This window comes from Paenibacillus sp. JT22N1 (assembly GCF_059692155.1).
Genome location: NZ_JCAUAW010000018.1, coordinates 115,343 through 168,520, shown reverse-complemented (window position 1 = coordinate 168,520; position 53,178 = coordinate 115,343). Strand labels below are relative to the sequence as shown.

Genomic DNA, 53,178 nt, shown 5'->3' with positions numbered 1-53,178 from the left:
CCCACTCACAACCAGCAATCAGCTACTCTAACGATGAAAAACATCGCTAACCCACCAGCTAGCTCATCTATTCCAACTTTAGCGATGAAAAACATCCCTAAAATGGCTCAAAACTCACTCACAACCAGCAATCAGCGACTCTAACGATGAAAAACATCGCTAACCCACCAGCTAGCTCATCTATTCCAACCCCAAAAACTCAATTTCAGGCACAAAAAAACCACTTTTCCAAAGAAAAGTGGTTGTAGGTTGCCGCCTAATAAACATACAAAGATGGCCTCAATGATCGTTCCACTTTCCTCCGCTGGTATGACCCAGTTCAGGTTCAAAGGGTTCAGATTGCTCTGTCTCAGCCTTGCGGCGCCCCTAGGGATTCATTCGTATGCAATTGTTAAATATCATAGCACGTCATCCATCACTTGGAAATAGAAATTTTCATTGATCAAAATTCAATTGTTTTCCCCGTTTTTGCCGATTCATAAATGGCCTCCAAAATCTGGGTAACAACATATGCTTGCTCAGGTTTAACAAGAGGCTCCGTGTCTTGGAGAATACTTTCCAGCCATTGTCTGGCTTCTTTCACGCCTGGATCTTCGGCACCTGCGTTGAAATAAGCAATGCCTCCGCCTGTTGTAGCCTTGGTTTCGACCAGTTTTCCATACTTGGCGCTGTTAAACACCAGCTCACCTTTGCCCATAGCAGGGCTGCCTTTCATTTCCGCTCCGCCCTCTGTTCCGCACAGGGTAGTCATGGCTTCTCTAGTATCGGTTATATTCAGCGCCCATGCGCATTCCAGGAATATCGTTGCACCATTCTCCATTTTGATAAATCCGAAAGCCGAATCTTCAACCTCGTAGCTTTTCGGATCCCATGGACCGAACATGTTGCCTTCGAACTTATCCCCTAATTTGTGGAATACCGATCCTGTCACCGATTTCGGCTTGTAGTTGTCCATGAACCAGAGAGATAAATCCAGCGCATGCGTGCCAATGTCGATCAACGGTCCGCCACCCTGCTGCTCTTTGTCTGTAAAAACGCCCCAGGTTGGAACTCCGCGTCTGCGAAGGGCGTGTGCTTTGGCCATATAAATATCGCCGAACTCCCCATGGCGGCACGCTTTGTACAATACTTGCGAATCGTCTCTGAATCTATTCTGATAACCAATGGTCAATTTTTTTCCTGTCTTCTTGCTTGCCTCTAACATCTTTTTAGCTTCAATCGAATTGATGGCCATCGGCTTTTCGCACATGACATGCTTACCAGCCTCCAGCGCAGCTACTGTTATGAAGGAATGCTGAAGATTGGGAGTCAATACATGAATAACGTCAATAGACTCATCTTGTAATAATTCCCTATAGTCCAAATAAACTTTGGCCTGTTCCGTTCCAAATTCCTTTGCAGCTTTCACAGCTCGTTCTTCAACGACGTCACAGAAAGCAACCATTTCGCCTAAATGAGTGAGTTTCGCTAAAGAAGGCATATGCTTTTGGTTGGCGATGCCGCCGCAGCCTATAATTCCGATTCTCAATTTTGCTGTTGACATGATCGAACACTCCCTATGCTCAAATTCGCCATTTAGCGGCTCTATACATACTTTTGCAAAACTTTTAAATCATTCTCAATACTTGTAAATTTATCGTCGCTTGTACCCTCATTTTCAACAAAGGCATATTGGATAGTGCCCATTTCTTTTATTTTGTCGTAGGTGGCTTTGAAGTCTATTACGCCGGTTCCAAGATCCACAAAGTCACCTGCTTGTATGTATCCCTTCCCGCGATATAGCTGCATCATATCCAAATCTTCATCACCTGGCTGGAGGGCGTCAAATACGTTTAGAATGACGATATCTTTATTTAAATCTTTCTGATGGACGATATCGCATCGGCTGCCTAATTTCTCAAGAACGGCCATGGGATCAAGTCCTGCGCGCATAACCCAGACCAAATCCAACTCAAATTTGACATAGGACGGGTCCGTATTTTCAACTAAAATATCGTATAAGGTCGTATCTCCCCATCTTTTGAATTCATGGAAGTGATTATGAAAGTAAAATAGCAACCCGTTTTCCTTGCATTTTTTCCCGATTGCATTCAACTGTTCTGCGGTTTTCAGTGTATCTTCACGATTTTTGATCCAGGCAGACGGCAATACAATCGCTTTACATCCAAGTTCAGCATTTTCTTGAATTAACTGGTCCCAATTCTGGGCATCTTGATCCAGTCGTTCATGGGCAGCTATGGGCTTAAGACCTAGTTCATCCAGCTTATTTTTGATGGTTTGCAAAGGGAATGAATCACTGTATCGGACGCCTGTCATAAAATTGGTGGTGATTAATTCCACATTGGTATAGCCTGCAGCAGCTACCTTTTCAAGAGTGCCAAAGTAGTCGTTGTTTAGTGCTTGAAAGACTGAAAATAAATTCACGCCAATTGAAATGCTCATTTTAACTGCTCCTTTTGTGTTAAATTTTTCATGTGCCGAAGCTTAGGTTTTGCTAGCTTTTCATTCCGAGGTTTGCCTCTAAACAATGTCCATACGAGAGGAAGTCCAACTAATACGATCAACGTCGCCACGATATACACGTCATTGGAGCTCATCGTGAAGGCTTCCGCCTTCAGCAACTTTCGCTGGGCTTCCGCAGCCTCATCTAGACCAAGTGCTTGGTTATGTACGGTCAACCGTGATGCAATAAGTGAAGTAAACAACGCGATTGAGAAGGAACCGAAGACTTGGCGGATCCAGTTATTCACCGATGAAGCGTGACCGGACAGTTCACGCGGGATGGCCTCCATACCGATATTGGTAAGCGGCATGATCGTTAACGAAAGCCCGATGTAGCGTATGGTCAGCCACAGAGTGATGTACCATTGCGATACGTTCACATCCAGACGTCCTATGGCTAACGTTCCAACCGCAATCAATAGAATTCCAGAAACGATCAGCCATTGCGGGGCTATTCTTATATACAACTTGCCGACGAGCGGCATCACACCTGCCATCGCAAGTGTGGCCGGAAGTAAGATCAAACCGACCTCCAGTGCGGATGCCCCCTGAACGTTCTGCAGGAACACCGGTATCAAATAGGCGCCTGAATACAAGTTGAGTGTAATAATGGCCAGTACGGCAAGGCTAACCGTATATTTCACATTGACAAATACCTTCAAATTCAAAAGTGGCTCGGGGACCGTCAATTCTCTCCGAATGAAGCACCCGAGCATCAGGAAGCCGAAAGCGAGCAGCGATAGCGTTCTCCACGAGCTCCATCCCCATGCATGTGCTTCGCTGAAAGCGATCAGGAGGGAGCCGCTGCTCAAAATTACGGTAACCAAGCCGGGCAAATCAAACGTTTTCGGTGTATTCAGTTTGTAATAGGGAATAAGCCGCCAAGCGACTGCAACTGCCGCAATGCCGAACGGAATGTCCATGAGGAACAGCCATTTCCATTCAAACTTTCCGATCAGCCAACCTGCCAATAAAGGTCCGAACGCGGGCGAAAGCATCGTTGACAAGGTCCACATGCTGAGCGCAAACGCCTGCTTTGCTCGGGGAATCACCTGATAAAGGATCGTCATCGTAGCTGGCAAGATCATCCCACCAAATATACCCTGTACAATTCGAAACGCAATTAACGATTCAATATTCCATGCGAAAGCGCAAAGCCCTGAAATCAGCGTATAACCAATAAGCGCAGCGACATAAAGGTACTTGGTACTGATCTTTTCCCCAAGATAGCCGGTGACGGGAGCTACCACTCCGGTTGCCAGTAAGTAGCCCGTCATCGTCCACTGCATAGTCGTCAAATCGGTATGAAATTGACCCATCAACACGGGAAACGCTACACTTATCGAACTCATTCCGAGTGTCGCCAGAACGGACCCGAAAAAAATCGCGGTCATTACCGGTACAAACGGTATGTTTCTCTCCTGTATCTCTGTAGGGGACATGCAGCTACTCCTCGCAAAATACTACTTATTGGTTTTCGCCCATTCATCAAGCTGCTTTTGCTTCTCAGCTATAATTTTGTCCATGCCTGAAGCCTTCATTTTACTTATAAATTCAGGCAAGTTTTTATCCGGATCCAGCGTACCGGTTTCCAAACCTAATTTAAACTGGTCCTTCACGCTTTGAACAGCGGCCACTTCCGTTTTAACTGGATCGACAGAAAAGCTGAAGCCGAGTGCTTTTGACTTTTTGGACGATTTGTTGAAATCAGCCTGATCTTTCCAAAGGCTAACAGGATCCGTTTCCCAAATGTAGGAAAGGAATTGATTGCCCCACTCCCATCCATGATTCGGGCTATAGGTGGCATTCTGCGTATCTACGCCATTCGGGAAGGCGATCAAGTCACCCTTTTTTATGTAGTGCTTTCCTTCAATGCCATAGTCGATCAAGTTGATCAACTCTTTGTCGGAGTAAAGCAAGTTGAGGAACATCATGGCTCTCTCCGGATCCTTCGAGTTTTTGGCGATACTGAACATGACATTTGCAATCGACGACGTAGAAGTGACAGGCGGGATAATGCGAGCTGCAACCATCGGCGTGCCCGTCAAGATGGCTTCCTTCGTTTCATAGCCAGGCTTCATATGCACTGTAAAGGAAAAAGCTTTGCCGGCCTTCACAAGGTCTTCAGGGCGGATTTTGTTTGTAGCGATATCTTTCGGGATATATCCGTCCAAATACCATCTTCTGACCATTTTCAATAGATCAGAATATGGCTTCGATTCAAACCAATTGACTACCTTCAGGTTATTATCATGGTCCGGCAGCACTCCGTTATCATCATTCAATGGGTCCATAAAGCCAGGTGCAATGGACGCGATATAGGACGTACCCCCGCCTTCCGGAACAATAGCCGCCATATTCGGCTCGTTATCTTTGACGACCTTGAATACGGCATCCAAATCATCAAAGGTCTTGATCTTGCTCAGATCAATCTTGTATTTATCAACAATATCTTTGCGCATCAGGATGCCGTAGTCGGCTGCCCAGTCGCGTACGCTAGGTATGCCATAAAGTTTACCGCTGGCCATCGTCGCTTTTTGAATCTCCGGTGTGACGACCTTGGCAATATCCTGTCCATATTTCTTAAGCAGATCCTCTAAAGGAACAAGCTGTCCTTTTGCCGCTTGCGTACCGTAGCCGAGTGCTGTCAAAGTGACTAGCAAGTCCAAATTTTCATTGCTCGCAAGCATCAGATTGACTTGTTGCTGATACGCAGCTGGGTCAATAGGCACAAATTTAACCGTTGCATTAATTTTCTCTTTGGTGAGTTTATTAACGGCATCCTGGACCTCCTGGAGATCCTTGTTATTACCAATTTTATAGTAGGCCACTGTTAGTTCATAAGGCTTTAAATCCGACTTCGCCTTTCCAGTTTCCCCTGCCGCACTTGGTGCGTTTGTAGCCGTAGAGCCACCGCTGCCACTGCTGCAAGCCGTCAATAGAAGAGAAACGGCTATCATTCCCGTTAACGCTGTTTGGACGCTCTTTCTATTCCCTCTCATTTCGTAGCCTCCCTGTTTTATATTCCATTTATGCTAACCGGCCGATGCCGAGTATAGCCTAGCCTTTGACTGCTCCAATGACGAGACCTTTGACGAAATATTTCTGAAAAAAAGGGTATGCGATCAGCAAGGGAATAGTCCCAATAACCGCCATAGCCATACGGACCGATTCCATCGGAATGTTACTGCTTGCAGCAAGCTCCGTTGTGCTGCTGCTCGCGTTGCTTGACAAAAATTGTGCGTTTAACAAAATTCGGTTTAACAAGTTCTGCAAACTGAACAGCTTGCTGTCGGTGACATAGATTAATCCATTGAACCAATCGTTCCAATAGCCAATCGTTTGCATCAAACCAACTGTAGCCAGGATTGGAAGAGAAAGAGGAAGTACGATCTGGAAAAAGATTTTAAATTCCCCCGCCCCATCAATAGATGCTGATTCAATAACAGGGGTTGGGATTGAAGTCATAAAAAAGGTTCGCATAATCAGCACATAAAATCCGTTGGATAGCAAACCGGGAATGATTAAGGCCAGTAATGTGTTTTTCATATCGAACACTTGTGTATATACCAGGTAGGTGGGGACCAGGCCTCCGTTAAACAGCAGTGTGAAAAACACGATAAATGAGAGCGGCTTGCGAATCAGCATATCCTTTCTAGATAATGGATAGGCACATAGGGCAGTAATCGATAGCCCCACAAAAGTACCAACTAAAGTTACCAGAATGGTAATACCGTAAGCCCGAAATATGTTGGAGGAATCGTTCCACAAGAATTCGTACGCTGCCAAGCTGAATTTACTCGGTAGGAAGGAATACCCTTCTGATACAATGGTCATTTCATCAGTAAAAGAAGTAATCACGAGCAGAAAAAACGGAAGAAGACAGAGACAAACAATGCCAATAAAGAAAACATGAATGATCACTTGGTACAGTTGGCTTTTTACTTTCAATGGGATTCCCTCCTTATTAAAACAAAGCGTTATCGCTGTTTCGCTTGCTCACCACATAATTTGAGATGAGTACGAGAATGAATCCCACAACGGATTGATATAGGCCCGCTGCCGAAGACATACCGATGTCGCCCAATCTTAGTAAAGCCCGATAGACATACGTATCGATAACGTTGGTTGTAGGAAAGAGTGCGCCCGTATCAAGCGGTACTTGGTAGAACAATCCGAACTCCGAGTAAAATATACGACCAATTTGCAGCAGCGTCATAATAACGATAACCGGAGCAATTAAAGGGATTGTAATGTTCGTGATCTGCTGCCATTTACTCGCTCCATCAATCCTAGCCGCCTCGTAATATTCAGGGTCGATTCCGATAATCGCCGCTAAATAGATAACACATAAGTAGCCAACATGCTTCCAAATGTTCACAAAGGTCAATATATACGGCCAATATTTGGCTTCGCTATACCATGAGATTGGATCCATTCCAAGCATAGGCAGGACTTGTTTATTAATGTAACCGGTTTCTCCACTTAGCATGGCAAGCACCAAATAACCGACAATAACCATCGAAATCAAATAGGGGATGAGAATGACGCTTTGGTAAAACCGGGCAAATAATTTCTTCTTCACTTCATTCAGCAAAATCGCTACGCCGACGGCGATGATCAAATTAATGATAATAAAAGCCGAATTATATAGAATCGTATTTCGGGTAATCAGCATGGCGTCGGAGGTTTTGAACAGGTACTCGAAATTTTTAAATCCAACCCAATCGCTGGCCCAAATTCCTTTCGTGAAGTTGACGTCTTTGAACGCAATGATCAAGCCAAACATCGGCAAATAGTTGTTGATGATCAGATAAATGATTTCGGGTATGACCATCACGAACAGTGGAGCATACCTCCATAATTTTCTCAGTTTTTTGCCAGTTATTGATTTCGTTGCCGTTATCCCAGCAGCTGTCGTAGTCGCTGAATTTGTCCTAGTTGTCGTTGTCTCCATATCGTTCCTCCCTCATCCTTTATACTCTCATCATATATAACCGCTGCATCGCACTCTACCTGTTTCCCGACTTCCTGTTATCGCATTTCCGACTTCTTTTTGAGCAAAAAAGACCGAACCCGAGAAGGGAACGATCTCATGTTTAAGGAAACTTATGTCTGGTAAGTTTCATATAATTTGCGGTAATCCTGTGGATTAATGGCCGTCGCTTTCTTGAACATTTTTGAGAAATGGGAAAAATTATTGTAGCCCACCGAAGAGGCGATGCTTCCAATCGGAAGATCCGTCTTCACCAGCATCTCTTTAGCCAATTCTACCCGTTCCTGAAGAACATAATCAGAAATCGTCAAGCCGGTTTCTTTCTTAAAGATTCTTGTCAGGTAGTCTGGATTCATATTCACATGGCTGGCGATATCCTCCCGCGAAACATCTTCGTTGATGTGCTGAGCGATATATTGTTTCGCTTTTTCCACAACGGTTTGGCTTTCATCCACTATGTTAATTCGACCCGCTGCTTCTTCGATCATCGTGTTTATCCATTGTCTAAGATCAGCTATGGAACGGGAAACGGACGATGCTTGCATAGACAGGAGTTCTTCCGAAAAAACCTGATGCGCCCTCAGGCCTTTATAATGCAATACGTGATGAATCATTTGGAGAAAGTCCTCATAAAATCCGCGCAGCAATTTGGCATTGAGTCTTTCCATTTGCTTCATCGCATCCAAACTATGATCGATCTCTTTCAGCAGTTTCCCTTTGCATCCACACTTGAGCATTTCCGCCCAACCGTTCATTTTAGGCAGCGGAAAGGTATCGTAGCTGCATTGTTGTTCACTCAAGAAGAAAATTTTATTCGTTTTTGTAACATTGTGGGATTCCATCGTGACTAAGGATTCGAACATCTCCAGCATTCCCTCCATAAATACGGGAGCACCGATATAACAACAAAGATCACAGAAAAAGTAATGGTTACAGGCATCGATATAACCCTGCAATTCACTGATTAGCTTCTCTTTATCGATCCTGCTATCCGGGTCAACCGAGAGGATGATCAGCAACCCTCCGCTTTTGACCTGAACAATTTGACCGTTGGACTCTTTCCTTACTGCCAATTCCTCCAAAGAGTTGCGCAAGGCGTATTCCATTATTTTTTCTTCACGAAGAGTCAGTTTTTTATGCCAACGCTGAACACTGATCCATATCGGCACAAATACGGCTGCGTCGCTATAAGGTATATTTTGCTTCGCCATAATTTCTTTGATTTGAACCTTATTCGAAGGGATCGACCTATGAATTAAATCCTGCCAAAAGCGCTCAACAACCATGGGTTGGTACGCTTCCCATAACTGATAGTAATGCTTATAGGTTTCATTAAATTGAACTAATCCTCTTTTCTTTTCCAACTGTTCGATGGCTTTTCGAACGGCTTTCTCCAATTCCGGAAAGCGGACAGGTTTGAGCATATAATCCAGACTTCCCAATTGAATCGCTTTCTGCGCGAATTCGAAATCAGCATGACAGGTTAAGAAGAGGGACTCGGTATCTGGAGAGTGTTCTTTGACCCAAGATAACAGTTGAAATCCATCACCTTCCGGCATTTCAATGTCGCAAAGCAGAATATCAATTTTTTGGGTTAAAAAGATTTCCTTCGCCTGCCGTATGTTAAAAGCTTCATGAACCCTTGAAAATCCAAGTTGGTCCCACTCTACACCCGCTTTAATCCCTCGTACGGCATGAATTTCATCGTCCACGATCAGCAATTGATGCATAGACTTCTCCTCTTTCCTTCTCATGAAATGGGATGAGAATTTCAATCACTGCGCCATGGCCAGCGCCATTTGAAAACGTGAGTTGGGCTTGATCTTGATACAGCAGACGCAATCGACGCTGCACATTCCATATCCCGATATGATGACCTTCACCGTTACCGATATCCATTTCCATCTGCAGCCGAGTTAAAACGTCTTCGGGAAATCCTTTACCTGTATCCTCAACTCGTATTTTAATTTTCTTATTTGATGTGGCTTCAATGGTAATACCAATATGAATCTGTTTATCCATGCTAACTGCGTGTTTGATCGCATTTTCCACAAAGGTCTGAATAACAAGCGGAGGAACCACTACGTCCATCAGGTTGTCCGGGACAGATAGATCATAAGTCAAATTTTCGGGAAATCGCATCTCCTGGATACGAAAGTAATTAAGAGTATGCTGGACCTCATCCCTCAAAGCGACGAATGCCATGTTGCTCCGAAACATAAAGCGGAAATATTCTACGAGACATAGAACCATTTCCTGAATCAGTGCAAAGTCTTTCACCTGCGCCAAATTATAAATAATGTTTAAGGAATTTAAAAAGAAGTGCGGATTAATTTGAAGCTGCAAATGCTTGAGTTCGGCCTTCTGATGATTTAATTGTTCTTCCAAAACGTTTATTTTCAATTCTTGTATTTGCGATATCATGCGATTGAAGGATTGGTTCATCTTGTCGAATTCAATGACAGAAGGGCTGTATGTGATGCGGACGTCCAAATTCCCATCTTCGATTCTCCTCATGGCCATCATGATCCGATTTATCGGAATCAAGATGATTTTCCTTAAAAGAAATAAAATGAATGGAAGCAGAATGAGTGATCCCATCAAAATGAACGATACCATTCGGCGAAGGAGTGGAAGATTCTCTAGAATGATGCTGTCTGGTATGACAGCGATTAAGCTGAAACGGCCTTTCGCGGATTTTTCACCAACGACTAAGAATTTTTCATTTTTTCCAGTGAGTTTATAATCCGTTCCAACATCGATTAAATTAATGTGATTTTCTTGTACAAAAGCTTGGTTAGACATGGCCTCGAACAGGTCCGTAACCAGCAGCGCCCTACCGTTGTTTCCCAAATCGACCAGGTTCAACGGCACCATTAATTTACTCGCATCCGCCCATGCCCCGATATAGACATTCCCATATTTGATCACACGGGTTAAAAAGTATTGATCTCCGAGTTTTAGCATGAACCATTCTCTCAAGCTTGTCTGATTTGAACCATCGCGTTGATCCTGAAAAATGGTCTTAATGCTATTTTCAACGGCCACCTGTCTGGTGTAAGAGACTTGATCACTCATAACTGTCAATAAATCTTGATTCGGCTCAGAGTAAACAAAGAACATATCCATTGATTTATAATTAGGGAGATCTTTTAACAACTTATTATTTAACTGAATTTTCGTAAAAGAGTACCGATCGGCATTTTGATCTCGCTGCGCATCAAGCACAAGTAGTCCCATGTCTTGCGCAGCGAAGTTGAACAAATATTTGTCAACCTCATCCAAATTACGGTCGATCTGCCCCATATATAAGCTGATTAAATTTTTATTCGATTGAGCCACTTGATTTCGAACAACTTTGATGGCATACAAATTGTTATAGATCATGAAAAACACGATGGGGATGACAATAATGAATAACCCAAATATCAACTTAAAGCGCAGTGTCTTGAACAGAGGCAAAGTATGAATTTGCATGGTGGAATAGACTTCCCCTCTCATGAAAGCTTGATGATCAGATAGAAGACACTTCGGGTTTCAGATAGGCCATGATCATGTCAATTAGCTGCCGCATCATCTCGCCTGGATCGATCTCTTGTTCGGCACGAAGGATATTCCCCCTAGATGCCATTCGCTGCGTCATGCTCATCATCGTATTAGCAATCATGGCTGAAGATTTGGCGGGATCCAGATCAGGGCGGATCGAGCCATCTTGAATGCCTTCCTGAATAAGCTGAACAGGCGATGGGAAGACATTTTGGATAAATATTCTGTACTTTTCCTCCAATTCGAGTGTTGGATACTTTTCCCGGTAATAGTGATCAAACAGTCCAATAAAGCGCAAATGGCTAGGTCTAGTCTGGGTAAAATCCTGCCATGCTAATAACAAGTTCCGCATTTTTTCATCGGCTCGTTCACCGATTTTGTGAGAATCGACAAATCTAAATAAATCGTCTAAAACCTTCATCTGAACCTCAAACGCCAGCTCATCAATCGAGTTATAATATTTGTAAAGAGTAACTCGGCTGATCCCCAATTGATGTCCGATGTCTTTCATCGTTACACCTGGCAAATCTTTTTCCAAAAAAAGCTCCTGAGCAGCAAAAATAATTTCCTGCCGCCGTTTATTTCTTTGTTCCTCTAATTCCTGTTCCCATCTGCTTTTCATACAAACACTCCTCGATACAGAAGCTACCCATAAATACAACCTATTTACACAGTGTAAACACCTTGCTTGTACGCCAATTATATCCAATAGCCAAATTCATTGCAAACGTTTTCATTATTCTAAAGCACCCTTTTAACCATTTCTCCAGAGGCATAATAAAGCTCACCTAATTTGCATCCATAACGATGTGGGGCTAGTCACTATCCCTTCCAACTCTTATAATAGGGAGACAGAACTGCCTAAGAAGTTTGCAGGAAGGATGTTCACCTAAATGCTTTCCCAATTGAATCGTCAATTAGAAAAAATCTTGCCGCTAATCACACCAGTCAGTGTTCTCATCGGTGTTTTACTAGGCAGTCATTTATCCGGATTCACCTATTTATCCCCATGGTTGTTTGCCTTTATGACCTTCGCAGGCAGCATAAGCTCCAGCTTCAAAGAATTCGTCAAAGTCGTCGTTCAGCCTCTTCCACTCATAACCACATTGTTAATTCTACATGTCGCGATGCCGCTGATTGCGCTGGTTCTCGGGCATGTCGTATACAGCCATGAGCCCATGACCATAACTGGCCTCATCTTAGCAGCTGCCATACCTACTGGCATTACTAGCTTCGTCTGGGTAGCTATTTATCGCGGAAATATCATGCTCACCTTATCGATTATTCTCATGGACACCATTCTTTCACCTTTTGTCGTTCCCTACACACTTTCTGCGTTAATTGGTACCAAAGTACAGATGGATTCCTTCGCGATGATGAAAGGTCTATTCCTAATGATCGTTCTACCTTCTATCATTGGAATGCTGCTGAATCAATGGACACGCGGCAAAATTAAAGAACAATGGAGTGAGCGTCTAGGTCCTTTTTCGAAAATAACCATGGGCATCGTTGTCGCTATCAACAGCTCCGTAATCGCCCCTTATTTACGTGATTTTAATGCTAGATTACTAGGTTTAGCCGGATTTGTACTCTTCATAGCCTCACTTGGTTACATCATCGGGTGGCTGGTCGCCAAGCTCATGCGATGGGAACAAGACGTCGTCGTAGCACTTACGTTTAACAGTGGGATGCGTAATATTAGTGCTGGCGCGGTACTCGCAGTTGCCTACTTCCCGCCTCCGGTGACTGTCCCCGTTGTACTAGGAATGCTGTTCCAGCAATCGCTGGCCTCCCTTTTCGGTTATCTGCTGAATAGGCGGTACGCTTTGAAAAGTAATATTCCCAGCTTAACCGTCAAAAGTGTGAAACAAGTTTAGTTTAGAAGCTGCTGCCTGAGCAGCTTCTTCTTTTGTTCTGCTAGCTGTTGATTTCGCTCTCTCCATCGAAACATTCAAAGCATAGTAACGTGTTATCGTCTAACACTACGCCGTCAATAAATCCATCATTGCAGAAAATTGGCTTTTTACATTCCTTGCACTCCCCAACAAGCTCCTTCATAAACAGTACCTCCCTAGTTGTAAACTTTGTGTTACTTCATCTTCTTAATCTTTTCCCTCAGCAAATTTTAAGCTAACTTTTATGTATCATTCAGTTTCTCTTCTCAGATTTTTCATAATTGTCGTGTACGATTGTGAAGAAGATGATTGATAGGAGTGATACATAGCATGATGAAAATGAAGAAAATAGCGGGCTTATGCATTCTTATCCCCGTATTACTAAGTGGTTGTGGGAACCCGTCATCCTCTCAACCTGCTGCAGCAAGCTCAGCACAACCACAGCAACAACAACAAAACGGACAATCACAGGCAGACGGCAAGCAAAATTCTCAAGACCGACCTGTCATGAATGCGGCGCAAAGACAAATGTTCAGTACGTTTCAGACCCTGCTTCAGCTAGACAAAGCAGATGGACTTTCCATTACCAAGGAACAGGCGCAAACCATGCTGCCCGTTGCACAAGAAATCGTCACAAAAGCAGAACTTAGTGATGAAAACAAGACCAAGCTGTTTGAAAAGCTAACGGATGCCCAGAAGAAATTTATAGAAGATTCAGCAACGCGTATGAGCAATCGTGGAAATGGCGGTGCAAATGGACCTCGGAATAACGGAAATACAGAAAATAAACCAGATGCTTCTGCACAACCAAACGCTAATGCCCCCGATCGAACTGGCGGCAAGAATGGCAATGGAAATCGTCCTGCTGGCGGTGAAATGAGAGATCCCGGCAAGCAGCTTATTGAACTGCTGCAGACTAAAATCAAGTAGCGCAGAATATAGCCAAAAAACCGATCTCCTATGATGGAAGCAATCGGTTTTTTGGGTTTACTTTAACTATCTCAAAGATTGAACAACTTGCTCCGCAGAGGCTTCGCCGCTAGCTACTAATTCAACATGCTCAGCGAACATATCGCACATGTAGACGAACAAGCTGAGAATCTCCAATACTTCTTCGCTTTCAAAAGTGCTGGACGCTGATATGCTATATACGTATCGGTAGTGCAGTTCGTCTTGTTCATTAATGCCAAAATGACCGATTGGCAATCTCGTATTGATCTCCAACAGAACGGCAGCCACGCCATCTCGCGCTCCTTCTTGTAGGTGAAACGGCAGCGTACTGTAAATTTGTAGCAGCTGGATGGAAACAATATCATCATCGTTCAGAGGTAAAAAACTAAAGTGCAGGAACCGTTCACGCCCTTTTTTATCCTCTTGAAATCCTGCCATTAACACGTGAAGTGGAATCACTTCGGATTTTTCCAATAAATTCGTGGCAAGATCCGCTTCATCTAGGATTTGCTTCAATAATCCCAGTTGCGCCAAATGGCGCGCATGTACCAAATCTGGTAGCATGTATGTCCACTCTCCTATTCTCTTTGGCCCATCGCAGTAATAAGACCTTCTCTCAGTTTATCCCGATCATTCTCTAAGCCTTTAAGCGTTGGCCAATTAACTCCCGCTGCCTCTATAAAACTACATACTTGTTTGTAGCGAGTAATCACTTCTGAATCTGTATGGCCACCTCCGGTGAAAGACCTAGCTACCGGTGCTGGTGCTGGTGCAGGAGTTGCCGCTGCTGGTGCAGACCCAGTCGCTGGGGCTGCCGTTGCAGGCGCAGGCGCTGCTGCTGGTACAGGATCGTAGATCTCAGGCAAGCTCCTGATTAAATCAAGAATCAGATCCGCATCTCTGCTACGACGTTCCAACTTCTTCTCTGTCGATTTATTCGCATCGAATACCGCTTTGGTAATGCCCCATGCTCCGTCCTTAGCTGCACGGTCGCGTCCTGCTTGTTTCAAAGAGCGCACAATTGGCATGGCAGCTCCCACACCAGAAGCGACAATTTTGAGAGGTGTTCCGACTTGTGCTCCAACCCCAGTCAATGTTGCAATGTCTGCTGCAATTTTAGTTAACTCTAAGCCAATTTGCAAGCCGCCGCGTGTCGTCCGCTTCACATTGATGTTCTTCATTTCTTTGGCCAGTTCGTAGTTTTTAATTGCTTCGAGCTGACTTCTAGCTGCCGCATCGCCTTGAGCTGCCTTCGTTTCTAGGGTTAATTTATGCGCAGCAAGCTTCGCTTTATCCACACCTGCGTTGCGATACCACGTTTTAGCTTTGACGAATGCAGCATTCTCAGCTTTTCCTTTGAAATCACGTTTCAATGCAGTCATTGCTGAACGGTTTAAGCCGGCTTTAATCACATCGACGGTTTTTATGGCAATTTTCACACCGCTGACCGCAATGCTGACACCCGGTATGACGGAGGTTAAGCTTGCTGTACTTGTCTCCATTATCTCCATGATGCCCTTAGCCACTTTAAGACCCGATTGCGCACCTTGGATGGCATTGCTGATAACATCAATAACACCCTTTGCCTTCTCGCCCGTATCCTTCTCGGAGAACTTACTGTACATATCATATATACCCTTAACGGTCATAATGGTACTCTTCACAGCCGATATCGCCTCAGCAACCGTTCCGGAGTAATCGCTGACTGATGAGGAACCTCCTACGCCATCCTTGTGACCCGTAGACTTCGCTGCTTTATCAACCAAACCTGCCGAGCCGCTGACCATTTTGCCGCCGGATTCAGTTATAGCTAATCCTGCTGATGCGTAATCCTCTTTCGTACGGTCAGCTGAAGAAATGGCTAACGTTTCCCTGATTGTACTCAAGATTTGGAAGGGACCTCCAATCAAATCTGCAGCTGAAGCGACAGCCCCCATACTAGCGGATTGTTGAGCATCACTTGCATTATCCGTTTTATCAAAAGAATCTTTCAAATTATCCGATCGAGCCCCGAAGCTGTCACTGAATGTTGATGTGACACCCGCAGTCATATCTGCGGTTTCCTTAGACATTCCTGATGCTGATGCTGCCGCCGTTGGAGCTAGCGTCTGCGCTGCCGTAGTTGCCGGCGCCGCAGTCGCAGTAGGAACCACAAGTAAAGGAGAAGCCGAGGGATTACGTTGAATGAGTTGATTGGTGTAAGCTTGCGTTGCCCGATTGCCTGCCGTACGCTGCATTTGTATAAAGAAATTCGGACTGAGTGGAAACGCTTGAGGCGCTGCGCTGCTCCTCTGAGACATTTGCGATTGATTCGCATTCTGGTGAACAGATGCGGTCGGCTTGGTTTGAATTTGGTTACCTTTTGCCATCAGAGCCTGACTCCCTTACGCGTATATGTTATCCATACAAAAAGGCAACAAGCGAATAAGTATTCCTTGTTGCCGTAGATCTAAGTTTATTTACCGCCTCGTTGCTGGATTACATGCGTTAATTCATGCCCCAGGAGTTCCTGACCTTGATGACTTTCAGGATTATATCTGCCTTCTCGGAAAAAGATATCATTCCCCGTTGCGAATGCTTCCGCTCCCAATGCCGCGTTAAGCTTGGAAGACTCCGCATTATTATGAATATTAACGTTGCTAAAGTCGGCTTTGAAAGCCGATTCCATCTTCGCTTGAATGCTATCATCCATCTTGCTTCCGCTGCCTTGCTGCGATTTGATCTTGGATTCGATAGAAGCCCCTGCATCGAAGCTTCCGCCATCTGACGGCTTCATCTGCAGCTCTTCCTCTTCTGATTCTCCGCTCTCCGAGCGCTGGATCGCTTCGCCCGATGGCTTCATCTGCAGCTCTTCCTCTTCCGATTCTCCGCTCTCCGAGCGCTGGATTGCTTCGCCCGACGGCTTCATCTGCAGCTCTTCCTCTTCCGATTCTCCGCTCTCCGAGCGCTGGATCGCTTCGCTCGACGGCTTCATCTGCAGCTCTTCCTCTTCCGATTCTCCGCTCTCCGAGCGCTGAACATCCGGCTTCGATGAACTGCCGCTCTCCGAGGCTGCTATATGATCAGCAGCTTCTTTGCCCCTACGATCCGCTTCTTGCTCATAGGAATCGCCCTCGGGGCCAACCGTTAGCTTCGTTTGCACGTTTAGCATACTCCCTACGGCCCGATTGCCGATCGCACGCTGAATATTCATGAGATCGACTCCCGCTGATTGTTTCGAGCTGTTTTGAGTACGATGATTCGTTTGCAAAGAAGTATCTGGTTGCTTGTTTATACGTGACTGTTGCATTGGCATGAACCCCCTATAGTGGCATTTCCCAGCCTTATTTTCCATCCGCTGATGGCTGCGCTCCGTAAATATCCGTGTCTGAGCGCACGAAGTCATTGTAATTTCACTATATCACATCTATAGATAGTTAAGGCTGCATTTTGTTTGCTTTTCGATCTACGATGAGAACAGCAATATCGTCAGACTGGATAGCTCCGTCCTTAAACCGATCAACGTCCTCAACCATATGCGCCAATAAAAGTGTTTGATTGCTAGCTTGCTCCTTGGTCAGCAATTCCCGCAGACGGGAGAAGCCATATTGTTCTTGCTGCAGATCCTCAGCCTCTGTAATCCCATCGGTATACAGTATAATTCGATCACCAAGACCTAATGTTATTTCATTATTCATATAAAGCATATCATCCATAACGCCAAGCGGAAGCCCTTTCTTCCCTTTCAGCTGCTCCACGTCTCCGCTTTCCCGTACGATATAGGGGGGACAATGACCACCATCACTATAGGTCAGCAGTCCTGTTCCTACGTCTAGCAGACCACAGAAGATTGTCGCAAACATCGTAGAGTCATCCTTATAAAGCTCTTGATTGACTGCCGTTAACAGCTCTCCGGGAGTCATCTCTGAGGTCATCTTCCCTTTCAACAACGTCATGGTTACCGCCATGAACAAAGCAGCCGGTATTCCCTTGTCAGATACATCGCCAAGCACGAAGAACAAGCGATCCGCCCCGATACAGAAGTAGTCATAGAAGTCCCCGCCCACTTCACGAGCAGGACGAATAATGGCCTGTGTCTCCACGAAGACTACGGCAGCACTTTCACGAACTTCCACTTCAGATGAGATGCTCATATCATCTTCAACGCCGCCACTGCTTAAACTCAAACTCCCGTGAGGGAGGAATCCCATCTGGATGTCGGTGGCAATGCGCAGCTCGCTCTCCATCCGTTCTTTAGCGGCCGTTGTCGTTTTCAAAGCATGAATGGACTTCTCCAGCGCGTCATACAGCATGGCATTTTCCAAAGAAACTGCCGTTGGTGAAGCGATGGACTCGAGAAGCTGCAAATCGCGATCCGTGAAATGAGCGTCATCTCGTTTGTTAAGCACCTGCAGCACACCGATAATTTTCCCTTTACTAATAAGAGGGACACAGAGCATACTGCGTGTCGGGTAATCGACCCGTTTGGCCACCTTTGACGACCAGCGTTCATCCTGCGCAACATCGTCGATTTTGACCGATTTGCCGGTTTGCGCGACCCAGCCTGCGATGCCTTCACCTATTTTGAGGCGAATTTCACGTACCTCATCGCCTTTTTCACCAAGTGCGAGGTCAAAGAACAGCTCCCCTTTTTCCTCATCGACCAAAATGACCGATGAAGCCTCCGCATTCATAATGCGGGAAGAGGTTTCCATGATTTTCACAAGCAAATCCTGCTTGCGGATCGTTGAATTCACTTCTAGGCTCACGTCGAATAGCTGCATTGTCCGCAGAAGCTCCAACTCTGCAAATCTTCGTTTCCGCTCACTCAGCTGCCACAAAATGACAACCATAAGACAAACTATGAGAAGCACACCAACAACGATATTCATCTAGCGCGCCTCCCTTTCCAACTATGAAATCGCATGGATAGCATCCGCTTCCGTCTCATAAATCGAGAAAATACGGCTAAATCCCGACATATCGAAAACATCTTTCACATGCTCATTCATCCGTGCCAGCGCCAGCTTGCCTTGAATCACCTTAATCATTTTGGCTGCTGCAAGTAAGCTTCTTAGTCCTGCACTGCTGACATAGTCAAGTCCTTGAAGATCAAACACAAACTTGCCCTTCCCCTGCTCGACTAGTTTTGCAAAAGCCGATTCCAAGCTCGCGGATGTATTCGCATCCAGTCTGCCGTTTAAGCACAGCAGCACGATATCTCCTTGCATTTGCTCGGTTATCATCATGATATTCCCTCCTCCTTGATTCGCCATTTTTTCATCATTAGAACATTTTCCTCGTTCAAGCGTTCATACGCGATGTCATCCATTACTTGCTTCACAAAGTAGATGCCGAGACCGCCAATCCCTCGATCTTCCAAGCTCAGATCCACAGTCGGACTTGACTTCAACAGAGGATTAAAAGGCACCCCGCGATCTGTCATTCGAAGCTCCCAACCACCAGGGACAAGCCCCAGATCAATGCGGATCGTATGCATACGGGTTTCACCAGGCGGATAGCCATAGAGAATGATGTTCGTCACAAGCTCGTCGCAGACTAAATTCACTTGGTACAACGTATGGTCATCCATGCCCATCGTCCCTGACAAACCTCGCAAGAACACACCTAGCCGTTCCAGTTCCTTCAGATCATTGCTCAAAACGATGGACTCTGCTGACACGACATTCACCCTCCCAGACGCTGATTACTGAAGCCACTAGACGAATAACCGATTTAAGCCATTTTCAAAAGCATATTTTCGAGCAGCCGCACTCTGGCACTAGAAGCATGAAGCAGCCCAATCCCGATCTCTGGGTACAATCTCACTAACCGAGACAAGCTTTCCCCTTGCAAAGTGAGCACACGCACCTCATCGAAAATCACTTGAGCTGTAATCGAGGAAGGCGATCCGTCTAATGCCGTCGTTTCGCCGAATGCTTGCTTCGGTCCTAGTACACCAATCGTTACAGTCTCCCCAATACCTGTCTCATTGCTCAGTTCAACATTGCCTTCAATGATGAGATACATGGCTGCATTCCGCTCACCACGGCGCAATAAATAAGTTAAATCCTCATGTACTTCTTCCGTTGCAATCCCTGCAATTAAACCTAGTTCATCCACGGACAGGTCCGCGAATAGGGAAACCTGTTTCAAGAAAATAACTTTATCCAGCATCGTTAAAAACTTGCGATCTTCCTTCATATCGGCACGCTCCAGTGAACTTAGTGCATAAACAGCAATATCTCGAAGCCAATCATCCGACCAAATCTTAGCTTCTTGCAAAATGAGAAGCGGCTCCGTCATAACCCCACGGCTGCTGCCCGCTTCTTTCTTAAATAATTCCAACAGGGCCAAGGCCAATCTGCGATCGCCGAGCCCTTCAGCAAGAACCTCCAAAGCATTATCGCGAACCTCGTCACTCTCGTCCTGCGTCGCTTCGCGGAGTGTTGTAATCACACGCTCATCTACGAACTTGGCCATTACCGCCCACGCGCCGCTTACAAGAGCATTATGCAGCTCCCCGCAGCGTTGGTTGGCTAGCTCGGCAAGTCCTTGCATCCCCAGCTCTTGAAGAGCAGTAGGCAAAGCACGTTCCTGCGTGGAAGCAAGCATTCGACTTACGCAGCGATCTACTAACTCTGAACGTAATTTACTTTCATCCAGCAGCTCAGCAAGCGCTGTAACCGCCGAATTCCATATAAACGGATTCACATGATTCACACCGTTCAGCAAGGCTGGCAGCGCCTTAGCCCCCATATCTACGAAAGCTTCGAGAATGGCCTTGCGCAGCTCTTGATCTGCGAGTGGCACCATCGACAAGAGGTGAGGAATTGCATCCACCTGCTGAAGCTTGCCAATACATTGTGCAGCTGCAACTTTGACAGCAGGACGATGATCATCGAGCAGCGTTAACACCCATGCTGAATAGGAATCCAGCTTCAGATCAGCGACGGTGTGACAGCCATAAACCGCCCATTCACCGCCGTAATCGAGCATTTTTATAATAGCCTCATCACAGGCTTGATAGCTTTCTTCACTTTCCAGCGCATAAAGCGCCTTAACGCCTTCGTGCACAACCTTCGGATGGTTGTCTAGCAGCTTAACACGAATGAAGAAATGCGATTGGCTTTTGAGATGTGTTGCCTTTGAAATCAACTTCACACTCTCCGCACGCACCTCAGGGTCCTCATCCTCCAGGAACGAAGCGACCTGCACGAGATCCTGAATCGTTGCCCCTTGAAGATTCATCGCCCGCAGCACAGCAATGCGGATTCTTGAGCTCTCCTCACCGATCATTCCGATCAACTGCGGCAGGAAAGCGGAATCTTTCGCTTTGCCAATCACTTCGAGAGCCAACTCTCGCACATAATCATTCGGATGCTTCAGATAGCCGAGCATGGAGGATAAAGCTTTGGAGCTGCGAATGCCCCCAATAAAGGAGCCCGCAATATCCGATAGATCCGCATGCAAGGACTGCACACTTTTAACCAGTTCACGTATGTATAGATTCCTTCCGTACCACGCCACCACAACGAGAATAGCCGCTACAACTACACCTACCCAGGCAAGTGGGGACAGCTGAATTAAGCCAAACGAATGCAGCAAGGACAGCAGCGAACCGATTAAGATCCCGCCCGAAGCAGCCACACCTTGAGCAAAATAACGATAGCCGTCGCGCTTTCCGATAGGCATCATTTTGAAAAAGAGCTGATAGCACGGCTCCGCAATGTAATAAAGCAGAATATAAAAAATGGCATAAGAGCCGGACACCATCACGAGCCCCAGCGATTGATTTAAAAACAAAGCAGTAAGTCCAAAGCCGCCAAGGAAGATGACCGTAATCGCCAGCAGCATATTACTCGCGCCCAGCCAGTTCATTAAGCGGGTAGACACCGTTTGCAGAAGCAAGCAGATCGTGAATTGAATAGCGGTAATTAATCCATAAAATGAGGTTAGATCGCCTTCCTTGGGGAACTTGCTCTCAGCAACTGTGAAGTACTGATACTCGATCATAAAATAAACCGCAGGCATAAGTGTCATCAAAGCAATGGCGCAAAGCAGGAACGGGCTGCGCAGCATCTGTTTCGCATAATAACCAGCAGGCTGCTGCGCCTCTCCCCCCGTTCCGGAAGTTCCCAGGTCCTTCAATCGTTTGTCTTCTTTCAAAGTCAAGGGCACCAAATACCGTGCCAACGCTTTGCGGAAAAAGATGAAGCCGAACACCATCAACACTGGAGCGAGCGCATACACCGCTTCGGTACCAAGTAGTTTACCAATTTGGTGAGCGATCAAGCCTGCCGTAATCCCGCCGGTCGTCGTCGAGGCGATGAACGCCGGCATTAACCTTTTGGCCTGCTGTGTGGGACACAGATCAAAGGCCGTACTCCAAAGCAGCAGCGTCAGCTGCCTCACAACAAAGTTGGAAGATAAGAACAGAATCGGGTAGTAATACCGGAAATCAATGCCGCCAAGCTTAAATCCAAGCAGCACGGCACCATTGAGGAGCAGCAATCCTATCATGATTAGGTAGAGCGTCGTCATCATTTTGGCCTTAGGCAGCCGATTCGCCAGCTTCGCTAAGAGCCAACCCTCTAGAGGCATGATTGCCGCTTCTACGATATAGATATAAGGTAAATACTGCACACCGAATCTTTGGTTAAAAAGCGCCATGAACGCGGTATAGTTCAAGGATTCAGCAATCCCGCTAAAATAAAAGATCGGCAGCATCATCCATAGCTTCCGGATATCTTCTGTGCGCAGTCCCATCCATCTGGTTAAGCTTCCTTGCATATCATCAGGTCCAATCTATTATTTCATTTGTTGTTTAACAGTGGTTTGTAGAAAGCCAGCCTTGCTTCACCTTCATAATAGTAATTCGGATAAGTGCCGATTAATTCAAAACCATTCGCTCTAAACATTTTTTGGATGGGCTGGTAGTCTGGCAAATCACAGGTATAGGTAAGTATATATCGTCCCTCCGCTAACCTAGCGAACGTCTCCAACGCTTGGAATAATATTTTCGCAAAGCCATGTCTGCGGTACTCGCGGTGTACAGCTAAGTAATCCCACAGAAAACCTCCGGATTGATGCTCATTTTCCTTGCAGCTGGTAACCGCAATAATCTCACCTGATTCGTTCTCAATAAACCAATGACGATGATTGCGCTGCGTTAAGCTTAACATGGGAGCATTGCGGAAATGCTCAAGCTCTCCCGGTGTATGCCGCTGGTCATCAAAAGAATCCGAAGACAAATAGAAATCTGTAATTCGCAATGCGTCCTTTTCCGTTGCTAATTCCTGTACATGCATGCCAAGATCGCCTCTTTCACATTAAGAAACAGATAATGTACCATTCCACTCTGCTGTTGTACCGTTTTGGAAGTATTCATCACAAATATAGAAATACAGCTGCGCTGCTTTATCTTGACGATTTTGCTTAATAACCATTAAGAAGGCTTCCCGAGCATCATAGAAACGACCTACCTGATAGTACGTTACTGCTTGCTCGAACAAAGCTTTGGTTTTATCCTTCAGTGCTCGGATCGTATCCGAATCTCCCTGATACACATCGAACAGATGTAGCGGCTCTTTGACCCCTTCTACCTGAATCAATCCCAAATTGCGATAGTGGAAGCCTTCTGGCTGCTCCAACGATTGAACCACATAATCGGTAATGAGAATCGATGCCCCTAGCGGTTCCGTCATTTTCTCCAGCATGGTTGCCAAATTAACACCGTCGGAAATCACATTGCCTTCCAAACGCTGCTCCTCACCAATGATCCCTAGTCGGAGCGGTCCTTTATGCAAACCAATACCGAAATCAACCGGCTTATAACCAACTTTGGCTCGATGAGAATTATAGATATCCAATTCTTTACGCATCTCGATACAGGCTCGCAGCGCTTCATCTGCTTGATTCGGGAATAACGCCATGAAGCCCGCGCCCAGGTACTTATTCATAAGACCTTGATGATTGCGTACATAAGGTCCGAATCTTTTAAGAAATGAGTTCACGAAGTTAAAGTTCTCTTCCGGCGAAAGCCTTTTGGACAGTTGATAAAAGCCTCGGATATTGAAAATTAAGATGGACATATTTTGCTCCACCTGATCACCTAGCTCGACATCCAGTATGCTTTCTTTGTTCAGAAAACGCAGAAATTGCTGCGGCACGAAGCGATAGTAGGATTGGCTGAAGTTTTCTACCTTAGTGATATAATCTCGAATGCGGGCAGCCATCGTATTGACACTGTCGCCTAGGTCTGACACCTCGTCCCTCGTGTTTATCGTAACAACCGCGTCCCAGTTGCCCTTGGCAATCTCCCCAACGCTATTACGAAGCTTACGAATCGAAGAGAGCAGCACGTAGGTCATCAGAAAGAGAACGAGCAGTAAGCCTATCGATATAAAAGCAATGTTGCGAATGATCGATTGAAGTACCAATTGGCGATGCTTAAGGATGCCGTCCAAATTTTTACTAGTTTCGAAAACACCAACAATTTTGTCCGCTGAATTAAAAATAGGAGCAATCGCATATCTCCACTCCCCAGAGAAATCCTGCCATTGACCTGTGACCGGCTTACCTTGCAGCACGACCTGCTGATTCTCGGGTGTTTGTAGAAATGGATTAAACATATGCATTCCGTCATCATCTTCCAAAATCCGATAAATGACGCCATTTTCGTATTTATAAACCGCTTTGTAAAAGCCTTGATTATCATCTTGTTCATTATTATCAAAGACAGATTGAATCTTTTTACGGAACGATTGATAAACAGTCCCATTGTAATCCAGAGGTGAAGCAAGGCTCTCCAGCTTGTCGCCATCAATCAGGTTTTGACCGTTTTTGGCCAGTAAGAGAAGCTCGCTGAATGTTTCTTCTTCCATTTTCTTCGAGAAGCTAGTGTAAATGACGGTAGATAAAAGAATCATCGAAACCGCAATGATCGGCACTAAAATAAAAATTTGTTTCATCATGAGAGGGAGACGACGCTGCAGCAAGTTATAGAAAACTATTTTGATCGCATACAGCAGAAGCAGAATTCCTGCAATAGCGATAGACCAAAGAAGAATGGTCTTTGTTCTCGTCGCTTCGCTATACAACGCCTCTACTAGGGAGGGGGTAATGGTTCCATCCGAAAGACGGCGATTAATTTGAGCTGATTCTACAATAATGAGGCTGCCATCTTGAGCGATACTGCTATTCGTTGCATCGAAGGCAAGCTCCACGCCGCTAGCTTTGGCTTTATCCTCATTCACAAGACCTTCAATGATATAGGGCTGCTTGGGATCGAGTCTGGAGATTGATTTGCTGTTGAAATCGATAAAAATAAGCCGTCCCTGATTATCCAGATGCAAGCTCTCCGGAAAATTACGCCTTGTACGGTCAAGACCGGGAAGCGGATAAACTAGCTCCGAGCGTCCATCACTAAAAGCGCGATAAATTTCTCCGCTGCGCGTTGAATAGTAAATCTCCCCTGGCTTATAACCATCTGCCTCGGACACATATTTATTCTCCGGAAGCTTAATCGTGTAAACGGACTTCGGCTCGGAGGAAGAAGCTTCTCCAATTGGCGCCTGATATAAGGTCAATTGATTTACCTCGTCGTTGAAAAAGTACACCATACCTTCACGAACCTGAACATTCCGTAAGGACCCCAGTCTGTATCGTTTCGTTTGGGAATCATATTCTTCTGTAAACAAGCTGCGATCAAACTGTCCGTCAGGCTTATAACGAACAATCTGCTCGGATTTGACCGCAATGCCATACGGATCTAGCAGTGTACGAATGGTATAGAGGTAGCCTTGGTCATCGACTGCCATATCATTAAAACGGTACACTTCCCCGTTCTTCCCCGTCTCACTTGTGATGGAGAATTGTAGAACACCTTGGCTGTTCAGCTTGTGAATGGTTTTTTTTGCATTATCGATCACGAACAAGTTGTTTTGATGATCAGAGACAGCCTTCGACAAACCATCGAAGGGCATGCTTTTGTTAAAGGGCCATAGCGTAAAGCTATCCCGGTGTAGACTAAGATAAGTACCGGCAGCACCTAGAAGCAGCAGTACTAGCAGCAATGCCGCAATCGATTTCTTCATCGCACTTTAATCTCCTCTTAATTAGAAATCTGAATAATTTGAGTAGGTGCATGCCAGTCGACCTGAAGTCCTAATGATTCGGATATGAACCTTAGTGGCACATAGGTCTTTCCTGCGAGCAGCAAAGAGGGTCCATCGATCTGAGTCGGCTCGCCATCTATATATGCCGTAGTATTATTAATACGGCTAGTGATGGTCGCATATTCCGTGCTTACCGTTACAGTAAGGCTTTCTTGATCCCAATCAACGGCCGCACCGAACGATTCGGATACGGACCTTATAGGTAAATAGGCCTGCCCGTTTATTATAACAGGCGGAACGTCGAATTTGATGAAAATATTGGGAGAAAGTACGTTTTCTGCCGAAATGGGTTGAATCGTGACAGCAGAGCTTGTGTCTACCGTTGTGATGTTAGCCAAGGTGGTTGAGATCTCAGCCAGAGCTTGCAGCTCCTCTGGCATGTATTTGGCTTTCTCTTGCTGCTGGAGCTGCTCCAGCAGCTTGGTTATTTGCTGTTCCAGCTGCGGCTGCACGGCTGAAGCTGGCGGCAGCGCTGCCAGCTCCTGCACAGCGTCAAGCTGCGCGAACAGCGCGTCCTTCTGCAGCGACTGCATCGCTTCGTCGACGGCTTGCAGTGAGCGGGTCAGCGTCGCGACCCGCTCAGGATCCTGCTGCGCTGCGCTAAGCGCAGCTTGGAGCTTCTGCTTCGCCTCTTTGAGCGAAGCCAGACCCTTGGATGCGCCAGTTTGCGCATCCGCGAGCTGCGCCTGCGTCGCCAGAAGCGGCTGCAGCTGAGCTGCCGCCACTGAGGCATCGCCGGCGGCGAGGGCTTGCTCCAGCTTTTGCTGCTGGAGCTCGACCTGTTCGGCCAGCTGATCCTCGCTGGCCTCGTTCCCGGCGGTGGGCCCTGCGCCGCCGGGAGTGCCTTCACCGCCCGGTTCGACCGGCGGTGTGGCTTCCTCGGACAGCGCTGCGATCAGCGCGTCCGGGTTGTTCACCAGCTCCATCTGCTTGAGAGCTGCCCCACTGTCGCCTTTCAGCAGCGCCTCCAGCATCCCTAGCTGGGCCTGCGCATCCTTCAGCTGAACCGCCAGATCAGCGATCTCAGTCAGCTTCAAGTCCGTTACAGCCGCTTCTTTGGCCGCTTCCAGCTTCACGATATCTTTCTTCAGCGTATCGATCTGCTGCTGCAGTTGTGCGGTTGTTTCCAAGGAAGCAATAGCTCCCGGCTTCATGATCTCGACGGTAACCTTCAAAGCAGCCGCTGCTTCCTTCGTCAGCGCTGCAGAACTACTTGGATCGGTTAGCGCGCTAGGGTCTAGGGCATTATCCATGCCGATCCAAACCGCCCCAGGCTCATCCGATTTATAATAAATCCCTTGCCCCGACTTCGTCATCGTGGCTGCTGCTGCGTTATAGGCCGCAGGAGTTAGCGCGTCCAGCTGAACTTTGTAGAAACCGATGATGACGGTTCCCAGCCCTTTTTCTTCTTCAACTGAGCCTGAGCCGTTTTCTCCTGTGCCACCACCTGAATTTCCGCCAGACGTTCCATCCTCGGCAGTTACTGCTACTAATTGCCCAGAATTCCCTTTTCCTTCTAGCGGCAGTTCGTCGATTTTTTTCCCTTTTTGATACAGCGCAACCTTCAGCTGATCTATTGAACTAAACTTAAGCGACAAATTACGCAAAGGCTTGTTAATTTTCGTCCGCTTCCCAATAGCACGGCCTTCTTTCGTAATCACCGCGTACTCCGTAGCGCCCAGCTTTTTATTTACTTTCACACTGAAATCACTAAGCAGTGCACCCACTGAAGGCTTCAGTTTCCAAGTACCTATAGGAGCTTTCGGCTTTTGCGGCTTTACAGCTGCAAGCCCGTCATCGAGGTCACGATAAGGCAAAATACCTTTCTTTATCGTTCTTTCAACCGCACCGCCAGTATCCAAATCCAGCTTGCCGAGCGCCATTTTATAACCCATTTGTGCAGATAGGATTTGTTGATCAGCTTGAATGACAGCGTCCTTATATGTCTGCAGCTCATCTGTTTTCATCAGACTTAGCTTCAGCTTCTGGTTCGCTTTATCCAGATTGGCTACCGCATTATCTTTATCACGCAAGGCCTGCGCATAGCCTTCTTCGGCCCCTTTTGCTTCCAAAAATGACTGCCGCACCGCAGCAATAACCGCATTCCGGCTTTCCTTCTCCTGAAGCAGCGCTTTATTCTGCTCCATGGTCGCGATCGGAAGCGCATCCCTGAGATCGTCCAAATAGCGCAGCCCGTCAAACTCCCCTTGAAGCAGCGATTTGGGAATAGGAATGAATCCAAGCAGCATGAAAAAGCCTTCCCAATCCTTCTTCACTTGTGAAAGCGTCGTTTCATAACTAGCTAGGAACAGCTCCATATCCACATCTTTGGCTTTATACATCCCGTCCATGACCTTCATTCGCGCCGAACCAAACTTGGAACTGTACAAATCACGCGTCGTATTCAGCTTTTCATCTGCTAACCGCCGATCCTCCGTGTCCTTAAGCAAACTCAGCGTCGACTTTTGAGCCCTTGCTATGTAGGCAGGCAGCTGCTTCTGATTCAAATCCGCGTAATCCGGCTCAAAAGAAAGCTGGACTTTATTTTCCATTTCCAAATTCAGCAGCTTGCCCAGTGCTAGACGACTAGATTTGGCCGTTAACTGCGCTTGTTTATATTCAGATAACGACTTCTCCAGCGCCTTATCTGCTTTTTCCTGTTCAGTACTATCTGCAAGACCGAATTTCCGCTTCTTTTTTACCGTTTCAACTGCTGTCTTAGCTTCTTCCGCTTTCTTCCCTGCATATTCTTCTGCCACAGCATCTTGATAAGCTGCTAAATAAGCTTTTTGCACATCAAATCGGGCCGTATTCATCAACTGACGCAGCGTTTCCTGCGCGATATAAAGCTGCTTGCGTGCTTCAGGCACCTTCAAACGAGTCGATAATTGCTGACCTAAATTACGAGGTTTGGCAAATAGTCCGGAAGACTTAGTTTCCTCATTTTTAACCGCATGCTGCGCTTGCTCCAGCTCTATCTTTTTCTTCAAAATATCAGTCTTGGCATCCCGCAATTGCGGACTTATTTTTAAACCCTGATCGATAGCTTCCCGCATGGTTAAAGACTTCACCATCGCAGCTTCGGCTCCCGAACCGGCTGCCATAATCGACGAGGCTCCTAGCAGCAGCACAAGTCCCAACTTCACAAATTTTACCCCTATCACTATGAATCCCTCCGCTCAACCATCTCCTCTTATAGTACAATATCTACCCCCACTCCCGCACCCATCTTTTGGAGAAAAATAGTGAAAACTATCGAATATAGTAATAGACTGCTCATATACTTATCTAGTAGTATAAAAGTAATGGAAACAGCGGAATTTGACGGAACACTTAAAGTACGCGGCAAGTATTTCTCAAGGAGGAGAGACACACATGGGAAACCTCGTTTGCGGCGGAGCGATGCTGCAATGCTCGTTTGGTGCAGCGCCTGGTACATTAATGGTACTTCCGGCGAACATGGTGATGACCGCTATGCCCATTGCCAACATTATGGATAATAAGCCGATGGTGAACATAATGCCGTTTGGGATGTGTAATTCTATGGCGAATCCGATGGTTGCTGCGGCAACGGCGGCTGCACTTGGAGTTCTGACTCCCATGCCCTGCATACCTGTAACAGCTGCGCCCTGGGCTCCTGGGTCACCGACCGTGTTCGTCGCGAACATGCCCGCTTTGAACAATACATCCAAATGTATGTGCAACTGGGGCGGCGTCATTCAAATTCAACAACCAGGGCAAATGACCATTCAGGTGCCTTAGCTCATTTAAAAAATAACCCCATTTTATAATTCCCTCTAGGAGTGAGAAGATTTGGAGATCCAGCCGGTCAAAACCCTTGAAAAAGTGCTAAGGCCTGTCGTTGCACCATTCATTGGGCATATCATGAAAGCCATCTTAACAGTCGGAAGGCTGCCCAAAATGGCGATTATTAAGTTTCAGCAGATCCTAAGGGTCATGCTGCAGACGCGCGAAACGTCGCTGAAAAACTACGTTTTGATCGGCTCCTATTATGTCTCCAAAAGATTGCTTCTTTTCCTCACTTTGTTCCTACTCGTTTTGGTCTTTTTTATCTTTATTCGCCCTCCTGCAATCGTGAATAAGTGGTTGAATCGCGTTCCTGTTCTTCAGAAAGATACCCCTAAACTTACGAGTTTTTCAGGCAATGGCAAAGTCGTGGGTACCCAAAAGGATTCTCTCTATGTGGGGGATCTGGTTGACGGCAAATATGCCGGTAAAGGTAAGCTTTTCCATAGCAACGGCAAACCCGCTTATGAAGGTGATTTTGAAAAAGGGCAAAAATCAGGCAACGGCTCCCTTTATGACGAAAACGGCACCCTGCAATATAAAGGGGCATTTGCCGGAGATGTCTTTAACGGGGCTGGAACCCAATACGATCCCCAGCAGAAAGTGCAGTATATCGGCGAATTTCAAAATGGAAAATACGGCGGGTCTGGGAAATTGTTCGCGCCAAGCGGAGATCTTTTGTATGAAGGCTTGTTTAACGGCGGCCTCTACAATGGGGCTGGAAAGCTCTTCTCATCGGGCGGCATCGCCCAATATGAGGGTGAATTTGCAGCCGGTCAATATAACGGGGCTGGTAAGCTTTTTGATGCGAAGGGACTTCCTATCTATGAAGGCGGCTTTAAGAACGGCAGCTATTCCGGAGATGGCACCGAGTTTTATTCGAATGGCCTGATCAAATATAAAGGCCAATTCCTCGCTGGCGCGTATGGCGGCGAAGGCACCGCCTTCGATGAGAAGGGCGTGCCGCGCTTCAAAGGCACTTTCCAGAGCGGTGTCCTTAGCGGCGCCGGGGAAGCGTACGACGAGTTGGGCAAACTCGTCTACAAGGGCGATTTCAAGGCCGGCGTTTATGACGGCCTTGGCACGTTGTTTGACGCAGACGGCGCGCCGCTGCTGCGGAGCTTTTTTGCAGGCGGCCAGGCCAGCCTGCAGAGCTTCATCGGTTTGTCCAGCAAGAAAGTCGAAGACTTGCTGGGCAAACCGGCCGAGGTGACGCTGCAGGATGCCAGCGTCATGCTCGCGGGCCAGGAGGCGCCGCAGGTTGCCTCCGCGGAGACGGCGGCTGCGGGCGACGACGCCGTGGAACCGCCGGCCGCGGGCGCTGGCGCGGCCGATCCGGCTTCAGCAGCAGGCGTCAAGCTGCTGCTGAACTATCCGGCCTACCAGCTGTCGCTGCTGGTAGAGCCGTCCAAGGGCAACCCGAAGGAGGCCGTTGTCACCTCCCTCAGCATTTGGGGCTCGAAGCCTTTGGCGCTGCTGCAGCCAGCCATCGAGACCATCAAAAAGCGCGGAGAACCCAACGATGCCGGCTACATTGTCATGGAACTCGCGGTAGGTGCCGGGGCTGGCACCTACACGAACAGCTATTACAAAGGCGATTTCATCTTCACCTTCACGCATTTCAACAAAACCAAAGAAGCTCACCTGCTTCAGGTCAGCTCTACCAAATAAGAGGCGCTGCCTCATGTCTTTTGTGTGTTACGGGTTTCTTTTGCAGATGGCGCTGCCTCAAGTCCTTAATGTGCTAATGAGTTCTTGTTACACGTGTTACTGCCACGATTCTTTCACATGCTAACGGGTTCCTTTTGCACGCGGAAGGGGAGTTAGCTACAAACTTCTGACCTGGCAATCGCTTTCTCCGCACTTAGACGGAACGTAGTGCCGCTATTTGGGTGAAAAAGCTCAAATTCCGAAGCAAACGGAACGACAAGACCTTATTTCGCTGTTTTGCCTCTGGATTGGTGCTTATTTTAACAAATAAGGCCCTCACGTTCCGCCATTTTCATTTTTAACACTTATTTCCTAAAATAGCGGCTCCTCGTTCCTCTAAATCAGGTTTAGGCAGGTAATTCTTTGGCTTTCTCACTCATCACCTTAGGCTAACTCATAACAAAACCGCTCAAGACTATGTCTCGAACGGTTTTTTCTAAGTTTCCTACTTCGCTACAGAAGTTCTCGCCACTCGCATCGACGCAAGTGCATAAACGATCAATGCCGTCCAAATCAAAGAGAAACTGATTAAAAGCACGGGGGAAAATTTTTCTTTAAATAGAAACACACTTAACAGCAGCGTAATGGATGGACCTATATACTGAATGAATCCCAGCATGGAAAGAGGCAGCCGAGCAGCCGCTTTAGCAAACCATAGTAGAGGCAAAGCGGTTGCCACACCTGACAATAATAGCATCGCTAAAGAGATAGGCGGTAATGCCCATGCGGAATCATGATGTGTAAAGTGTAAGTAGGCAATATACGCGACTGCTATAGGGAAGACAATGACGGTTTCCCCTGCTAACCCGATAGAGGCATCGTAGGAAACTCTCTTTTTCACAAGACTGTACAGGCCGAAGCTAAACGCTAAAGAAAGAGAAACCCACGGGAATCTGCCGTAATCGATAGTTGCCAGCAAAACGCCGGCACCCGCCAAAGCAACGGCCACCCACTGGCTGCGGCTTGGTTTTTCACGCAAAAACATGACCGCCAGCATGATATTAATTAGGGGAGTAATATAATACCCCAGACTTGTCTCGATGACATGGCCGTTATTGACGGCCCAAATGAATATCAGCCAATTGGAGCTGATTAAAATGCTGCAGGCTCCAATCTGGAGCAGCATTTTCCCGTTCGTAACCATCTTACGAAACTCAGTCCATCTACTTTTCCCTATCAGTAAGAGAATCGCCATGAATACAAATGACCAGATGACACGGTGAGACAATATTTCACCCGCAAGCAGAGACTCAAAAGACCTCCAATAAACAGGCAGCAAGCCCCATGCGGTATAGGCAAGAATGGCATACCAAAGCCCTTTTTTCATAGTAAAATCCTCTTTTCAATTCTAGTAACACAATTCTATGAATCTCGTAATTTGTCCCTAGGTAAATTATCAAATAATAAATCCCCGATTTCCGGGGATCCAACTTACACGATTTTTGGTGCTATCCATAAACGGAGATGCAATCCCTTGCGAATGCTCAGCCCTTATGCCGATAAAAAAAGTTAGGCAGCTTCACTTCATTTGAATAATGCTGATGAAAAATATGCGTTGTCGCCGGAGATAGCGGTGGGATCAGCCACGACCAATCACCCGTGACGTCACGACTGACCTTTTGCTCTTTCTCTTCAAAAGACTTAAATTGCTTTGCCGCAGTATGATGATCGACAATTGCAACACCCTGCTGTTGAAATGAATGCAGCACAGCCACATTTAACTCAATAAGCGCCCTATCTTTCCAAAGAGAGGCATCACGTCGTGTATCCAGACCCATGACAGACGCTACACGCGGCAGCATGTCATATCTCGCTTGATCTGCAAAGTTACGCGCCCCGATTTCGGTGCCCATGTACCAACCATTGAATGGCGCAGCGGGGTAGTGAATCCCTCCGATTTCAAGGTACATATTCGACACGATCGGTACGGCATACCATTTGAGATGCAAATCATCGAACGCTGCTATATCTGGGTGTTTAATATCCACTTCCAAGACGAGCTCAGCAGGAATCTCGAACAGCTTCGGTTTCCGATCTCCCATTTGAACAACAAGCGGCAGCACGTCGTAAGGCGTCCCAGCTCCCTGCCATCCAAGCGATTGGCAAAACGCAGTTATTTGAATAGAAGCTGGGTCACCGAGAATCCCATTGTCAGTTTCATAGCCCGCGTAACGAACAAGTTGGTCATTATGAATAAAGGCTCCCTGAGCCGAATCATGCGTAGGTGGGAAAATCGTAATCACTGGACGGATTTTGCCGCCATTAGTTGCCGTTTCTATATGCCGAAAAAGTGCCTCAGCCATCTGTTCTTCTGTTTCTATATAACGAGCATCGTGTACCGTCAGTGTTTCCCAGAACAATCGCCCAATACAACGGTTGCTGTTGCGCCATGCCATTTTGGCTCCATGCTCGAGCTCTTGAAGGGTATGTTCGTAGTAACCTTTATACCTAATGGCTTCGGTAATTTCAGCAAGACGAGCCTCGATTTTGCCCGAGCTTTGGCCTAGTTCACTATAAGATTCCTGAATAAAAGGTATCGCTTTCTCTAGTAATTGATCCTGCACTTTCATAGGTGTGACTCCAATCCGGTAAAGGGGAGCCCCACAAGCATTTGACACCTGCACAGCTCTCCCTATGTTGTATTACAATTGCGCACTAAACTGATCAGGAATGTATACGATTTGAGACTTTGCTACTATGGTTAACTCGCCTTTTTCCTCGGAATAGTGAACGGAATCATCGCCTACATAAAACCATAATTTCTTTGTTGGCTCATTCTCAAACTCCTGAAATAGGAAAACGTTGAGTTCCTCTTTCCATTTCAAAAGCTCTGCGATATCTTCCTTCTTTTCTATCTGCACGGTAAATATCCATTGGTCTCCAACCTGCTCCCACGTGTAGGGCATCGGATGTTTACCTGTATCTACGAACGCTCGACCGCCCACTGCATGTTTAATTAAAAAGACTTCCTTCATCCGCATAGCCCTCCTTCATCATCCATTATGGCAGATCGATTAGCATGAAATGTGTATCTTCTATCGCACGAATAGAAACCGTCAGTTCAGCTTCCATACGAGCGCTATCCTTCGTTTCCAAAACAGCATCATTGGCAGATAACTTCCCGCTTATAAGCATTAGAAAAATGCGTCGATTCTCTCCTTGTTTAAACACAAGCTCTTTGCCCGCTTCCAGCTTGCTGAGGTAAATGCTCATATCCTGATGTATCTTGGCTGCATGCTCGCCACCCTCGGGTGTAACTACCGGCAGCAGCGTGTTTATCATTGCTTCAGGCTCGTAGGTAACATTCTCAAAGGACGGCTCCAAGCCCCTCTTAGAAGGCATGAACCAAAGCTGAAATAGACTCATCGGTTCCGTATCCGACGCATTGTACTCGGCATGGATAACGCCGCTTCCAGCTGACATCCGCTGCACGCCATTCACACCCGTTACCGCAACATGCCCCAAACTATCTTCGTGTTTAATTGCTCCGCTGAGAACGATGCTGACAATCTCCATGTCGCTATGGGGATGTGGACCGAAGCCCCGACCGGCGGCAATATCATCGTCATTACAAACACGCATAACCCCGAAACCTACATTATCCTCATCAAAATAATCGCCGAACGAGAAATTCTTATGGCTCTTAAGCCAGCCCAGATCGGTTGTATTACGCGTATGCGCAGGGAAAACTTGAATCACAGCAATCGCCTCCTTCTTTAATACGTATAGCTTATCATATATGGCCTACCGACTTCCATGTCGGAACGGTGGCGGAAAGATCTCCCAAACGCCAAAAAACCTCTACTCTCACTAACATGAGGTAGAGGCTTTTACTATGGTTTAACCGTTCTAGGCACCTAATACGGAGTCAACAAAATCCGGTGTGCCATCCGCGTGCCACTTCAGTACACGCACAAAGGTGTGGCGATTCGGATCGTAGAGCGGGTCGCCTACAATTTCTTTATAATTTCTCGCGTGGAAGACGAAGATATCCTGTGTGCCGTCCTCCGATACAGTGAAACTATTGTGTCCGGGCCCAAAGAGTCGGATACTTTCATCAGTGGTCAGAACAGGCGACTTGGATTTCGCCCATGATTGTGGATCCAGCAGATCAGCATCTTCCGAAGCCGTTAACAGACCCATGCAATAATTAAAGTCTGTTGCGCTTGCGGAGAAGCTGATGAAGATGCGCCCGTTCCGCTTCAACACCGCGGCGCCTTCATTGACTTTAAAACCGATAATCTCCCAATCATACTCCGGCGTTGTGATCATGACCTGCTTGCCGCGAAGCGTCCACGGGCTGCTCATTTCCGAAATGTATAGATTGGAATTCCCTGGTATATTCAAATCTTTTTGCGCCCAGACGAGATATCGCTGGCCTCGATGCTCGAAGGAAGTTGCATCCAGTGCAAAGCTCTCCCACTCGGTGCGCAGCTGCCCCTTCTCTTCCCACTCTCCTTCTAGAGGATTGGCCGAACTATTTTCCAACACAAACATGCGATGATCGAAAAGGCCTTCATTCGTTTCTGTCGTTCTGGCCGCAGCAAAATATATATACCACTTACCTGCAACGAAATGCAGCTCTGGCGCCCAAATATTAGCACTTAACGGACCTTCGTTATATTTGCGCCATGCTACGACAGGCTGCGCCTCGTTCAAGCCGGCAATCGTAGCGGAACGCCGTAGTTCAATACGATCGTATTCTGGAACTGATGCGGTAAAATAATAATATCCATCCGTATGTTTATAGATCCATGGATCAGCACGCTGCTCCAAAAGTGGTTTAATATAGCTGGTTTCTAAGTTCTCCATTGTTATTCTCCTTTGATACTATCTGTGTATTTGCCCCATATGTTGATGCCCTTCTCGTTCATCCCTGTAAATACAAGCGTAGGCTTGTCATTCTCCCAATCCCAGGCAGGTGAGACGAGCACCTTCTCTGTCGTCGGGGTGCCCTCATTTGTATCCAAGGCCGCCCATTTCAGCGTTAACTCATTCGGTTCTTGAAATGTCCACTTGCCGGTTCCATGTGCCGATTCCATCTTTCCATTAGGCTGCAATGTCATTGGTTCAGAACGTTCTGTTCCCGTCCATACCATCGGAATCGGTAATCGATCCCAATGCCCTGCAAGCAGCTTCAGAGAAAGGGGCTGTGTTTTCTCTCCCGCATACCGCTCAGGCGAAGCAACCGGCCATCCGTCTCGTGTCCAGAGCAGCTCACGAATATGAAGGTAAGACCAATTCTTATCTTTTTCTCCACGGGCATGGTGTACGAGAAATGTGCGATCGCCGTCCTTTAGAACCGAGTTATGGCCCGGAGCGATCCAGCCCTCTTTCCCATTGAACGCGTAGCTGCCAATCAGCTTATTTCCTACATTTGTCTGCGGCGAAACCCCCGTATCCGAAAGCTGATGCCCATTGAAATCCTCATAAGGCCCCGTAATCGAGGAAGATCTGCCGACCCTCACACTATAATCAGAAGATAAAGAATCATAGGATACGAATAAGTAGTACTTTTTCTGATCCGGTTGATAAATGATATACGGCGCCTCAACAGCGCCTGCAACTGTTCGACTGTCTCTGCGGGCAAGCAGCGTAGGCTGCTCCCCTTGCTTCACTTTGCCAGTGCTCTCATTAAGTCTTACGAGATATATGCCGCCAAAAAAGGAGCCGTACGAAAGCCATGGTTTACCTTCGCTATCAAACACCGGATTAGGATCAATCGCGTTCGCTTCATCTCCCTTGGCCGTCTTCACGACGGCGCCTTGATCCGTCCATGGACCGGTAATTGAATTGGAGGTTGCAAGACCAATCATGGACTGATTGCTTCCGAAGGTAGATGCTGCATAGTACAAATAGTAGGTATCTCCCAACTTGAAAACGTCAGGTGCCCATAGATTCGTTGCCCGTGTCCACGATGCGGCTTCCTTCGGTATACCATCCAGCGCATAGCCTACCCAATCCCATGTGATCAAATCTTTTGACCGTCTCACCATAATCCCCGGCCGAAGCGGATCCTTATTGGCGCCAACCTTTATATCTGTCGAAAACACATAATACGTATCCCCATCTTTATAAATGGAAGGATCGTGCGTATTCATCGTATGCCAGTTTGATTCCGTATTCGTGCTTCCGGTGTCATACATCGGGTACTGAACAGGTCTCTCCGGAAACTCAACAGGGGCTGAACGTGAACCCCCGAATTGGAGATAAGAAACCCCTATAGCCACTGCTGCAAGCGCGAAACCGAGCGAAAACAGCAGCCTTTTTTTCATCCGCGTGACCGCCATTAACCTTTCACACCACCAACCATAAGACCCGATACAAAGAATCGTTGGAAGAAGATGAAGACGATCAGGATAGGCACAATCGCAAGCACCGAACCGGCAATGAGAATATCGTAGTTATTGCCATAAGGCGTTACAAGACTGGACAGACCAATCGGCAGGGTCAGCTTATTGCCTGTTTTGAGTACGATCAGCGGCCAAACAAAGCTGTTCCAGCTCGCAAGTGCTTGCAATATTGCCATAGCCCCGAAAGCCGGAGCCATCAATGGCATCATGATTTTGAAAAAGATACCATACTCCGAACAGCCATCAATTCTCCCTGCATCAAGGAAATCCTTAGGCAGGCCAGCGGCATATTGCCGGAAGAAGAAAATCGGCAGAGGAGCGACGACGAAAGGTAAAATGACACCACTGTAAGTATCGATCAAGTGGAAGGCAATCATTTGTTTATAAAGTGGCAGCATAATAATTTCGACAGGTACCATCATGACCAAGAGGACCAAGAGGAATATAATGTTCCTTCCGGCAAATCGGTACATGGCGAGCCCATAGCCCACCATCGAAGATAAAAGCAGACAACAAGCGGTATAAACAATGGAGATAATGACGCTGTTCTTATACCAGATCAGATACTTCTTTGCAGATGCAGAAAATAGGAAAGCATAGTTATGAAAGGACAATAACTCCGGCTGTAGCTTCACATTGAGCCCGTAGCGCAGCATCTCCTTGGAAGGCTTAAACGAAGCCAACGTGAGACTGTAAAATGGGAATAGCGCCAATGCAGCAAGTACCACAAACAGGAAGAGCAGTAAGGAGGTTTGAAGGAACTTATGTCGTTGTATCTGCATGTCCTAATCCTCCTTTCTGAACAAACCGAAGAATCTCAATTGAATGACATTTAAGATCATGGTTATACCTAGCAATGTGATCCCAATTGCAGAACCGAAGCCCAAATTATTACGCTCGATGCCTTCACGATAAAGTAGACCAATCATCGTCAGACCAATGTCATTCGGAGAACGGTTACCGTTCCAGAGAATGAAGCTTTCCGTAAACATCGAATAGCCGCCATAGATGGAAATCGTAATGACGTAGATCGCTACCGGCTTCAATAACGGCAGGGTAATTCGCCAGAATTGGTCCCACTTGTTGGCACCGTCTATTTCTGCCGACTCATATAATTCATGCGGAATGCTCTGCAGCGCGGATAGGAAATAAATAATATTGACGCCAGTAAACCGCCAAGTCGCTAAAATGACCATCACGAGCATTCCCGTCGTGGAGTTGGCCAGCCAGTTAATGGTAGGCATGCCTAGCATATGACGGAAAGCATTCATCACCGAATCATCCAAGCTGCCAAAAACAAGCCGGAATATAGTTCCCGCCACAACAACCGAAGTGAGGGAGGGGATAAACAAAGCGGAACGGAAGAACGCACTCGCCTTGGTCAGCTTCGCATTTAGGAATACAGCAAGCACAAGCGGCAATGGAATAAGTACCAGCAGGGTCCAGAACGTATACCGACTGCTATTTTTCAATGCGGTGAAAAACGACTCGCTCCATAAATTTCGGTAATTCGCTAACCCAATGAAATGGGTTTGTCCGGGCAGAACTTCTTGAAAGCTCATGACAATCGTGGTCATAACCGGATATGCAAAGAAAATTAGAAACGATAACACAAATGGCAGAACAAAGACATAAGGAGCTACCCGGGAGGAATACAGAAATTTATTCATATCGTTAATCACCACTCCTCTCTAGAAGCGCTGCAAGCCTTGCCGAAGGGACGTCCCTAGGGCAAAGCCAGCAACGGAACGCGGGGCGTTCAAATTACTTAATATTTTTCACAGCATCGTCTAGAACTTGCTTCGGATCTTTCAAATCATTAAGCGCTTGGAAGATGGTTTTCGTCTTGATATAGTCGGAGACTGCCGGTGTTTTCTCCTTGATATTCGTAGGCGCGATTTCACTCTTCACTGAAATTAAAACATCCCACAAATTTTTGCCAAAATAAGCCGTGAATTTATTGTCCGCTTTAAGCGCCGGATCGTTCCAAACATCAGAGCGAATCGGGTCGAAGCCGAGTTGTGACCAGATCTGAATGTTGCCCTCTTTGGACAATTTCGCATAGGAAAGGAATTTCTTAGCTACGTCTTGATTCTTCGATTGCTTCGTAATAACCGTACCCGTACCCCCCATACCGGAAGAGCGCATCTCGCCTTGTTTAAATACCGGCATCGGTTTAATGATGACTTTGCCTTTCAAATCGGGCATGTAGTCCGTAAAGCGACCCATGTACCACATTGGCATCCAGACGGAAGCTGCGCCGCCTTTATTCATGAAGCCGTAGTATTCTTCCGCATGGTGCAAGCCGCCCGGAGCCACCACGGCAACTTTCTCCTTCACAAGCTTCTGCAGGTAAGTCAATACATCTAGATTTGCTTGGTCGCCTATTGTCACGTTACCGTTCTTGTCTAGGAAGTCCGAACCGTGTTGGACAACCAGCGGCCATAATGACCATTGGTCCGTCGTTTCGACCGTCGTCATCGGCTTGCCGGTTTTCTCAAGCACTTGCTTGCCGGCCTTTTCATAATCGTCCCAAGTCTTAATATCGTCGGCGTTCACGCCTGCTTTATCGAGAATTTCCTTGTTGTAATAGATGACTTGTGCCCCAACGTGGTAATCGATCCCGTAAAATTTGCCGTCCTTCGCATAATTATCGAGTCGAGACATGACGAGGTTGGCCTTCTCCGGCTCAACAATATCATTCAGCGCGGTTAGCTGAACATCGCCTTTTAGGAAATTACCGATTTTACTGATTTCAATGTCAGCCATATCGGGAGCGCCCGTTCCTGATTGCAACGCCACTAACAGTTTATTGTGGTTATCGTCATAGGGGAAAGTTGTTGCTTCTACTTGAATTGGCTGTTCAGGGTGTGTTTTATTCCATGATTCGGCCATGCTTTCAAAGAACTTCTGATGCAGCTCATTGAACGTCCAGAAGCTCAGCTTAACAGGTGTACCTGATTTGGTTGCGTTATCATTTTTGGTTGTAGCTGCTGGGTTCGCAGTTGCAGTTCCTTCATTACTTGTGCCCGAGTTTGATGTACAAGCTGACAATAAAAGCATGGATGCCAAGATGGCAGCAGAAGACACTTGTAGCTTTCTCTTCATACAATTAATCCCCCTAAATAGAAATTTTGATTGTCATGTAAACTATCGTGCAAATGGTCGATTAACGTGTAAGCGCTTTACAAAACGAATTATAGTACATAAAAACCTATAATTATATAATCAATTCAGTATAAAATTATGTTTATTATATTTAACCGCATAAATTCCACGGCTAAAAGTTTGTTTAGAATCCATATTAAATTTTTCGTTTATGAAATATAACTGGGACCTATTGAATTGGATTTGACTGGTATGTATTTCCAAGTTTATATATACAATTGGTTATAAAAATTAATTAAAACATTATAAATATACTTTTCAGACTTTTATGTATTCCCTTTTACACAGTTACTGAGTACAATAAACCTAAGACTATGAAGAATCAGGTGATGCACGAATGAGTAAAATTCCTCTCTATAAACAAATCTACCAATCCATTAAAGATAAAATTATATCCGGAGAGCTTCGTCCCAAAGATCGCGTGCCTTCTGAGCAAGAATTTATGGATGAATTTATGGTCAGTAAAATAACCGTGAAGAACGCCCTAGCCGTATTGGTTGACGAGGGACTTGTCACTCGTATTCAAGGTAAGGGGACATTCGTGGCAGTCAATCCCAACTCCATCACAGTAGATCCTAAGCGTCGTTCTTCAGTGCCTTCTTCCCAAAATTACATTGGCCTGATTATCCCTACCATGAAGACGAAAGTCATTCAGAGACTTGTCGACTATATCGAATATTACGTCAAGGAAGCCGGGTATCAACTTGTCTTACATATCACACGTGAATCTTCCATCGAAGAATCCCGTTCGGTCCAGGAATTGACCAACACCCAAGGCGTCCGCGGCATCATTGTTTTCCCTACGGAGGATGAGCGGTATAATGAATCGCTGCTCCGTTTATCCCTGGATAAATATCCGTTTGTGTTTATTGACCGCTATTTACGAAATATCGAAACCTACCGGATTACATCCGATAATTGGGGCGGCGCTTATGAGACCGTTACCAAACTTTTAAACAAAGGCCATCAGCAAATCGCGCTCATCTCCCCAGATAATACGAATACAACCGTTGAAGACCGGACTCACGGCTTTGAGAAGGCTTATATTGATGGCAACATTTTGATTGATAAAAGCTTATGGTGTCATGTCCCCATCGACATCCTCAGAAATGGCGATACTTCATCTTATATTGTTAAATTCCTGCATCAGCATCTTAACATTACGGCTGTTTTTGCTTTAACTGCTGAGATGGCCAGGCTCTCGCAATATGCTTTGCATCAGGAAGAAGGCTTGAACCCGAAGATCGAGTTGGTTTCCTTCGATGATCCTGAGATTCCGGGAATCTCGCACATTTTGCAGGATGAAGAGCAAATGGCCTTATCGGCTGTTAAATTGCTGCTTGAGCAGTTCAACGGGCATTATGTTCCGCAGCGCATCGAGGTTCCTGTGCAATGGATTCAGGTTTAAGTCCTTGCGCGGCTTGTGGAATGTCCCATCGCCGCGTGAAAGTTAATCTTTCGCGGAACGTAGATGCGTTATTCGTGAGGAATTCGGCTGTTTTCAAGCTTTCGCGGAACGTCGTTCCGCTATTTCCTTGTTTTGCCCTCTAATCACACGGTTTTCCAACAAATAGAGCCCTCACGTTCCGCGGCATGCCCATTTTGGCGAATTTTCTTCAAATAGCGGCTCCTCGTTCCGCGACACGATGCAGTCTCATCGCCGTCTTGGAATCCACGGAAACAAATAAGGGTGCGATTCCCTCACCCCAAACCAAAAAAAGGTGGGACTCCGCCCACCCTAAACAAAAAAGGGGGCCTCGGCCCCCCTTTTTCTATTCCTGCTCCTCTATCTGCATCCACTGCTCATAGAGCCTATCCAACATCTCCTGCGCCGCTTCTCTTTCCGCCCACAGTTGGCTAAGTTCATCTGCCGCCAGATTCTCTAGCCGCTGGTCCAGATTGTTCAACTGCGCTTCGCCATCCGCGATCTGTTTCTCTAGCTTCTCCCGTGTGAACACGGATGAGCTTTTAGACTTCCCTCGTTGCGCCACATTGGCAGTATTTTTAGCCGTAGCACTCGCTGAATCACTTAGCGCAGCACTCCTAGAAGCTCTTGGCGAGACACTCTCAGCATTTCTTGCCATAGCACTTGAACTTGTACTTGTACTTGTACTTGTACTTGCATTGGCATGTGCACCATCCCTAGGCCCAGCATTCGCACCAGCCGATTTTCTCGCACCAACAGCAGCAGACTCACGAATTCGATTCTCACGTAATTGAGCGCTCTTCTCTTTATAGTCATCAAAGTTGCCCAAGTAAACGGTAATTCGCCCTTGATCCAGCTCCCATATTTTCCGAGACAGCCGATTCATAAAATAACGATCATGCGTCACAGCCAGCACGGTTCCCGGAAACTCCTCAAGCGCCTCTTCCAACGCTTCCCTTGAAGCTATATCCATATGATTCGTGGGCTCATCGAGAATAAGTAAATTAGGTTTACGCAACACAAGCAGTGCTAGTCGCAATCTAGTCCACTCACCTCCGGAGAGAGAACTAACCGACTTGAATACATCTGCTCCATAAAATAAATAAGCAGCAAGTCGGCCCCTAGCCTCTCCTTCCTCCAACTTCGCTTCCTCACAGAAGTAAGACAGCACCGATTTCTTATGGTCCTCTGGATACTCTTGTTGAGCCAGATAACCAACATCGACCCGCGCTCCTAGCTCGAGCTCCCCTTGGTCAGGCTGCTCTTCACCCAAAATCATTCTCAGCAGAGTTGTTTTGCCCGAACCATTAGACCCGACGAGCATTACTTTCTCGCCATACTCCAGCAAGCCGCTTGCCCGCTTCAGCAGCACTTTATCCCCGTATTGCTTATTTACGTCTTCGAAACGAATCACTCTCCGACCTGAGCGGTCGTCCAGCTTCAACCCGAATTCCGCTGCCTTCGGATCAAGAACTGGTCGTTTGAGCTTCTCCATCCGATCCAGCGCTCTCTGCATTGAAGCTGCCCGGCGGAAAAACTTCTCGTTCCCTCCTATTCGGCCCCACTCCGTCAGCTGTTTGATCGTCTCTTTCATCTTTTTGATGACCTTCTGCTGCTCCTGATAATCTGCAAACTGCTGCAGCAGTCTGACTTCCTTCTCCTTCACATATCCCGAATATGAAGTCAGATAGGTCGTAGACTCGCCATCTTCCAACTCAACGATCTTCGTAACTACCCGATCCAGAAAGTAGCGGTCATGAGAAACAATGAAACACGCACCATCATAATGGGTGAGATATTCCTCCAACCACTCCACGCCGAACAAATCCAGATGATTCGTCGGCTCATCCAGCAGCAGCAAGTCTGGTTTGCCGATCAGCTGGGATGCGAGTGCAATCTTCGTCTTTTCCCCTCCGGACAACGAGGCAAAACTCCGCTCGTAAAACTCCCGTGCAATGCGAAGTCCGTTCGCTACCTGGTCGATTCTTGCATCCAGCTCGTAGCCGCCTTCCCGTTCAAAACGTTCTTGCAGCTGAGCGTACCGCTTAAGCAGCTGATCTAGCAGCTTCTCATCGCTCGTGACGTCCGGGCTCGACATTCGCTGCTCCAGCTCCGTCATGTTGGCGCGGCATTCAAGTATCTCTTGAAAGCTCGCGGCCAGCACATCATACACCGTACCGCTTTCCCACTCCGTTGGGATTTGTGCTAAATAGCCGATCCGCGTATCTTTTCGTACCGTTAAATGCCCTTCATCGGGCTTCTCCATCTTGGATATAAGGCGCAGCAGAGTCGATTTACCGCTGCCATTGCGTCCCACAAGTCCTATTCTTTCTCCCTGATGAATTTCAAAAGTAACATCCTCAAGAACCAGCTGCGCACCATGGTATTTCTTTATATTTTGACCGTTAATAATTAACATAATGAAGGATCCTCCTAGTTTATGAAAGACCCTATCCATCGCAACCGACGCACAAAAAAAGGCCGCAGGAAAATTCCTACGACCTTTCGGATTGATCCGTTTGAGGGTTAAGGTAGGTGTCTTTTCGTGAGTTGTAATTCCGTATGAGCATAAATGGACAGACTTCTCGCGTCTTTGACTGCTGCATGAACGATGCCAGCCATCGCAATGGGTAACTGGCTCACACGGTTGTTCACGAACTCTCGATTCATCCTACCTTCACCTCCTTCTTCTTCATTATTTCAAAATAATACCATAACCACCGGTCAAATCGCAACCAGAAACTGCCCTAATTTTGTTCTTATCCGCGCTTCTTAATATTCACTGCGAATCTTATCCGTAACTTCAAGATAGAGAACTTGGAGAAATTTCTTAATATTGACCTTGCCTTTCTCCGGCTTACAGTTCTCATCGATTTCTTTCATCTTCATACGCACATCCTGGAATTCAAAATACAGAGGCGCATAATGCTCAAATTTGGGATTGCTGTAATCTGTCAAACCGATACTGGCAATATGGGTTAATGCCGCCATGACAGTACGGCGAATCCGCTGTTCGACGGCTTTACCTTCTTTTTCAACATCCGCTTCCTTTACCTTGTGGGATCTGGAAACCGTTTCATAAAGCTCCTTGAGCGGCGGAATTCCTTCTGCTTTATGATGACGTGCGAGATGTTCCATAATGTCCATCAAGTCGCGACTGCCAGTGTCTCCCACGATCCCCATATCCATGAGAATGGGCTGCATAATTTCGCGAACGCCGCGTTTTTTGCGAGTACTCTCAGGAGCTGCATGCAGTAAACTCAGCTTGGTTAAAGATTCTTTAATCTCCTGCAAGGAGCGGCTAATGTTCCACTGCTCGTTAACCTTGGACAGCACCGCTTCCACTTCAATTTTATTAATTGGCTTTTGAATATAGAATTCGACACCAGCTTGATAGGCCTTGCCAATCATTTCTTTATTTTCAATTTGCGAAATCATCACGTATTTCCCTTGATAACCTTGCTCCTTCAATCGAATAATCGTCTCAATTCCATCCTGATCCGGCATTAATAAATCTATGACCACGACATCCGGTGTGGTTTCCAGAAGGACTTTCTCTCCTTCGCTCCCGCTGCCAGCCGTACCTACGACTTCGCCTAAACCGCCTTTTTCAATGATCTTTTGCAGCATCCGTCTACTTACCGCATCATCGTCTACAATTCCGAATGACAGCATGATCTCTACGCTCCTTTTTTCAACGTATCGGTCAATATGGTAATCACAAAAGTGGTTTGAAAACCCGGCTCGTCAGAGAGCAAATGAATGTCTCCACCTAAAGAATGAACAATATCTCGAACATGAGAGAGTCCAATTCCTGTCGCGGCAAAGCCCTCCTGATTGAATTTGGTCGTAAATCCAGGTGCAAAAATCATATCTCTATCCTGCTCTGAAATGCCAACACCAGTGTCGGCAACGATTATGATGGTCTCAGAACCTTGCTCATAAGCACTTACGAGAATCGATCCTTGATCTTCAATTGCTTCCACAGCATTAGACACGAGATTATTGATTACGGTTAAAAGGGGTAGGTATTGATTCGAACAATAGTCCGTTTGAATGTCGCTTTTGAATTGAATCTTTTTTCCAATCATCGAACTGTAACCCAGGTTGGACTTGATGGCGAACTCCACGACTTCGGCCAGCCTCATTTCGGAAGCGAAATCGCGATCGAACAGCTTCAATAACCCGGCTAGGATGCGTTGCGAATCTTTTTTGACCTCATGAATTTGCTGGGTAATTTCCAAAATGGTGCGAGAGTAGCTTTTTAACCCCGCGCCATTGATTTTTTCATATAAATTGTGGCTCTTTGCTGTTATTTGCTCAATCGTATCCATCGACTTCCGTAAGTAAAATACTTCGCCATATAAACCGCTATTCGTATTTAACATCTGTTCCATACGCTTCTGCTGCTCATTATGCAGGACTCGCATCTGATTAATGGTCACACTGTTGTAGATACCGACCACGAAGTAGCTCCGCACGACAGCGGTAACTGTGATATACACTAACTGCTCTGAAAACATATGCGGTGAATGGAAAATCAAGCTGCGCGCCAACAATTCAATCTCATTGGACATAAGATCAATAACCGATAAGAACAACCCAAGAACAAAAGGGTGGAATTGGTCCCAATTCCGTTTAATGAAGCTCATGGCAATCGCAAAGGTCATATAATAAAATGCGGCTGATAAATGCGTTTGCGCGCTCGCGCTGAAAGACATGGCCCCATGTAATAGGATACCATCTTCCAACGTCCGAAATAGCAGAACAGTGATTCCGGTAATGATACCTGTATAGACATAAGGCAGATGCTTCATCAAAAGCAAACAGAGTAGAAAGGCGCTGCTGCCAAGACCAATCCGAAACATTTCCCCAATGAAAGGTGTGATCTTAAACTCTCCGGCTATTGCCGTCACAATTGCGACGAGAATCATTTGCAGCCCTTCGTTCTTTAAGCGTCCCAGCCTTTCACCCCCTACAAGATATCCCATATCTGTTTACCAATGAGGATTATACAAACGGTAAGAAATAGCGGTCGAACGTACGCTGAGCCTTTGCGGATCGCCATGCGTGAGCCCAGTAAAGATCCACAAACCATGGCTATTCCCATCGGAATGCCAATCCCATAATTAATGGATCCTAGAACCATGAAAGTAGCCAAGCTAGCCACGTTGCTCCCGAAATTTAGTACCTTGGAATTACCAGCTGCTTTGACGAAATCGAATCCTAACATCAGAAAAACGAAAATAAGAAAGGAACCAGTCCCCGGTCCGAAGAAACCATCATAAAAGCCCAAACCGAATGCTGCGCAGCCCATTAACATCGCTGTTTTCGTTGAGAATTGACTGAAGGTAGAAATATCTCCCCAATTTTTGCGAAAAATCGTGTAGATGGTGATCAATATAAGCATAACGACAACTAACGGCTTTAAGAAATCAGATGGAATTTGCCGCAGCACCATCGTTCCGCACACAGCTCCTAAGAGAGACAATATGAACAAACCTCGTACTGCTTTCAGATCAACATTCCCAGACCGCATGAAAGAAATCGTACTTGTCAGTGATGACATGGTGCCCGCCAATTTGTTCGTTCCTAGCGCAACAGCCGGGGGTAACCCCGTTGCCAGCAGAACCGGAAGAGCGATCAGCCCCCCTCCACCAACGACAGAATCTACATAAGCCGCTACAAAACCACCGATGATGATGAATATCATCATTTCCCAACTTACATGTAACATGATGCCAAGACTCCTTCTGGATGTTATATTCCTCTATACCAATCTTGATTCCATCCTGCGGGCTGCTAATGATAAGGCATAATTCACAGCGAAATACAGAATAGCCACTAAAAATAGAATGGGCATGGTATAACTGTAGTTTTGTCCAATTACTATTTTCGCATGGTGCATCAATTCAGGCAAGGAAATAACAATCGCCAGAGAAGTATCTTTTAACAAGGAAATAAATTGACTCACTAGTGGAGGCATCATACGGCGCAGCCCCTGAGGTAGAATAATATGCCAAAGTGTTTGCACATAGCCTAGTCCTGAAGATCTAGCGGCTTCAATCTGCCCTTTATCGATGGAATTCAGGCCGCTTCGCACAATCTCCGCAATCATCGCGCCTTCAAATAATGTTAATGCCAAGATCGTTGCATTCATAGGTCCGAGTTTAATCCCGATATCTGGTAGGGCGAATCTTGCGAAAAATATGATTAAGAGCAATGGTAAATTGCGAAGAAGCTCAACTGCTATAGCCAGAATTGGTGAAACAACCGGAAGCTTCGTATACCGGATCGTACCGACAATACACCCCACGATAAAGCTCAATACAATAGAGATCGCAGCGACTTTAAGCGTCATATAGAAACCTTCAAATACAAACCTTACATTATCAGCCGAGAAAGCATGCATGATATCCATTCGTTCACCTCCCCCTAAAGTCAGTCCGTACGAGCTAATTTACGTTCTAGGCGCAAGGCCACGTAACTTAGCGGCAGCGTGAGTATCAAATAAAGCACAGCAACGAAGATATAGGTATCGAACGTAGCATAAGTCTCACTTGCGACCTGATCACCGAAATACATGAGATCAAAGCCTGCGAATACGCCAAGTACGGAAGAGTTCTTAACGAGGTTAATAAATTGATTGCTAAGCGGTGGTATGACAATTTTGATTGCTTGCGGAAGGACGATATGCCACATGGTTTGGAAATAGGTCAGTCCCGAGGATTGTGCTGCCTCAGATTGACCTTTGGGCACCGACATAATACCGGCTCGGATCGCTTCTGCAATAAAAGATGCCGTGTATACCGTAAGGCCTAAGGTCCCGCATACAAATCCGCTAAGGGTAATACCCATGGACGGCAGGCCATAGAAGAAAACAAATACAACAAGCAAGAGCGGTATGTTTCGAATGAACTCTACATAGGCAGTCCCAATCCATTGCAGCGGTTTCACCGATCCAATACGAAAAATGGCAATAATCGTACCCAGCACAAAACTGCCAATTAACGCAATAACGCTGGCAATAATCGTGTTGAAGAAGCCCTTCATGTAGATATCAAAATAATCGGTAAAAATCGAGAAATCCGGCATGCGCTCCCCCCTCATAGACAGAAGATGGGCAGCAGCTGCCACCCATCTCTTCTTTTATTCTTGTTACTCTTATTTGGTTGGCGCTTTGCCAATCCATTTCTCGTAGATTTTCGCGTATTGACCGCTGGACTCCAGTTTCTTCAGTCCATCATTCACCGCGGCTTGAAGCGTTGTTTCACCTTTTTTAATCGCAATGCCATAAGGCTCATCCGTAAACGGTTCGCCAACCACTTCGAAGTTCTTATCTTGTTCCATCATGCCATAGAGGATGGCATTATCTGTGGTCAACGTGTCCCCTTGACCCGCTTTCAGGGCGCTGAAAGCATCTTGGTAATTATCAAACTCAAGTATGGTGGCATCTGGGGATTTCGCTTTAATATTCGCAACGGAAGTAGCGCCTTTCACAGCCAATACTTTCGTTCCTTTTTTAACATCTGCTACACTCTTAATAGGGCTACCTTTCTTGACGAGCAAAGACTGTCCGGCTTTAAAATAAACATTAGAAAACTCAACTTGTTTCTTCCGCTCTTCGGTAATCGTCATCGTCGCGACAATCATATCAATCTCTTTGTTGTCGAGCATCGGAATGCGCGTCTTGGACGTTACTTCTTTTAACTCAATTTTCTTCTCATCGCCCAGGATTTCTTTCGCTAATGCTTTCGCAATGTCGATGTCGAAGCCTTCAACTTCACCACCAGTCGGGTTTTTCAAACCGAATAGCTTAGTATCAAATTTCACACCAACGACAACTTTGCCTCTGCTTTTGATCTCATCCAGAACGGTCGCTCCACCTGCCGGCTTTGCAGTGCTTGGAGCGCTGCTTGCTGCCGGAGAGCTAGCCGGAGCGCTTGATGCGCCTCCTTTTGTGCCGTTAGAGGCACACCCCGCCAATGCGAATATCGTAATTAACATAAACATGAAATTCCACTTTTTTGACATCATGGTTTTGTTCATCTCCTTATTAATGGTTAAGTACCCGATTCAGAAATAATTTCGCTCTTTCTTCACGAGGGTTGACGAAGAATTCCTCGGGAGGTGACTCTTCTACAATCTGACCTTTGTCCATAAAAACAACGCGATCGGCTACTTCACGGGCAAAGCCCATCTCGTGCGTAACCACAACCATCGTCATCCCTTCGTTTGCAAGCGCCTTCATTACATCAAGGACCTCTCCAACCATTTCCGGATCCAAGGCTGATGTGGGCTCATCAAACAACATAATCTTCGGCTTCATCGCCAGTCCCCTCGCAATGGCCACACGCTGCTGCTGTCCACCTGATAACTGTGAAGGAAAACTGTACGCCTTATCCTGAATACCAACCTTATCCAGAAAATACATCGCGATCTCGTCGGCTTCTTTCTTAGCCATACCATGCACCTTCATCGGAGCAAGCGTAATGTTATCGATCACTTTCTTATGCGGATATAGATTGAAATGCTGGAATACCATCCCGATATCTCGACGCAGCTTGTTCATATCCATCTTCTTATCGCTGACCTTATACTCATTCACGATAAGCTCACCGCTTGTGATGGTTTCCAGTCGGTTGATACACCTTAGCAGCGTACTCTTGCCTGAACCTGACGGACCTACAACGACAACAACTTCACCCTGCTTGATCTGAAGATTAATTCCTTTGAGCACATGAAAGTCGCCGTAATGCTTCTCTACTTGACGAAATGAGATCAATGGAACCCCCCCTTCGATGAATCATCATTGATGTAAACTATTTGTTATATAAATTAACACATTTAAATAATAAGGAAAAAACTATGGAATCTTATGCAATCCGACATTTATTTAGAAAAAAACTATGACAGCATGATTACGAACCTTGTGTCCGATCTGCTTGGCATACTATAATATAATCCAGATAGATACCAACATTGAATGGCCCGGAGGTTCTAAAATAAATGGCGGGTAAACCTAAACGATCAACCTTCCGAACCCGACTGGAAGATATGGTCACGACATTACGCAGCGACATCGTAACCGGAAAACTTCAGCCCGGTGACTTTTTACCTTCCGAATTAACACTTGCTGAACAGTTTCAGCTTAGTAAAAACTCGGTTCGCAAAGGACTGGAAGCACTACTCGATCAGGAAATGATCGAAAAAGCGCCGCGAATCGGGACGCGCGTTGTTGGGACGGGTCGGAACGAAAAGCTTACCCTGAAATTCGGTTATTACCCTACTCTCGCCCTTGAAGCTAATTTAATGGAACTGGTCGAAAAGTTTCAACAGCAGCATCCGCATATTGTCGTCCAGTTGATTCCTCTTTCGAATTCGTACTTTTCTCAGAACGCGAAAGAAGCCATGGAGAGAGACGCGCTCGACCTTATCACTTTAAATACCCAAAACTACGAAACGGTTACTGAAACTGGAGCAGTCTCGGATATCCTAGAGCCGCTTGAACGAAAGAATGGCACGTATACCTTTCTATCGGGACCGTTCACCAAAGACAGCCATTTGTACGTGCAGCCGTTTGTTTTTTCACCGATCGTCTTGTGTTACAACCGAGATCATTTCAAGGAAGCAGCATTGCCTGAGCCGGATAGCAGTTGGAGTTGGAACGATGTCCAGAAAGCAGCGCTAGCCTTAACGCAAAAACATGACCGAATCGGCATCTTGTTTCACCTGCAATCCATCAATCGGTGGCCGCTCTTTTTGCTGCAAAACAAGGTCGTTTTTGAACGCGATCAACATGGTAAGCTGATTTTCAACAACGATAATTTTCGGGAAGCCCTGCAAACAAGCCTTGGGCTATTTGAAGGAATGAACCCAGACACCGTCTATATGTCGGAGAATGACTCTGATGCCGAGCGATTCTTCTTGCAGCAAAAAACGTCCATGATTGTGACCAGCTATTACAGCTTGAACCATTTGCGTAATGCTGAATTCGCCTATGACATCGCACCTCTTCCCTATTCGTTAGAAGCGAAGACTCAGCTCTTAATCATTGGTCTTGCGGTCATTAAGTCGAGCAAGCACAAGGAAGCAGCCCAAGCCATGCTCGATTTTCTCGTTTCGAACGAAGCACAGCTGCATATTCGCAAAACCACCCTTACTATTCCTAGTGTCAAAACGGCAGCTGAGTGGATCGGGGAAGAAACGTTGGCGCGTCCTTCCCGGTTCTTCATGTACCGGGACATCATCCCGACATTTAGTTTCTACACCGACATGAATGTTACTTTCCACGAACTGGAAACCATGCGTCACATTCTCAAGCTGTACTGGGCACGTCTCGACGACTTCGAGACGGTTTGCCGAAGGCTGAAAGACGCCCACTAAATAGACAATAACACGGGTGGAGGTCTTGATGGCGCCGGGCAAACAACCTGCTTCGTGAAGGTAGATGGGCTAAGGAGGTTACCATTGTTGTAGTTTCTACAACAATTCACACGCCCAAAGGCTATTTTTCCCCTTGAAGTTGCAGTTTGTACAACACTTTGAGCCCATTTGTTACGAAATGGCTTGTATAGGGCCAAATTGTTGTACATTATGCAACAACGAAGAGAAAGAGGCGAGATTTAGGCAGCAATTGTTGCACTTTCTGCAACATGATTCAACC

General features: G+C 46.3%; 43 protein-coding genes and 1 riboswitch. Of the genes, 6 read left to right on the top strand and 37 right to left on the bottom strand.

Annotated features, from left to right (window positions below; genetic code table 11):
- Positions 1-279: 279 nt before the first annotated feature.
- A riboswitch (TPP riboswitch) is annotated at positions 280-378 on the bottom strand.
- Positions 379-442: 64 nt separating this feature from the next.
- The 9 genes from AC58UU_RS29825 to AC58UU_RS29785 all read right to left on the bottom strand — a co-directional run bounded on the left by AC58UU_RS29825 (position 443) and on the right by AC58UU_RS29785 (position 11,666).
- Positions 443-1,543 (bottom strand): Gfo/Idh/MocA family protein, encoded by a 1,101-nt coding sequence (locus tag AC58UU_RS29825; RefSeq protein ID WP_497320953.1) that lies wholly within the window; start codon positions 1,541-1,543, stop codon positions 443-445.
- Between the two features lie 41 nt (positions 1,544-1,584).
- Positions 1,585-2,442, bottom strand: a complete 858-nt coding sequence (locus tag AC58UU_RS29820; RefSeq protein ID WP_497320951.1) for a sugar phosphate isomerase/epimerase family protein — start codon at positions 2,440-2,442, stop codon at positions 1,585-1,587.
- Positions 2,439-3,944 (bottom strand): DHA2 family efflux MFS transporter permease subunit, encoded by a 1,506-nt coding sequence (locus AC58UU_RS29815; RefSeq protein WP_497320950.1) that lies wholly within the window; start codon positions 3,942-3,944, stop codon positions 2,439-2,441. Before AC58UU_RS29815 ends, AC58UU_RS29820 begins: the two co-directional genes overlap by 4 nt.
- 21 nt (positions 3,945-3,965) lie before the next feature.
- Complete coding sequence (locus tag AC58UU_RS29810; RefSeq protein ID WP_497320949.1) at positions 3,966-5,504, bottom strand: ABC transporter substrate-binding protein; 1,539 nt, start codon at positions 5,502-5,504, stop codon at positions 3,966-3,968.
- A gap of 58 nt (positions 5,505-5,562) precedes the next feature.
- Positions 5,563-6,453, bottom strand: a complete 891-nt coding sequence (locus AC58UU_RS29805) for a carbohydrate ABC transporter permease (protein ID WP_497320948.1) — start codon at positions 6,451-6,453, stop codon at positions 5,563-5,565.
- Between the two features lie 16 nt (positions 6,454-6,469).
- Positions 6,470-7,339: an ABC transporter permease gene (locus AC58UU_RS29800; protein ID WP_497320960.1), complete on the bottom strand. Its 870-nt coding sequence runs from the start codon at positions 7,337-7,339 to the stop codon at positions 6,470-6,472.
- A gap of 272 nt (positions 7,340-7,611) precedes the next feature.
- The gene (locus AC58UU_RS29795) at positions 7,612-9,228 is read right to left on the bottom strand and encodes a response regulator transcription factor (protein WP_497320946.1); all 1,617 of its coding nucleotides are present in this window, start codon (positions 9,226-9,228) and stop codon (positions 7,612-7,614) included.
- Complete coding sequence (locus AC58UU_RS29790) at positions 9,200-10,999, bottom strand: sensor histidine kinase (RefSeq protein ID WP_497320944.1); 1,800 nt, start codon at positions 10,997-10,999, stop codon at positions 9,200-9,202. The genes AC58UU_RS29795 and AC58UU_RS29790 overlap by 29 nt, the downstream gene beginning before the upstream one ends.
- 13 nt (positions 11,000-11,012) lie before the next feature.
- Positions 11,013-11,666 carry a TetR/AcrR family transcriptional regulator gene (locus AC58UU_RS29785; protein WP_497320942.1) on the bottom strand — a complete coding sequence of 218 codons (654 nt, stop codon included), beginning with the start codon at positions 11,664-11,666 and terminating at the stop codon, positions 11,013-11,015.
- Positions 11,667-11,937: 271 nt separating this feature from the next.
- Here AC58UU_RS29785 and AC58UU_RS29780 point away from each other — a divergent pair, with 271 nt between their 5' ends.
- Both AC58UU_RS29780 and AC58UU_RS29775 read left to right on the top strand, forming a co-directional pair.
- Positions 11,938-12,921: a bile acid:sodium symporter family protein gene (locus AC58UU_RS29780; protein WP_497320940.1), complete on the top strand. Its 984-nt coding sequence runs from the start codon at positions 11,938-11,940 to the stop codon at positions 12,919-12,921.
- A gap of 357 nt (positions 12,922-13,278) precedes the next feature.
- Positions 13,279-13,869 carry a hypothetical protein gene (locus tag AC58UU_RS29775; RefSeq protein WP_497320939.1) on the top strand — a complete coding sequence of 197 codons (591 nt, stop codon included), beginning with the start codon at positions 13,279-13,281 and terminating at the stop codon, positions 13,867-13,869.
- A gap of 66 nt (positions 13,870-13,935) precedes the next feature.
- Here AC58UU_RS29775 and AC58UU_RS29770 read toward each other — a convergent pair whose 3' ends face one another.
- The 10 genes from AC58UU_RS29770 to AC58UU_RS29725 form a co-directional block, all read right to left on the bottom strand.
- A complete protein-coding gene (locus AC58UU_RS29770; protein WP_497320938.1) occupies positions 13,936-14,454 on the bottom strand; it encodes a YbjN domain-containing protein in 519 nt (172 codons plus the stop codon).
- A 14-nt stretch (positions 14,455-14,468) separates the two neighbouring features.
- Entirely contained in the window at positions 14,469-16,259 is a 1,791-nt protein-coding gene (locus AC58UU_RS29765) for a hypothetical protein (RefSeq protein ID WP_497320937.1), read from the bottom strand.
- 86 nt (positions 16,260-16,345) lie between these two features.
- Positions 16,346-17,179: an eCIS core domain-containing protein gene (locus AC58UU_RS29760; protein WP_497320935.1), complete on the bottom strand. Its 834-nt coding sequence runs from the start codon at positions 17,177-17,179 to the stop codon at positions 16,346-16,348.
- A 127-nt stretch (positions 17,180-17,306) separates the two neighbouring features.
- Positions 17,307-18,761, bottom strand: a complete 1,455-nt coding sequence (locus AC58UU_RS29755) for a PP2C family protein-serine/threonine phosphatase (protein WP_497320933.1) — start codon at positions 18,759-18,761, stop codon at positions 17,307-17,309.
- 21 nt (positions 18,762-18,782) lie between these two features.
- Positions 18,783-19,118: an STAS domain-containing protein gene (locus tag AC58UU_RS29750; RefSeq protein ID WP_497320931.1), complete on the bottom strand. Its 336-nt coding sequence runs from the start codon at positions 19,116-19,118 to the stop codon at positions 18,783-18,785.
- A complete protein-coding gene (locus AC58UU_RS29745) occupies positions 19,115-19,552 on the bottom strand; it encodes an ATP-binding protein (protein WP_497320930.1) in 438 nt (145 codons plus the stop codon). Before AC58UU_RS29745 ends, AC58UU_RS29750 begins: the two co-directional genes overlap by 4 nt.
- A gap of 53 nt (positions 19,553-19,605) precedes the next feature.
- Complete coding sequence (locus AC58UU_RS29740; protein WP_497320928.1) at positions 19,606-22,662, bottom strand: cyclic nucleotide-binding domain-containing protein; 3,057 nt, start codon at positions 22,660-22,662, stop codon at positions 19,606-19,608.
- Positions 22,663-22,685: 23 nt separating this feature from the next.
- Entirely contained in the window at positions 22,686-23,180 is a 495-nt protein-coding gene (locus AC58UU_RS29735; protein WP_497320927.1) for a GNAT family N-acetyltransferase, read from the bottom strand.
- 21 nt (positions 23,181-23,201) lie between these two features.
- Positions 23,202-25,967, bottom strand: a complete 2,766-nt coding sequence (locus AC58UU_RS29730) for an adenylate/guanylate cyclase domain-containing protein (RefSeq protein WP_497320925.1) — start codon at positions 25,965-25,967, stop codon at positions 23,202-23,204.
- Between the two features lie 17 nt (positions 25,968-25,984).
- Entirely contained in the window at positions 25,985-29,194 is a 3,210-nt protein-coding gene (locus tag AC58UU_RS29725) for a stalk domain-containing protein (RefSeq protein ID WP_497320924.1), read from the bottom strand.
- 229 nt (positions 29,195-29,423) lie between these two features.
- Between AC58UU_RS29725 and AC58UU_RS29720 the strand changes: the two genes are divergently transcribed.
- Together AC58UU_RS29720 and AC58UU_RS29715 are read left to right on the top strand one after the other, a co-directional pair.
- The gene (locus AC58UU_RS29720; RefSeq protein ID WP_497320922.1) at positions 29,424-29,810 is read left to right on the top strand and encodes a DUF4280 domain-containing protein; all 387 of its coding nucleotides are present in this window, start codon (positions 29,424-29,426) and stop codon (positions 29,808-29,810) included.
- A gap of 51 nt (positions 29,811-29,861) precedes the next feature.
- Positions 29,862-31,526 carry an MORN repeat-containing protein gene (locus AC58UU_RS29715; RefSeq protein ID WP_497320921.1) on the top strand — a complete coding sequence of 555 codons (1,665 nt, stop codon included), beginning with the start codon at positions 29,862-29,864 and terminating at the stop codon, positions 31,524-31,526.
- A 484-nt stretch (positions 31,527-32,010) separates the two neighbouring features.
- On the opposite strand, the gene rarD is transcribed toward AC58UU_RS29715, so the two are convergent.
- The 9 genes from rarD to AC58UU_RS29670 form a co-directional block, all read right to left on the bottom strand.
- Complete coding sequence (gene rarD, locus AC58UU_RS29710; RefSeq protein ID WP_497320919.1) at positions 32,011-32,892, bottom strand: EamA family transporter RarD; 882 nt, start codon at positions 32,890-32,892, stop codon at positions 32,011-32,013.
- A gap of 157 nt (positions 32,893-33,049) precedes the next feature.
- Complete coding sequence (locus AC58UU_RS29705) at positions 33,050-34,135, bottom strand: nitric oxide synthase oxygenase (RefSeq protein ID WP_497320917.1); 1,086 nt, start codon at positions 34,133-34,135, stop codon at positions 33,050-33,052.
- A gap of 72 nt (positions 34,136-34,207) precedes the next feature.
- Complete coding sequence (locus AC58UU_RS29700) at positions 34,208-34,540, bottom strand: hypothetical protein (protein WP_497320916.1); 333 nt, start codon at positions 34,538-34,540, stop codon at positions 34,208-34,210.
- Positions 34,541-34,565: 25 nt separating this feature from the next.
- Positions 34,566-35,264: a pirin family protein gene (locus AC58UU_RS29695; protein WP_497320914.1), complete on the bottom strand. Its 699-nt coding sequence runs from the start codon at positions 35,262-35,264 to the stop codon at positions 34,566-34,568.
- Between the two features lie 150 nt (positions 35,265-35,414).
- Positions 35,415-36,377 (bottom strand): glycoside hydrolase family 43 protein, encoded by a 963-nt coding sequence (locus tag AC58UU_RS29690; protein WP_497320912.1) that lies wholly within the window; start codon positions 36,375-36,377, stop codon positions 35,415-35,417.
- 2 nt (positions 36,378-36,379) lie between these two features.
- Positions 36,380-37,840 carry an arabinan endo-1,5-alpha-L-arabinosidase gene (locus tag AC58UU_RS29685; RefSeq protein WP_497320911.1) on the bottom strand — a complete coding sequence of 487 codons (1,461 nt, stop codon included), beginning with the start codon at positions 37,838-37,840 and terminating at the stop codon, positions 36,380-36,382.
- 14 nt (positions 37,841-37,854) lie between these two features.
- Entirely contained in the window at positions 37,855-38,700 is an 846-nt protein-coding gene (locus tag AC58UU_RS29680) for a carbohydrate ABC transporter permease (RefSeq protein ID WP_497320909.1), read from the bottom strand.
- A gap of 3 nt (positions 38,701-38,703) precedes the next feature.
- Positions 38,704-39,588 (bottom strand): carbohydrate ABC transporter permease, encoded by an 885-nt coding sequence (locus AC58UU_RS29675; protein ID WP_497320907.1) that lies wholly within the window; start codon positions 39,586-39,588, stop codon positions 38,704-38,706.
- A gap of 94 nt (positions 39,589-39,682) precedes the next feature.
- Positions 39,683-41,026, bottom strand: coding sequence for an ABC transporter substrate-binding protein (locus AC58UU_RS29670; RefSeq protein WP_497320906.1), 1,344 nt, complete (start codon positions 41,024-41,026; stop codon positions 39,683-39,685).
- A gap of 397 nt (positions 41,027-41,423) precedes the next feature.
- Here AC58UU_RS29670 and AC58UU_RS29665 point away from each other — a divergent pair, with 397 nt between their 5' ends.
- A complete protein-coding gene (locus AC58UU_RS29665; protein WP_497320904.1) occupies positions 41,424-42,494 on the top strand; it encodes a GntR family transcriptional regulator in 1,071 nt (356 codons plus the stop codon).
- Positions 42,495-42,858: 364 nt separating this feature from the next.
- Here AC58UU_RS29665 and abc-f read toward each other — a convergent pair whose 3' ends face one another.
- The 9 genes from abc-f to AC58UU_RS29620 form a co-directional block, all read right to left on the bottom strand.
- The gene (abc-f, locus tag AC58UU_RS29660) at positions 42,859-44,931 is read right to left on the bottom strand and encodes a ribosomal protection-like ABC-F family protein (protein WP_497320902.1); all 2,073 of its coding nucleotides are present in this window, start codon (positions 44,929-44,931) and stop codon (positions 42,859-42,861) included.
- A 107-nt stretch (positions 44,932-45,038) separates the two neighbouring features.
- Positions 45,039-45,182, bottom strand: coding sequence for a hypothetical protein (locus AC58UU_RS29655; protein WP_171640423.1), 144 nt, complete (start codon positions 45,180-45,182; stop codon positions 45,039-45,041).
- A 102-nt stretch (positions 45,183-45,284) separates the two neighbouring features.
- On the bottom strand, positions 45,285-46,187 hold the full coding sequence (locus AC58UU_RS29650; protein WP_497320900.1) for a response regulator: 903 nt from the start codon (positions 46,185-46,187) through the stop codon (positions 45,285-45,287).
- Between the two features lie 5 nt (positions 46,188-46,192).
- Positions 46,193-47,446: a sensor histidine kinase gene (locus AC58UU_RS29645; protein WP_497320898.1), complete on the bottom strand. Its 1,254-nt coding sequence runs from the start codon at positions 47,444-47,446 to the stop codon at positions 46,193-46,195.
- A gap of 41 nt (positions 47,447-47,487) precedes the next feature.
- Entirely contained in the window at positions 47,488-48,249 is a 762-nt protein-coding gene (locus tag AC58UU_RS29640; protein ID WP_497320897.1) for a TSUP family transporter, read from the bottom strand.
- A gap of 33 nt (positions 48,250-48,282) precedes the next feature.
- The gene (locus tag AC58UU_RS29635; protein WP_497320896.1) at positions 48,283-48,933 is read right to left on the bottom strand and encodes an amino acid ABC transporter permease; all 651 of its coding nucleotides are present in this window, start codon (positions 48,931-48,933) and stop codon (positions 48,283-48,285) included.
- A gap of 20 nt (positions 48,934-48,953) precedes the next feature.
- Complete coding sequence (locus AC58UU_RS29630; RefSeq protein ID WP_171640431.1) at positions 48,954-49,607, bottom strand: amino acid ABC transporter permease; 654 nt, start codon at positions 49,605-49,607, stop codon at positions 48,954-48,956.
- Positions 49,608-49,676: 69 nt separating this feature from the next.
- On the bottom strand, positions 49,677-50,549 hold the full coding sequence (locus tag AC58UU_RS29625) for a glutamate ABC transporter substrate-binding protein (RefSeq protein WP_497320895.1): 873 nt from the start codon (positions 50,547-50,549) through the stop codon (positions 49,677-49,679).
- Positions 50,550-50,568: 19 nt separating this feature from the next.
- Positions 50,569-51,297, bottom strand: coding sequence for an amino acid ABC transporter ATP-binding protein (locus tag AC58UU_RS29620; RefSeq protein ID WP_047678152.1), 729 nt, complete (start codon positions 51,295-51,297; stop codon positions 50,569-50,571).
- A 224-nt stretch (positions 51,298-51,521) separates the two neighbouring features.
- Between AC58UU_RS29620 and AC58UU_RS29615 the strand changes: the two genes are divergently transcribed.
- Entirely contained in the window at positions 51,522-52,898 is a 1,377-nt protein-coding gene (locus AC58UU_RS29615) for an extracellular solute-binding protein (protein WP_497320894.1), read from the top strand.
- Positions 52,899-53,178 lie beyond the last annotated feature (280 nt).

What these genes read in the sequence shown, in the direction of transcription:
- AC58UU_RS29825 (WP_497320953.1), bottom strand. Translation starts at nt 1,543, where the DNA reads ATGTCAACAGCAAAATTGAGAATCGGAATTATAGGCTGCGGCGGCATC.
- AC58UU_RS29820 (WP_497320951.1), bottom strand. Translation starts at nt 2,442, where the DNA reads ATGAGCATTTCAATTGGCGTGAATTTATTTTCAGTCTTTCAAGCACTA.
- AC58UU_RS29815 (WP_497320950.1), bottom strand. Translation starts at nt 3,944, where the DNA reads ATGTCCCCTACAGAGATACAGGAGAGAAACATACCGTTTGTACCGGTA.
- AC58UU_RS29810 (WP_497320949.1), bottom strand. Translation starts at nt 5,504, where the DNA reads ATGAGAGGGAATAGAAAGAGCGTCCAAACAGCGTTAACGGGAATGATA.
- AC58UU_RS29800 (WP_497320960.1), bottom strand. Translation starts at nt 7,339, where the DNA reads ATGGTCATACCCGAAATCATTTATCTGATCATCAACAACTATTTGCCG.
- AC58UU_RS29795 (WP_497320946.1), bottom strand. Translation starts at nt 9,228, where the DNA reads ATGCATCAATTGCTGATCGTGGACGATGAAATTCATGCCGTACGAGGG.
- AC58UU_RS29790 (WP_497320944.1), bottom strand. Translation starts at nt 10,999, where the DNA reads ATGAGAGGGGAAGTCTATTCCACCATGCAAATTCATACTTTGCCTCTG.
- AC58UU_RS29785 (WP_497320942.1), bottom strand. Translation starts at nt 11,666, where the DNA reads ATGAAAAGCAGATGGGAACAGGAATTAGAGGAACAAAGAAATAAACGG.
- AC58UU_RS29780 (WP_497320940.1), top strand. Translation starts at nt 11,938, where the DNA reads ATGCTTTCCCAATTGAATCGTCAATTAGAAAAAATCTTGCCGCTAATC.
- AC58UU_RS29775 (WP_497320939.1), top strand. Translation starts at nt 13,279, where the DNA reads ATGAAGAAAATAGCGGGCTTATGCATTCTTATCCCCGTATTACTAAGT.
- AC58UU_RS29770 (WP_497320938.1), bottom strand. Translation starts at nt 14,454, where the DNA reads ATGCTACCAGATTTGGTACATGCGCGCCATTTGGCGCAACTGGGATTA.
- AC58UU_RS29765 (WP_497320937.1), bottom strand. Translation starts at nt 16,259, where the DNA reads ATGGCAAAAGGTAACCAAATTCAAACCAAGCCGACCGCATCTGTTCAC.
- AC58UU_RS29760 (WP_497320935.1), bottom strand. Translation starts at nt 17,179, where the DNA reads ATGCAACAGTCACGTATAAACAAGCAACCAGATACTTCTTTGCAAACG.
- AC58UU_RS29755 (WP_497320933.1), bottom strand. Translation starts at nt 18,761, where the DNA reads ATGAATATCGTTGTTGGTGTGCTTCTCATAGTTTGTCTTATGGTTGTC.
- AC58UU_RS29750 (WP_497320931.1), bottom strand. Translation starts at nt 19,118, where the DNA reads ATGATGATAACCGAGCAAATGCAAGGAGATATCGTGCTGCTGTGCTTA.
- AC58UU_RS29740 (WP_497320928.1), bottom strand. Translation starts at nt 22,662, where the DNA reads ATGCAAGGAAGCTTAACCAGATGGATGGGACTGCGCACAGAAGATATC.
- AC58UU_RS29735 (WP_497320927.1), bottom strand. Translation starts at nt 23,180, where the DNA reads ATGCATGTACAGGAATTAGCAACGGAAAAGGACGCATTGCGAATTACA.
- AC58UU_RS29730 (WP_497320925.1), bottom strand. Translation starts at nt 25,967, where the DNA reads ATGAAGAAATCGATTGCGGCATTGCTGCTAGTACTGCTGCTTCTAGGT.
- AC58UU_RS29720 (WP_497320922.1), top strand. Translation starts at nt 29,424, where the DNA reads ATGGGAAACCTCGTTTGCGGCGGAGCGATGCTGCAATGCTCGTTTGGT.
- rarD (WP_497320919.1), bottom strand. Translation starts at nt 32,892, where the DNA reads ATGAAAAAAGGGCTTTGGTATGCCATTCTTGCCTATACCGCATGGGGC.
- AC58UU_RS29705 (WP_497320917.1), bottom strand. Translation starts at nt 34,135, where the DNA reads ATGAAAGTGCAGGATCAATTACTAGAGAAAGCGATACCTTTTATTCAG.
- AC58UU_RS29700 (WP_497320916.1), bottom strand. Translation starts at nt 34,540, where the DNA reads ATGAAGGAAGTCTTTTTAATTAAACATGCAGTGGGCGGTCGAGCGTTC.
- AC58UU_RS29690 (WP_497320912.1), bottom strand. Translation starts at nt 36,377, where the DNA reads ATGGAGAACTTAGAAACCAGCTATATTAAACCACTTTTGGAGCAGCGT.
- AC58UU_RS29685 (WP_497320911.1), bottom strand. Translation starts at nt 37,840, where the DNA reads ATGAAAAAAAGGCTGCTGTTTTCGCTCGGTTTCGCGCTTGCAGCAGTG.
- AC58UU_RS29680 (WP_497320909.1), bottom strand. Translation starts at nt 38,700, where the DNA reads ATGCAGATACAACGACATAAGTTCCTTCAAACCTCCTTACTGCTCTTC.
- AC58UU_RS29675 (WP_497320907.1), bottom strand. Translation starts at nt 39,588, where the DNA reads ATGAATAAATTTCTGTATTCCTCCCGGGTAGCTCCTTATGTCTTTGTT.
- AC58UU_RS29670 (WP_497320906.1), bottom strand. Translation starts at nt 41,026, where the DNA reads ATGAAGAGAAAGCTACAAGTGTCTTCTGCTGCCATCTTGGCATCCATG.
- AC58UU_RS29665 (WP_497320904.1), top strand. Translation starts at nt 41,424, where the DNA reads ATGAGTAAAATTCCTCTCTATAAACAAATCTACCAATCCATTAAAGAT.
- abc-f (WP_497320902.1), bottom strand. Translation starts at nt 44,931, where the DNA reads ATGTTAATTATTAACGGTCAAAATATAAAGAAATACCATGGTGCGCAG.
- AC58UU_RS29655 (WP_171640423.1), bottom strand. Translation starts at nt 45,182, where the DNA reads ATGAATCGAGAGTTCGTGAACAACCGTGTGAGCCAGTTACCCATTGCG.
- AC58UU_RS29650 (WP_497320900.1), bottom strand. Translation starts at nt 46,187, where the DNA reads ATGCTGTCATTCGGAATTGTAGACGATGATGCGGTAAGTAGACGGATG.
- AC58UU_RS29645 (WP_497320898.1), bottom strand. Translation starts at nt 47,446, where the DNA reads ATGATTCTCGTCGCAATTGTGACGGCAATAGCCGGAGAGTTTAAGATC.
- AC58UU_RS29640 (WP_497320897.1), bottom strand. Translation starts at nt 48,249, where the DNA reads ATGTTACATGTAAGTTGGGAAATGATGATATTCATCATCATCGGTGGT.
- AC58UU_RS29635 (WP_497320896.1), bottom strand. Translation starts at nt 48,933, where the DNA reads ATGGATATCATGCATGCTTTCTCGGCTGATAATGTAAGGTTTGTATTT.
- AC58UU_RS29630 (WP_171640431.1), bottom strand. Translation starts at nt 49,607, where the DNA reads ATGCCGGATTTCTCGATTTTTACCGATTATTTTGATATCTACATGAAG.
- AC58UU_RS29625 (WP_497320895.1), bottom strand. Translation starts at nt 50,549, where the DNA reads ATGATGTCAAAAAAGTGGAATTTCATGTTTATGTTAATTACGATATTC.
- AC58UU_RS29615 (WP_497320894.1), top strand. Translation starts at nt 51,522, where the DNA reads ATGGCGGGTAAACCTAAACGATCAACCTTCCGAACCCGACTGGAAGAT.